A 57,671-nucleotide genomic window follows, 5' to 3' on the forward strand; every position below is an offset into this window, starting at 1 on the left:
TTTCCAATCCTGCTTCTTTGAAAACAGCCAGAATGATGCGATTACTGCATTTGTTAAAGATATTTTGGGCAAGTGATCTGCCAGGCTGCCGCTCGAAACGGCAGCCTTCCCTTTCCGGGGCATCCTGGGACAGCACATTCACACATCACCTGCCAAAGCATAAAAATATCGCCAACACGCCTATCTGCAGATCACCAATCCCCCCGGCAAGGCACGCTGTAGCCCAAACCATGACATCCACGCTATGATTTATCCCCCCGAATGCATTGAGTGTCCCGGAGTAATCCCTATGTCCCAACGCACTATTACCCTTGCCATTACAGGGGCTTCCGGCGCCCAATACGGCCTGCGGTTACTGCAACGCCTGTTGGCTGCTGATTGCAAAGTCTATTTACTGCTTTCCAGTGCGGCAGAAGTCGTGATTCGCACCGAGACAGACCTGGAGTTACCGGAAGATATTGCCGAGCAACAGGTGTTCCTTGAGCAGTTATACGCCGCCGATGAAGACCAACTGCAATTACTGGCCAAAGATGACTGGTTTGCACCCGTAGCATCCGGTTCCAGTTCTCCGTCATCGATGGTGATCTGTCCCGCGAGTGGCGGCACGCTTTCCGCCATTGCCCATGGTGCCAGCAACAACCTGATCGAGCGCGCGGCGGATGTCGCCCTGAAAGAGCGACGCCAACTGATTCTGGTACCCCGGGAAACCCCTTACTCACAAATCCACCTGGAAAATATGCTCAAGCTGACCCAATTGGGAGCCATTGTGCTCCCGGCCAGTCCCGGCTTTTACATGCAGCCACAAACTATTGACGAGCTGGTGGATTTTATTGTGGCGCGCATCCTTGACCAATTGGGTATTGAACAAAGCCTGATGCCGCGTTGGGGCGAAGAATAAATTACACGAGAGCGCACAATGACCTTACCAACACATGTTCGTATCATTGAGGTCGGACCACGCGATGGTTTACAAAATGAAAAACAGGCAATACCAACACAAGCCAAAATCCAACTGATTGAACAATTGGTTGACGCAGGACTGACCTACATTGAAGCCGGCAGTTTTGTGAATCCCAAATGGGTTCCGCAAATGGCAGACAGTGGCGACGTCTTTTCAGGCATTGCCCGTAAACCGGGAATCACCTATGCGGCATTAACCCCCAACCTGCAAGGTTTTGAACGGGCAATAGCAGCTGGTGCCACTGAAGTTGCCATCTTTGCCGCCGCCTCGGAAGCCTTTAGCCAGAAAAATATTAATTGCTCTATTGCCGAAAGCCTGCAACGTTTTACCGCACTTCTGGATTCCGCCCAGGCACAACAAATTCCAGTGCGCGGTTACATTTCCTGTGTAGCGGGCTGCCCCTATTCCGGTTCCGTTGATCCACAGCTGGTAAGCCATTTGGCACAGGAGTTATTTACCATGGGCTGCTACGAAATATCACTCGGCGACACCATAGGGGTAGGCACTGCCGGACAAACCAAACATGTCATTGAAGCCGTTGCCCATCATATCCCGCTGGAAAATATTGCGGTGCATATGCACGATACCTATGGCCAGGCGCTTGCCAATATTTATGCGGCGCTGGAAATGGGCATCGGTGTTGTAGACAGTTCAGTCGCGGGTCTGGGCGGCTGCCCCTACGCCGTGGGTGCAACAGGTAATGTGGCCACTGAAGACCTGGTGTATTTATTAAATGGCCTGGGTATTGAGCACGGTGTGGATCTGGAAAAGTTAATCCAGGCAGGAAACACCATCAGCGCCGTACTGAACAAGCCAACCAACTCCAGGGTTGCCAGGGCACTCAGCAGCCAGCGTGTCGCCTGATGGCGTTGTAACAAACCGTTTATTTAAAAAGGTATATCGCCATTGAGTACTCCACTCGAACAGCAAATTAATCTCGAAACGGCACAAATACGCTGGCAAGAACTACAGCGTTTTTTCGCCAGTGGCAATGCCATCGCCGTTGCCCCAGGCTTGGACCTGCCCCATGTGGCGGCACAAATAGCCTCGGATAATGCCGCACAATTAAAAACCTGGATGGATGCCGGCTTGGTCGATGTCGTCACCGATGCACAAGCCTTGCAATGGTACGAAGCAGATGCATTGGTATGGGCCGTGGTGATTAAGCCCTGGGTGTTAGTGCAGCCGATTGAGTTGGAGGTGGACTGAGTATGCGTACCATCCGCCGCGCAACTAAAGACGATAGCGAGGCAATCGCAGAACTTTACCGCGAACTCGCACCCGAGGTATCAACCACTGTCCTGCCAGAACGTGTAGCAGTAGCAGCCAACAGCGCGCACACCCATTTATTGGTTTGCGACGAAGGCGGCGAAATTATTGCCACAGCCCTCGTTTGCCTATGCCAGGATGTGATGTACGGCAATCAACCCTTTGCGATTGTGGATAATATGGTTGTCAGTGAACACTACCTGCGCGAAGGCATAGGCAAAAGCTTGGTGGACTATATTGAAGACTTTTGTGCACAGCAGGACTGCTCCAAAATCATGTTGTTAGCCAGCAGTGAAAACCGGAGCGCCCGTGATTTTTACACAGCGATGGGGTACGACCCGGACGCTAAAATCGGTTTTGTGAAATACCGTAAATACTTCGGCATTTAATTATTCAAGGAACCCTACATATGAACCTTACCGGTACCGGCATTGTCCTGCGCTTCTTATTTGCCTTGTTATTGGTACTTCTCACCTATAATCCCAGTGGTTATTCCTATGTGCACTGGCTGCTTACCCAAAGCCACATCACGCCCTATATTGTAATAGCCGGACTTCTCCTACTGATTGGCTGGGGTGTATATATCAAAGCCACACTCAACTCACTTGGGTTGGTCGGGATTATTGTTCTCGCCGCGTTGTTTGGCAGTTTGATCTGGTTATTTATCTACTGGGGCTGGCTCAGCCTGACCGATATTTCAGCCATGGCCTGGGCTGTTGAAGTCTTGCTGGCCGCCTTACTGGCCGTCGGCATGTGCTGGTCACACTTTACCCGCCGTATGAGCGGGCAAGTGGATGTGGATGAGATCGAAGAAAAATAGTGGTCCGCTCCACCCACTGACAAAAAGGCCGACAACTGCAACAGTGTCGGCCTTTTTATTTGCTGCTCTCAGCTTTTTTGCCTTTGGCAGGCAGGGGCTATCGCTTGTTATGCATTTCCCAATTTTCCAGCTTTTTCTTCTCACTCTTGCGCAGCAACACGTAGGTTGCCCCTACCCAACCATGGGGCTTTTGGGCGGAGTGAAAGGCCAGTACTTCAGGGAATTGCGGCAGCCAATGAGCTACGCAGCTTTTTAGCTGGGCAGTTTGCCCGCGCCCCTCACCCTTGCCATGGGTAATAAGCGCGCAGCGAATGTCGTGCCCCATACAGTCCCTAATAAACTGGAACACCGCATTGCGCGCCTGGTCGACCGTCATATGGTGCAAGTCCAGGCGTGCGTCAATCTGGTATTTGCCCAGGCGCAGGTTGCGATACACCCCGGTCTGTACACCGTCGCGTTTGAACTCGATCACCGCTAATGGCTCTACGGGTTCTACATATTCGCCCGAGAGAAAGTTTTTGTCTTTGGCCAGCTCTGCCGTAGCCGCCTTGCGACGGGTTTCGGCGTTGATTTTGTCCAATTGCGGTGAGGCCAGGGTGACCTTCTCTTCAACCTTGATGGGTTTGACATCCTGCATTTGCTGGAGAAAGAAATCGGAATCCGGGGTCTTGGACATGGGAAAGCGCCTTACCAAAATAAAACCAACCGCCATTTTCAGGCATAGCCGGAATTGTAAATGAAAAGGCCGCCTATGTAAGGCGGCCTTTTCACAATAGCAGGGGCAAGACCTGCTACTGGTTAGCGCGATTATCAATTAACTCATTCACCACCGCCGGGTCAGCCAGGGTGGAGGTGTCGCCCAGGCTATCCAACTCATTGGCAGCGATTTTGCGCAGTATGCGGCGCATGATCTTGCCCGAACGGGTTTTCGGCAAGCCCGGCGCCCACTGGATAATATCCGGGCGCGCAATGGCACCAATCTCTTTCACCACCAGCGCCAGCAATTCTTTTTTCAATTCATCACTGGGTTGCTCGCCGGCCATCAAGGTGACGTAAGCGTAGATGCCCTGCCCCTTGATGTCATGCGGATACCCCACTACCGCCGCTTCAGCGACCTTGTCGTGGAGCACCAGTGCGCTCTCCACTTCGGCAGTCCCCATACGGTGACCGGATACATTAAGCACATCGTCCACACGGCCGGTGATCCAGTAGTAACCATCAGCATCGCGGCGGGCGCCATCGCCGGTAAAGTAGTAGCCGGGATAGGTGCTGTAATAGGTGTCGACACAGCGTTGGTGATCGCCGAATACGGTGCGAATCTGGCCCGGCCATGCTGCCTTAATGCACAGGTTACCCTCACCGGCGCCGACAACTTCCTTACCGTCTGCATCGAGCAATACGGGTTGGACACCGAAGAAAGGCACAGTCGCCGAGCCCGGCTTGAGATCAATGGCCCCGGGCAAGGGCGTCAGCATATGGGCACCGGTTTCCGTCTGCCACCAGGTATCCATGATCGGACAGCGGCTGTCGCCAACCACGCGGTAATACCATTCCCAGGCTTCCGGGTTAATGGGTTCACCGACGCTACCCAATACCTTCAGGCTAGCGCGCGAGGTTTTGGTGACATAGTCATTGCCAGCCCCCATAAGTGCGCGGATCGCGGTAGGCGCGGTGTAGAAAATATTCACGCCATGCTTATCGATGACTTGCCAGCAGCGGGAAGCATCGGGATAGGTGGGCACACCTTCAAACATCAGTGTGGTTGCACCATTAGCCAACGGCCCATAGACGATATAGCTATGGCCGGTCACCCAGCCCACATCGGCAGTGCACCAGTAGATGTCGCCTTCCTGATAATCAAACACATACTTGTGAGTCATAGCGGCTTGCAACAAGTAACCGCCCGTTGTGTGCAATACCCCTTTGGGTTTTCCGGTAGAGCCAGAGGTATAAAGGATAAACAGCGGATCTTCGGAATCGACGATGGCGGACTCTGCCTCACTGGGCTGGTGAGCAACCAAATCCTCGTACCAGAAATCGCGCCCTTCACGCCACTGGACATCGCCGCCAGTACGCTTTACCACGATACAGGTATGTACCTTCGGGCAGTGGTTAAGTGCGATATCAGTATTCTTTTTGAGGGGAACCCGCTTGCCGCCCCGGAGGCCTTCATCAGCGGTAATGACCACCTGGCAATCGGCATCCTGGATACGATCCTTCAGCGCCTCTGGTGAAAAACCGCCAAATACGACTGAATGGATGGCACCGATCCGGGCACAGGCCAGCATTGCATAGCTGGCTTCGGGAATCATGGGCATGTAGATACAAACGCGATCGCCCTTCTTGACACCGCGTTCGCGCAGGGCATTGGTCAAGCGGCACACCTGGTCGTGCAATTCCTGATAGGTAATGAATTGATCTTCCGCCGGATCATCGCCTTCCCAAATAATAGCGGTTTGATTGGCTCGGGCTGGCAGGTGGCGATCGATACAATTAACACTGACATTCAATTTGCCGTTAATAAACCAGGCCACTTCGCCTTTACGCAGGTTGCTGTTGGTGACCTGGGTCCAAGGCTGCTGCCACGTCAGGAAGGACGTGGCTTGTTCCGCCCAAAAGGTGTCGGGTGAGTTGACCGACTGCTCATACATAGCCTTGTAACGAGCCAGATCAATAGCGGCGTTTTTCTTGAAATGTTCGGGGACCGGATACAGGTTTGCTTCTGACATGTTTATCTCTCTTTTTCCATTACCTTGTATATCGTTATGTTTTATCGCGCCTGTAATGATTGCAGACACCCAGCATGGCACATCTGTCTATACATCGAGCTGCCGCTTAGCTTAGCAGTATTCAGGTAAACGGCTCAATGACAACGTTGTCCATAGGCTTAAAAAATGTAAACCCAGGCAAAAGTCGGTTATTCCTGCGTGTTTTTTCCTTTATCGGATAAGCCAGGACCTTCCCGGTCAAGGCGTTCAAGCTCCTGTGCCCACAGGTCCATGTCCTCCCAATCGAATGCCGTGCCCGCTTGTAGGTGCAGGGGGTTTTGTGCACGATTCAGTGCATTTTCCCGAAGGCTGTGCTCCTTTTCTTGTTCGTGACTTTCCTGGGATTCATTTAATTGTTCAAAGTGCTTCAGTACGTCTTCAGGTTTGGTGGCCATTGGAATTACCTCTCAGCTACAGGTTCATACCGGGTATCACCAGCGATAAAAAAGGGCCGCTACGCGACCCTTTTTTATCGTTTACCGGCATCAGGCGACTTGCATGGGGATCGCATTAGAGGTGCGCTCTACCCCATTATTTTCATTTAAGTAAACCAGCTTCGGTTTGTGATTGAGCAACTCCGCCTCGGTGAAATGGCCATAGGTCGCAATGATCACACGGTCACCCACCGCCACTTTGCGCGCGGCGGCCCCATTCATGGAAATGGTGCCTGAACCGGGTTCAGCCAGGATGATATAAGTATGAAAGCGCTCACCGTTACTGACGTTGTAAATATCGATCTGCTCGAACTCGCGCATACCGGCCAGGGCCACCAGGTCTGCATCAATCGCACAGGAGCCGTCATACCACAGCTCCGCCTGGGTCACCTTAGCCATGTGCAGCTTGGCTTTAAGCATATGTGAAAGCATGAAATCCTCCGGGGAATCACTGATGCCGGGTGCTAGGCAAGCACCACGGACACATTGTCAATCAAACGCGCGCCGCTGGTGTACATGGCGCCAAGAATAGTGATCTCCCGATCATCGTGTGCCGCCATTTCCAGGGTGCGGCTGTTGCAAATACTGACGTAATCCACGCGAAAACCCGCTGCATCAATATGCGCACGAGCCTCCGCCGCCAGCGTGCCGAAATCGCGGCTGCCCTGCTCTATCTGCTGCTTGATTCCATTCAGGACACGGTTGAGCACCGCAACATGGGGGCGCTCGTCAGCCGTAATAAAACCATTGCGCGAACTCATCGCCAAGCCATCTGGTTCGCGCACAATATCACCGGCGACAATCTTCACCGGAATACATAAATCCTGCACCATGCGGCGGATAACAGCCAATTGCTGGAAATCTTTAACCCCAAACACCGCTTCATCCGGCTGCACAATATTAAACAGCTTGGTGACAACGGTTGTCACGCCCTCGAAATGACCGGGGCGGCTGGCGCCGCAGAGTACATCAATCATGGTGGGCACAATGACCCGGGTCTGCTCGGCCATCCCATTGGGATAGATTTCTGTCTCATCGGGGCAAAACAGATAATCGCAATGGACAGCTTCCAACTTGGCGCTATCTGCCGCCAGGGTGCGCGGGTACTTATCCCAATCTTCATTCAAGCCAAACTGCAGGGGGTTTACGAAGATACTGGTTACCACCACATCGCAATTGCGCTGGGCAATCCTGACCAACTCGATATGCGCATCATGGAGATTGCCCATAGTGGGAACAAACCCGATACGCTTGCCAGCGCGACGCTCTGCCGCCAGGGCTTCGCGCAAAGAGCGAATGTGATGGAAAACCTGCATAACTCAACCTCTGCCAAGCTCGCCGCCCGGGCAAAAACACCGTCCCGGGCTCGGGCGCGCGATAATACACGCTCAGGCGCTATAAGTACATTTTATGAACAATAAATAACCAGCACAGCCGCAGGTTTAACGATCCAACGCAGGCAGGCGCAATACTGCATTGCCAACCTGAATGATGCCGCCCTGAACCACCTTGGCACAAAGCCCGCCATACCCAAACATAGCCGCAGCACCACCGGCGCCCAAGGCCTCATCCATACGCGAGCAGGGATGGCAAAGTGCAGAGGTCTCAAGGATGGCATTGCCTATCTGCAAACGCTGGTAGCGCAACACATTCAGGTTCATACCCGATATAACGAGATTGCGACGCAATAATGCAGGATCAATCGCATTGTGACCGGTATGGCGGCAAATAGCCTCAATATATTCACGACTGATCAGGGTTACCTGGCGCGCTGACCCCGGTGTTTTCTTCATCCGGTGATCCCCCTCCAGGCCAAGGCCTTCAACAGCTTGCGTCGATGCCACCGACATCACCTCCCCGCGCCGCTCAGTGCGCACACCAATCCATTCCAGGCGACCTGGTGCAATGGCTTCACAGAGTTTGTCGAGGAGGCGGGCCTGGGAATTCATAACTTACCTTGAAAAAGCGACTGCCGACGCTATCCATCATAGCGCTTTGACTCACATTGGGCAGAAGGCAATGAGAAGCGCAATCGATAAGTACAATTTATTGTACAAGTTATCCATAAGTGAACTAACGTGTGCGAGAAACAAGACAATAGGTATTTACCATGAACGTCACCACATTCAGCGATGCGCGCAACAACTTGAAAAGCTTGCTCGATAGGGTTACCCAAGACGCCGATTGCACCATCATCACCCGCCGCGATGCCGGTGATGCTGTCGTCATGTCGCTGGACTACTACAACAGCCTGATGGAAACCGTACACCTGCTCAAATCCCCCGCCAATGCCGCCCACCTGGCAGAATCCATTGCGCAATACCGCGCCGGTAAAACCCGGGAGCAGGCATTAACGGATGACTAGGTCACTGGCATGGACTGATGCCGCCTGGAGCGACTATCTCTACTGGCAGGGGCAGGATCGAAAAACCCTCAAGCGGATCAACCAACTTATCCGCGAAACCTTGCGTGAACCCTTTCAGGGAATCGGCAAGCCGGAACCACTCAAGGAAAGCCTCGCCGGTTTCTGGTCGCGCCGGATTGATGATACCCATCGCTTGGTTTATGCCGTAGACGACAACCATTTAACTATCATCGCCTGTCGTTACCACTACGAACGCTAATACTGATCCTGCTGGAAATACTCGGGCGCAAGATTATCAAAGCGGGTGTATTTGCCGACGAAGGCGGCGCGGCAGGTGCCGATTTCGCCGTTGCGCTGTTTGCCGATAATGAGTTCGGCTATGCCCTTGTCGGGACTGTCTTCGTTGTAGTATTCGTCGCGGTAGATAAACAGGATAACGTCGGCGTCCTGTTCGATAGCGCCGGATTCGCGCAGGTCCGAGTTCATGGGGCGTTTGTTGGGACGGGATTCCACACCGCGGTTGAGCTGCGAGAGTGCAATCATCGGGCAATCAAACTCTTTGGCCATGCCTTTGAGTGAACGGGAAATTTCAGAGATTTCCTGGGTGCGGCCTTCACCGCTGCCAACTACGGTCATCAATTGCAAGTAGTCGACCATGATCATGCCAGGGTTGCCGTGCTCACGCGCGATACGGCGGACGCGGGCGCGCATCTCCTGGGGGTTCAAGCCACCGGTATCGTCGATAAACAGCAGCTTGTCTTTAAGTTTGGCTACCGCTGACGAGAGTTTGGGCCAATCTTCTTCCGTCAGCTTGCCGTTGCGCATCTTGCCCTGGTCGATACGGCCAATGGAGGAGAGCATACGCATAATCAGTGCGGAGGATGGCATTTCCATACTGAAGACAACCACCGGGCGCGACTGGTTGAACAAGGCACCTTCCACAAAGTTCAGCGCCAACGCGGTTTTACCCATGGAGGGACGTGCGGCGAGGATGACCAACTCCCCCGCCTGCCAGCCCGAGGTGCGCTGATCCAGGTCGGCAATGCCGGTGGGCACACCGGTAATATCGCTACCCGAGCGGAATAATTCATCGATCTTCTGGACGGTGACCTTGAGGAGTTCGTTGACCCCCACCAGACCGCCCTCTTTGGGGCGATCCTCGGCAATTTCGGCAACCCGCTTTTCCGCCAGCTGCAACAGGTCATCAGAATCCAGACCCGCCGGATTCATGCTCGATTTGCTGATTTCCTGGGCCGCATCGATCAACTGGCGCAGGGTGGAGCGCTCACGCACAATTTTGGCGTAGGCCACAATGTTGGCAGCGCTGGGCGTATTGTTGGCCATTTCCACCAGATACGCCAAACCGCCGACCCGCTCCAACTGGTCATGCTTGTGCAGTTCCTCGGAGAGGGTAATCACATCCAGAGGCTGCGCCGCCTCCTGAAGGCTAATCATCATACGAAAGATGATACGGTGATCCTGGCGATAGAAATCGCCCTCGGAAACCACCTCCAGCACCGCATCCAGGCGGTTATTTTCGAGCATCAACCCGCCCAGGACCGATTGTTCCGCTTCAATTGAATGGGGCAGGTGATCGTTGGCGAGCGTCTGCGCCAGGTGCTGTTCAAAGGTGGTTTCGGACATCATGCGTTATGTTCTTGGCAAACAACGAAAATGTTTTGTCTGGAAAAGAAAACGGGCACTATCGCTACCCAAGGGGTGTCGATAGTGCCCGATTTCGCACAGCTTGTCAGCCGGGGCTGGGGCCGCACTGGTACAGCCAATTACTCGGCAACAACGACCAGCTTAACCACTTGAACAACTTCAGCATGCAGTTGGATGTCGATTTCAAACTGACCGACTTCACGCAGAACGCCTTGTGGCAGGCGCACTTCGGATTTGGCAACAGCAACGCCGGCAGCTGTAATCGCTTCGGCGATATCGCGAGTACCAATAGAACCGAACAGGCGACCTTCGGTACCGGCATTGGCAGCGATAGTCACTTCCAGGGAAGCCAGCTTTTCAGCGCGGGCGGTTGCTTCGCTGATCTTGGCAGCGGCAGTCGCTTCCAGCTCAGCGCGACGCGCTTCGAAGTCAGCGATATTTTTCTCAGTCGCAGCTACCGCTTTGCCCTGTGGCAGCAGGTAGTTGCGGCCGTAGCCGGATTTAACGGTAACTTTGTCGCCGATAGCGCCCAACTTACCTACTTTATCGAGCAGAATAACTTCCATCTCGTTTCCCCTTATTACTCGTGGCTATCGGTGTACGGAATCAGAGCCAGGTAACGAGCGCGCTTGATGGCAGTAGCCAGCTGGCGTTGGTATTTGGCTTTGGTACCGGTGATGCGGCTTGGAACGATCTTGCCGGTTTCGGTGATGTAGGCTTTCAGGGTTTCGATATCTTTGTAATCGATACGCTTGGTGCCTTCAGCGGTAAAACGGCAGAATTTACGACGACGGAAAAAACGTGCCATGACTTATACCCCCTGCTCTTCTTCGAAATCTTCCGCTTCTACACCTTCTTCATCAGACAGGTCTTCAGCTTCAGTATCATCACGACGCTCAGCGCGGGCTGGACGAGCCTTGCGCTCACGGCCTTCTTTCTCGGCCTTGAGGATGAAAGATTCTTCAGTGATGGCGGCATCTTCACGGATCACGAGGCTGCGCAGAACAGCGTCGTTGTAACGGAAGTTGGTGGTCAGCTCTTCCAAAGCAGCGTCAGAGCACTCTACGTTCAGCAGAACATAGTGAGCCTTGTGTACTTTGTTGATGCTGTAGGCCAGTTGACGACGGCCCCAGTCTTCGAAACGGTGAACCTGGCCACCGTCAGCTTTCACGGTAGAGGTATAACGCTCCACCATGGCAGGTACTTGTTCGCTTTGATCGGGGTGGATCAAAACTACGACTTCGTAATGACGCATATTAGCTCCTTACGGGTTGAAGTCTCCCGCGCAGTGGCGGTGAGACAAGGAGAGACCGGTTTTCATGCCGGCGCGCAAGGCACTTGCAATACCCCCGGTCAGTTTGGGGTGCGCAATTCTACGGATTTGCCCGGTAAGACGCAAGAAAAGGTCTGCCAAGGGGCGCCTACTCCCCTTCCGAAGAGTAATCCTGGCTTATAGGGCTCAAAATGACAGCGCTGTCTTTTTGTTTTTCATTAGCAAAATATGATTTTTGCACATAATCCCGAACAGCTAATTTCGCTCTATTTCGCTTAATTTCTGTGAACTTGGAGGTGTCCAAGGAGCGGGATAGGGGGATTTTGGCATTTATCGCTTTTTATACTGACCCGGCCCTGATTTCCGGGCGATACCCGAATTGCTGAAGGATCGCAGGGCTTCGATAAACAATCCTCAAAAATTCCCTAGATGAAGAGAACAGATAATGAATAAGAGAATCTCGACACTTGTCCACCAAACCATCGGCAAAGCCATCCGCAATCGCGCTGCGATACTGCTGCTGGGCAGCTTCGGACTCCTCGGCGGTGTCAGCGCACAAGCTGATGTCGCGCCGCTGTCCGTACAAGGCAACAAAATCCTGGCCAACGGCCAGCCGGCCAGCTTCTCGGGCATGAGCCTGTTCTGGAGCAATACCGAGTGGGGCGGCGAAAAGTATTACAACGCCCAGGTGGTCAGCTGGCTTAAATCCGACTGGAACGCCAAGCTGGTGCGCGCCGCCATGGGCGTGGAAGATGAAGGCGGCTACCTGACTGATCCGGCGAATAAAGACAGGGTCACCCAGGTGGTGGATGCCGCTATCGCCAATGATATGTACGTGATTATCGACTGGCACTCGCACAACGCCCACCAATACCAGAGCCAGGCCATTGCCTTTTTCCAGGAAATGGCACGCAAGTACGGCGCCAACAACCATGTGATCTACGAGATTTACAACGAACCGCTGCAGGTTAGCTGGAGCAACACCATCAAGCCCTATGCCCAGGCGGTGATCGCGGCTATTCGCGCCATAGACCCGGACAACCTGATTATTGTCGGCACCCCCACCTGGTCGCAGGATGTGGATGTCGCCGCCAATGACCCTATCACCGGCTACCAGAATATTGCCTATACCCTGCACTTTTATGCCGGCACCCACGGCCAATACCTGCGCGACAAGGCCCAGACAGCCCTTAACCGCGGTATAGCCCTGTTTGTCACCGAGTGGGGTTCAGTCAATGCCAATGGCGATGGTGCTGTGGCTAACAGCGAGACCAACGCCTGGGTCAGCTTTATGAAAACCAACCATATCAGCAACGCCAACTGGGCGCTCAATGATAAGGTCGAGGGCGCTTCGGCGCTGGTTCCCGGCGCCAGTGCCAACGGCGGTTGGGTCAACTCACAACTCACCGCCTCCGGCGCCCTGGCCAAGAGCATTATCAGCGGCTGGCCCAGCTACAACACGAGCAGCAGCAGCTCGGCCGTGTCGAGCCAAACCCAGGTGTCCAGCTCCAGCCAGGCCCCGGTAGTCAGCTCCAGTTCCTCCACGGCCAGCTCGGTAGTGTCCTCCGCGGTATCCGGCCAGCAGTGCAACTGGTACGGCACCCTCTACCCGCTGTGCAGTACCACCACCAATGGCTGGGGCTGGGAGAACAATGCCAGTTGTATTGCCCGCGCCACCTGCAGCGGTCAGCCAGCCCCCTGGGGGATTGTCGGTGGCAGTACCAGCAGCCAGGCCAGTTCCAGCGTCCGCTCCAGCTCCTCCAGCCTGGTTTCCAGCTCGCGCTCCAGCAGCTCTTCCAGCGTTCAAAGCTCAAGTGCGCCCAGCTCCGTCGCCAGCAGCAGTGGCAGTAGTAGCGGTCAATGCAGCTATACCGTGACCAACCAGTGGAGTAACGGCTTTACCGCCAGCATCCGCATTGCCAATAACGGCACCAGTCCAATCAATGGCTGGAACCTCAGCTGGAGTTACAGCGATGGCTCCCGCGTGACCAATAGCTGGAATGCCAATGTCTCCGGCAACAATCCCTACACGGCATCCAACCTGGGCTGGAACGGCAGTATCCAGCCCGGCCAGGCGGTGGAGTTTGGCTTCCAAGGCACTAAAAACAATAGCGCCGCCGCTATCCCGACGCTAAGCGGTAATGTTTGTAACAATTAACTGATCAATCCAGAGCCGGCAGCTATAACTGCCGGCTCTGTTCCATCACACAGTATTTTCCCCGCGCCTCCCTCCTCCCGTTGCCGGCCTGCGCCGAGCACGCCTCTGTTTGTCACCCAGTCCCACTTTGCTGTCCCACTTTTTCGCCCTTCTCAGTTTTGTGGATTGGGTACAACAAGGAGGACGCCTGCATCAATACCGCAGGATAGTTGCTCCAGCGCCACTGCCAGGCGTATCCACCTAACAATAATCACCCTAACAATAATCAAGAGGCATCACACTATGAAGAAGCTGGCCACCCTCGGCCTGCTGCTTATCGGAGGAGCAGCCCACGCCCAAACCTGTAACTGGAATCCCGTCTGGAGAGATGACTTTGACGGCACTGCACTCGATCGCAGCAATTGGTCCCTGGAGGTCAATGGCGATGGCGGCGGCAACGGAGAACTCCAGTATTACGTCGATCGCCCTGAAAATATGTGGGTGAGTGGCGGGATACTCAATATCAAAGCCATTCGCGAAGCCTATAACGGCAAAACCTGGACCTCAGCCCGCCTGCGCACCAAGAACGCCCAGGACTGGACCTACGGCAAGATCGAAGCGCGCATGCGATTGCCCAAGGCATCGGGTACCTGGCCGGCGTTCTGGATGATGGCAACCGAGTCCCAGCGCGACAACCACGGCTGGCCCAATAACGGCGAGATCGACATTATGGAAGCCGCCGGCACCCACGAGGACATCAGCGGCACCCTGCACTACGGCGCTTACTGGCCCTACAACGGCAACACCGGCTGGCCCAACCCGGACAACCTGATCGCGCCCGAACCCGGTCGCACCAAGACCGACTGGCATACCTATGCGGTGGAGTGGTACGAAGACCATATGGTGTGGTCGATTGACGGGGTGCCCAAGATCACCAGCTCACGCAGCGTCCTCGATGGCCCTAATCCATTGCGCTCCAATTGGGACTCCTTCCATAACCGCCCCTTCCACATCATCCTCAACCTGGCCATCGGCGGCTGGTTCCCCGGCTTTCCCGATGGTAGCGAAGGCCCCGAGCAGTTGATGCAGGTGGACTATGTCGCTGTGTATAAAAATGACGACACCTGGTCGATCGAGGGCGATACCTATGTGTATCGCGGTGAAACCTACAAGAAATACCGTGTCGATGGCCCGGCCTCGGCCTCCTACAACTGGACATTACCCGCCGGAGTCACCCTGGTGTCCGGCCAGGGCACACGCGAAATCGTCGCCGCCATCGGCAATACCGCCCGCTCCGGCAACTTCAGTGTCAGCTTCAATAGCGGATGCAGCCTGAAAACCGTCAGCAAGCCTGTCACCATCGAGCAGGGGCATACCCAGGTACTCGCTAACTATGAGAGTGGGTTAGGGCTTACTCACCTGCAAAACGGTGTAGCCATGGGCTCAAGTGCGGTGGTAAACAACCCATTGCCACAAGGGGCAAATACGTCGGCGCGCGTGCTGCGCTATATCCGCGACGCCAGCCAACCTTGGGATAACCTGAAAATCACCGGTTTTGGCCATGTGAATGCCGGCGAGCTGCGCTCGGGTCGCGCCAAGATTTTTGTGGATGTGTTCTACCCCGCCGGCACCCCTGATCTGCTCGGCAAAGAACTGGGCGGTGGCCTGGAAAATGAAGCGGTGGTGAGTGTCACCCCCAACTGGGATGGCAATACCGGTCGCCTGGCACGCTTTTCCGGCACCCTGGGCCGCGCGGGCGAATGGCGCACCCAGGAGTTGCACTACACAGGTACCCCCGACTCCAACATTGCCGCCAGCCAGGCGGATAACCTGGTATTGATGATTGATGCCGGCCACACCAACGCCGCCGAAGTCTATCTGGATAATGTGCGTATTGTTTGGCCCGACAACGGCTATAGCCTCAAGCAGACCATCGCCGATTTTGATGGCACCAGCAATGGCGCTATCAAGCCGGCGCCCTATACCAGTGGTGCCCTGGCCGTTGTCGCCAACCCGGCGCCCGGTGCCGCTAATGCATCGCCCAACGTCCTGCGCTATGTGCGCGATACCGGCGCGACCTATGACACCCTGGCATTCAATGGCATCAGCGGTATTCCCGATGCCATGGATGCCAAGCACGGGATGGTGCGCGTTGCCGTGGATGTGTATACCACCGCGCCGGCGGGTACCATTATTTCCCTGAACCTGGAAAACGAACTGCTGGCCGCCTCTGTTCCCGCTTCGGATTGGCAAGTAGGTCGCTACAGTTTCCACCAGGCCGAAACCACCAAAACCGGCCAATGGGAAACCCTGGAGTTCAACTACAACTTTGCGGCTGCGCTGGGTGATTGGGCCAATAACCGCCGCTCCGCCAACTTTAACGAAGTAGACCAGTTGATCTTCCTGATTACCCCCGGTGTCGCCAGCAGCGGTATTTTCTATTTCGATAATTTCCGCGTTATGGAATACAACAAGGACGCCCCGGCAAGTGGCGCCAGCTCCTCATCAAGCAGTTCATCTTCCAGCAGCTCAACGTCGAGCCAGCCGGTGAGCAGTTCGTCGAGCAGTATTCCGTCGAGCAGCTCAAGCAGCTCCAGTACACCGGTCAGCAGCACCAGCAGTTCCCTCTCCAGCTCCAGCGTTTCCAGCAGCCTGCTCCTGGTATCCGGCGGCAAACCGGTAACGGCATCGACCAGTTTGCAAGCTGCCAGCGCGGCAGTTGATGGCAATGAAGGCACCCGCTGGGAGTCAGCCCACGGCATCGACCCCAGCTGGCTGATACTGGATTTGGGCAGCACCCAGAATCTCAGCCAGGTTTCCATTCACTGGGAAGCGGCCAACGCGGCCAGTTACCAAATCCAGGGCTCCAATAACGGCACCAGTTGGACCACGCTGAAAACCGTGACCGGCGGAACCTTTGGCGACCGCACCGATATCCATGCCGTCAGTGGCAGCTACCGCTTTATCCGCATCTACTGCACCGAGCGCAGCGCTGGCAACCTCTGGGGTTATTCCATCTGGGAACTCAAGGTCTATGCCCAGGCCCAGGCGCCCGCTGCACTGGCAATCGCTTCGGCCAGCGCCAGTACCTCGCTGTTACCCGCCAGCATGGCCGTGGACAACAACCCCGGTACCCGCTGGGAGTCCTACCACGCACTCGACCCCAGCTGGCTGCAACTCGACCTGGGCAGCAGCCGCAGCCTGAGCAGTATCGCCATCGATTGGGAGGCGGCGAATGCGGCCGACTACCAGGTACTGGGCTCCAACGACGGCAGCAACTGGACCTCACTGGCCAGTTACAGCGGCGGCGCCTTTGGCAATCGCACCGACACCCTGAACCTCAGCGGCAACTACCGCTACTTGCGTATCAACGGCACCAGCCGCAGCACCGGCAACCAGTGGGGGTACTCCATCTGGGAAGTGCGCGTACTCGGTTGGTAACACTCCCTCAACCGGTGTGAACTCTCCCGGCGCCCCCGCCGCCGGAGCATATCGGTCGATACCTTCACCCGGCTCCTGCCTCCCTCGGCAGGGGTACCGGGTGCTTTTTACACCCACAGCGTCACTCAATAACAGCCAATAACATGACTCCGGAGGCACTATGAGAACCCCGCGTTTACCCCGGTCCCTGACCCTGCTCGCACTAGGCCTGGCGGCCGTGAATGCAGCGGCACAAACCGCCTATAACGATCCCTGGTGGGCCAGCCCCAACGCCAATACCAGCTTTGTGGATCACTTCAACAGCCCCAGCATCGACCGCAGCAAATGGCTGGTCGAGAAAGATATTTTTGTGAACGGTGAAGACATCGATTACCAGGATGTGGAATACCCGGCGGCCGACTGGACCATCCGCACCGGCCAGGATGATGCCGGCGCCCTCGACGGCAAGGTGCTTAACCTGAAAGCCCGCTATATGGATGGCCAGATACAGGATTACTACGGCGGCGTTGCCGGCCAGGGCAAGCCCTTGTTTATCCGCTCGGGCCGCATCGAATCGCAAATCGCCGATGACAGCACCTTCGTATACGGCAAGTTTGAAGCGCGCATCAAAATGCCGCCGGCACGCAACGGCGAATTCCCGGCCTGGTGGCTGCTGGGCAACTTCCCCGATGTGGGCTGGACCGCCTGCCAGGAGCTGGACATTGTCGAGTTCACCGGCGCCAACGTCAGCAAAATCCCGCAAACCCACTGGTCGGCCCCCTATCCGGCTTACGGTGGCAATCCCAATAACACCACCTACGCGCAAATGGGGCTCAGCCCCAGCGACCAATACATTACCTATGGGGTGATCAAAACCCCCGAAACCGTGGAGTACTACGTCAACGGGACCAAAACCTATACCTGGACCAAGGCCGAGCGCGGCGACCAGCCCTGGCCCTACCTCTCGCCCATGCGCATGATCCTCAACCACGCTATCACCCATGTGGAATGGCCGGACGTGGGCAATTACAACCGCTTCAGCACCGACCCCAATGTGGCCAATAAAACCGGCTATACCCGGGTGACCACTGGCGTGACCGAGTACGAGTATCTTGATACCGCCGCCATGAACACCAATATCGGCCGCGCCGGTACTGACTTCCTGGTGGACTACGTGGCCCACTGGCCGCTGCCCAGCGCCGACCCCTGGCATAAATACACCGACGAGAGCAAATACAGCTTCTTCCGCCCTGCCAATAACACCAAAGGCTTCTACTCGTTAAAAGGCTGGCTGGCACCCATCTCAGTCACCGGCGACGCCTATCTGCAGGAAGGCGATAACGCCTGGCGCGATAACGGCTTCAAAAACGCCGCCGACGGTTATGTAGGCTCCAAGTGGGCGACCCCGCGCGATGACAACATGCACTCCATCACCATCGATTACGGCGCGGACAAACCCATCCGGTATTTCTGGATCGAATGGAGCTGGAACCTGCCCAAGTCCTACGACATCTACGGCAAAACTGCCGCCGGTAACTGGGAGCATGTACTGACCTCCGACCAGCAAAGTGTCGGCTGGGCCACCCACACCTTTGATGTGAACAAGACTTACCGCTACATCAAGCTGGTCACCAAGGGACGTATCGACAAGGCCGAGCCCATCTGGCTGCTGGAGTTCAAAGCCTTTGAAGATGTCGCCAACGCCTACCCCAAACCCGCCGGCACCGCCCAGGTGGATCGCACCGTCAATGTGCTCGGCAATGGCAGCTTTGTCGACGGTTTGGCCGGCTGGGCCGGTGAAAACTACGACGGTGCCGGCGCCGCCTATGCCGTCGTTAACGGTGAAGCACGTATTACTGCCGCCGCCCAGGGTACAGGGGCAGGCTCCTATCAATTGCACACCCAGGGCTTCGGCCTGAAGCGCAACTATCGCTACCAGGTCAGCTTTCGCGCCCGCGCGGCATCGCCACGCAATATCCAGGTGCGCCTGTCGGAAGACCAGCTGAACCCTTCAACTGCGGGCACCTACCTACTGCAAACTGTCGCCCTGGGCACCAGCATGGCCAATTACAGTTTCAACCTGGATTTCACCGCGGGTGACAATCCCGGTCGCCTGGCCTTCCTGTTCGGCAATATGGGCAATGCCACCACCTATGTCGATGATGTCGTGATCCGTGAAATCGCCTATATAGGTTCGGGCGATCCACTGGTACCCGCCATCAGCGCCACCAACTTCGCCGGTGCCAGCAGCGGCTGGGAAACAGAGTGGTGGGGCGCGCCCCAGCGCGCGGTGGATGGTTCCACCGGCAATAAAGCCAGCGGTCGCCCCGGTATAGCAGATAATCAGGACTTGTGGGTCAGCGTGCGTATTGATCCTTTCTATGAAATCAAGGAAGTCCTGGTTGCGGGCGACAAGTCCGAACCGCGCAGCCTGGCGCAATTCCGCGCCCAATTTGGCAGCGGCAATACCACCTTTATCGATTGGACCAACAGCAATACCGATGGCACCTACGAAAGCTTCACTACCTTCAGCGCCTTGCCACCGGTCAACGAGCGTGACTTCCGTTTCTGGTTCCGCCCACCGGCTGGCCAGGTGGTGGAAGTGGCCGATGTGCAGCTAATGGCGGTGGATCATATGCCGCACCGGATCTACACCATCAACCTGGATGGCGCAGGCAGCATCAGCCCGGCAGGGACTGTCCGCTACAGTAAAAACAACACTGACTCGGCGACCTATAGCTTCACCCCACCCACCGGCCAACAGGTCGCCAATGTGATTGTGGACGGTGTCTCCCTGGGGGCGCTTAACAGCTACACCTTCAATGCCATTGCCGCCAGCCATACCCTGGCCGTGTCATTTACCGGAACCGCTAATCCGCCCCAGTCGTCTTCAAGCAGCTCCAGCAGCTCATCCCCCTCATCATCCAGCGCTGCCAGTTCCAGCACGCCCTCGGTGTTGGTATCCCTGGGAGGTTCTGTGGAGGGCAGTACCAACTTGTTGCCGGCAGCCAATGCCGTGGATGGCAATCCGGCAACCCGCTGGGAGTCCAGCCACGGGGTCAGCCCCAGTTGGCTGATGGTGGATCTGGGCAGCACACGCAACCTGACCCGGGTAGTGATTGACTGGGAGGCAGCCAATGCAGCGGATTACCTGGTGCAGGGCTCCAACAATGGCAGCAGTTGGACCAACCTGAAAACCGTCACCGGCGGCACCTTTGGCAACCGTACCGATACCCATGACCTGAGCGGCAGCTATCGCTATGTGCGCATTTACGCTACAGCGCGCAGTACCGGCAACACCTGGGGCTATTCCATTTTTGAGTTGAAAGTCTATGCCCAGGCAAGTGCTGGCAGCTCGTCATCAAGCAGCGTCGCACCGGCCCTGCTAACACCTGCCGATGCCATTGCCAGTACTGCGCTAACGGCAGCCAGCAATGCGATTGACAGCAATAGCGGTACCCGTTGGGAATCAGCGCATGGCATAGATCCCTCCTGGATTACGCTGGATTTGGGCAGCTCAAAGACACTGACCGGTATCGCGATTGATTGGGAGGTCGCCAACGCGGCCGCCTACATCGTCCAGGGTTCAAACGACAATGCCAACTGGACGGATATTGCCAGTAAATCCGACGGCACTTTCGGCAACCGCACCGACACATTGCCACTGAATGGACATTATCGCTATGTGCGTATTTACAGCACCGCGCGCAGTGCGGGTAACCAATGGGGTTATTCCATCTGGGAGATAAGACTCACCGGATTCTAATTCAACCGTATTGTTATTCGGTCATACCGCCGCCCGCGATTTTATAGCGGGCGTTTTTTTGCAATTACCCCAATGGAAAACATAACCATGCACAAAACCACATCATTCATCGCCTCACTCCTGCTTTCCCTCGGCCTGGGCTGCGCCATACATTCACAAGCTGCCGTCATTACCTTTGATGATTTATCCGCAACAGACGTCGATGCCATCCAATCCGGCTACCAGGGCTTTCACTGGGGCGACGAATTCTGGACCAGCCTTGCCTATATCCACAAAGACACACTGCCCGGCACCGGCTTTGCTAATGGTGTGGTCTCCGGCAATTACGCTGCATTCAATAACTTCGCCACGACATCAACCATTAGCGGCGATCTTTTTACCTTCAACGGGGCTTATTTAACCGCCGCCTGGAACGAGGGTTTGCACATTGAAGTGAGCGGTTTTTTAAATAATGTCTTGCTCTTCACCCAAACCGTTGTGGTTAATACCCAAATAGCCCAATGGTTCAGTTTTGATTTTGCCGGCATCAACCAGCTTAGTTTCCGCTCCTGGGGCGGTACCCCCACCAACCCCAATGAAGGCGGCGAGCATTTTGTGATGGACAATTTCACCGTTAACGAAGCCGTATCAGTCCCCGAGTCATCCCCCCTTGCACTCTTGTTGCTTGGGCTAGCCGCGCTGGCGGCAGGGCGCCAATCCACACGTAACCCCCGTCATTAACAGGCACGTATAAAAAAAGCACCGCTAATGCCACTGCTGTCCCATAGTTCTACTCATAAGGCGAGCCTCATTTGAGGCTCGCTTTTTTTATGATTCGGCGGGTCCGGTATCAGGATGCTTTTTAGACTCCTACGCTCAAACAAATTTAACTGAATTACCCTCATGATCCGTTGAACTGTCCATCCCGCTTTAGTGCTGTGACGCGAAAATGCCAACAATAGATACGTAATCATGGCAATCCAAATTTGTGTTAACACCGCATTTCTTGAAGTGCCCACAAACGCTTTGATCTTCAGGTTTTGTTTGATCGCTTTGAAGAACAACTCCACCTGCCAGCGATCCTTATAAATCGCTGCAATTGTGGCCGCCGCCAGCTGAAAGTTGTTGGTGAGAAACTCATAGAATTTGCCGGTTGTTGCGTCACGATAGCCAATTCGACGCAACTTCGGTGCGCCGCGTTTGATCGCATGAGCGCTGGATAATTGAATGACCTGATCACTGATAATACCTTTGCTGCTGTCGGCATAGCGACGTTCTTCCACGCGATAGACGGCTTTGGCGCGCAAGCGGGTTACAAAGAAAACTCCTTTATCTGTCAATAACTTAAACCAGCGGTAATCCACGTAGCCTTTATCAAACGCAACGATGCTGCCTTTGGGAAAATCAAATTTTCGTCCCTCAATCATGTCGTTTTCCTGGCCATCACTGAGTGCGACAAACTCCGGCACTTGGGTGCCATGATTCAGGCCAACACTTAATTTTACATTTGCTGTGTCATCTCGATGCGCCGCCCAGGGAAATACCGACAGCGATAAATCAATCGCGCTGGCATCAAGGGAGTACAGCGGATTTTTAAACTGGAATTTGTGTTTGCCCTGCATGGATTTACAGCGGTGAAGCAGACGAGCAAATACGTGTTTGTAGAGTTCGGCGGGCTGTACTTCGTTGATTCGTGCCAACGTTGAACGGGCTATTGGCTTGGCACCGAGATGATAAAGTTTATGCTGCTGTGCTTCGAGATTGGATTGAATATCACGCAAGCTTTGGCGGCCAGAGAGCTGCGACATGGCCATGCCGACAAATTGATCCCAGCGGGTGGCCGAGCGCAATTTTTGGCCGACATGATGCTTTTTAGCTTCCGCTTCAAATTCATGTCTCGATAAAGGTTTGAGTAGTTGATGAAATGCGGTGTTAGAATGTGACAAAGCCTGTTTTCCTTTGTTTTACCAATGTTTGGTCGCACTTACATTGTATCAACTTGGAAAACAGGCTTTTCTTTTATCTACAAACTATGGGACAGCAGTGCCGCTAATGCGGTGCTTTTTCGTATTTCCCATCAATGTTTAACCGATTATTGCGCCTTGGCAGGTTTCAGCGGCAAATAAAACTGCTGTGCCACAAAGCGTAATCCCGTACCGGCAAAGTCGCGGTATTTTTGATTTTTTCCAGCGGCATAGAGCACGCCACCATTCGCCAGCAATGCCTGGGCCTCGGCAATATCATCGGGCACGGCGCCAGACAATTCCAGATTCACATCAGACAGTTTGGTAATACGCGATGTACCATTGAGCACTAGCTGGTCATAACTAAAGCAAGGAGTTGTGATACACATAATCCCGTTGTTATTAACAGCGTAAAAGGTTTCAGTAGCGGATACCTGGGTCGCAGAGCGGTAGGCATCTTTCGCTACGAATATACCAAGACGCCCAACGTGATCATCGTTTTTAGGCAATATTGCACCGATTAGCAACAATGGCGTCCTGTTGTTGAAAGAGTGTGCCGTTGCAGCAAGGGGACCGCCACCATAAGTTACCGATGCGACATAACACTCTTCTTGCAAACTGCCATCTGCACAGCGTGTTAACTTCTGGTTAACCAATTTCACAAAATAACCACCGCAGAGCGGTGCAGCGCATTTACGATAATCGGGACGGGCGCTAAATACCTCTGAGCGTATCACCCTGGCGGCAAACACATACTCGATCAGCGGGCCATCAAAAGCGCGTGAATCGACATATCCTGTCGCTTTAATGTCATCACCGACAAAGGTAAAGGCAATATCGCGCACAACACCACCACTATCGTCGTCGGGGTCTGTCGGCAATTGGAAATACACATCCGGACTGGTTGTCACGCTGGATGAAGGAAAAAGAATCCGATCACCTGCAGCGGAGATCTGCGCCACAAAATTACCGCTTAGTCGAGCGGTTGTAGGTGCACAAGGATTTACCCGGCACCACGCCGGTGTCACCACAACCCGCCCCTCCACGACGGCAAATGAATAGGTATTGGATTGTGCAAAGGCACCTGGGCTTATCACGACCAGGCATAACCCTATACAACCCACAATACACTTAACAGTTTGAATGACGATGTTCATTTTACGACTCCCGGTAAATGAGTTAGTAACAATTACACCTTGGCAGCCATACATCCTGACCCGCCGACAAGGTTCGGCCTATGAGAGTAAACCGATGGACCCAATATAAGATCAACAAAGTGACATCCTCTTTTATAGTTTTACTCCCTGTATGCCACAAAAATCCTAACACTTGAAAATGTCCTATTTTGTTAAAGAGTGTTGCATTTTTTATAACGAGTATTTAGCGACAAAAATAATTTTTTACTGATATAAAAAATTCAACAAACACTATGATTTTGTGATCCACTTACCAAAGCCAGGTCAATAACTTCACAATTTGCCCAGCCATCATCAAGCATTAAGCCAGGATTAAGAAAAACCCTGCGTAAACTGGCAACAGCGTTCGGTAATAACGGCCACTTGGCCTGGGAGAAAGACCATGAACAAATCCATGATGATCGGCACTGTATTAGGTATAGGTATTGCCACTACCGGTGGCGCTATTGCAGGTTATCAGTATTTAAAAGAGCCTGATTTCGCAGAAGTCGTCAATAGCCAGCCCATGACCAAGGATATCAAGGTGCCGCGCGAGGAATGTCGCGACGTCACCGTCACCCAACAAAATCCGGTGCAAGATAAAAACCGCATTACTGGCAAGGTAATCGGTGCCACTATCGGTGGTGTATTAGGCCACCAGGTGGGTGGCGGTAATGGTAAAAAAGCAGCAACGGTAGCAGGCGCCATAGCAGGTGGTTATGCCGGTGATCGCGTACAGGACAATATGCAGAAAAAGGACACTTACACCACAACGGAAAAACGTTGCTCCACGGTGTATGACACCCGGGAAGAAATTACCGGCTATCGGGTTACCTATCGCTTGAATGGCAAAGAGTCTGTGATCGAATTGCCCCAGGATCCCGGTCAGCGTATTCCGGTGCAAAATGGTCAATTAGTGCTTTCTCCACAGGATACTCATACCCAGATCCGTTAATGATTGGGAGGAAATTATGTTGCATAAGGTCATTATCGGTTGCACATTGGCAAGCCTGCTGGCTGCTTGCAGCCCTGAACCGGATTCGTCAACAACCACAGCATCCACTAGCAGCAGTGCTGTATCCCAAGCACTTGAGCCGGCGGCGGCTTCATTCCCGGAACCAGCCAAGCCGGCAGAAACCGCTAAACCCGACAGTCCTTTGCTGAATACCTATTGGAAGCTTACCGAGCTTCAAGGGGAGGTCGTTAGCGTTACCGAAGGCAGGCGTGAACCACACCTGGTATTGCACGAAGAAAGCCAGCGCCTGGCCGGTTCCGATGGATGCAACAACATCATGGGCAGCTATAGCTTAAAGGATAATCAACTTAATTTTGGCCAGATGGCCAGCACCAAGATGGCGTGCCCTGAAGGCGGAGAACAAGCTGATAAATTTGGCCGCATCCTGCAGGATGTCACCCACTTTAACATCCATGGCGATACGCTGGAACTGCGCAACCCTGCGGATGAATTGTTGGCGGCCTTCACAGCGGTGGCACTGCACTAACACGAACCAGCATAAAAAAATCCCCGCTTGGGGATTTTTTTATGCGCCAGCCGTGCAACATTTTGTGTATCTCACAAAGTTTAGCTGTGCTGATACTGATCGTCGCCCAAACCCCGTTGACGAAACTCAGTCGGGGTCATTCCCACCATACGCTTGAAAAAACGGTGAAATGCCGAGGGGCTGTTAAACCCGGATTTATAAATAATTTCCAGGATGGTTTCATCTTTCAATTCCGGTAAAAGCAGGAGGCGTTTAGCTTCTTCCACACGATATCGATTGATAAATTCAAAAAAATTACTCTGGTAATGTATTTTTAAAATTGCCGACACATCGCGCGGCTTCAAACCAATCTGCTCGGCAAAACGCTCCAGGTTGAGGTTGGGTTCCAGGAAAAGTTTGTCCTGGTGAACGGCTTTTTCAATAATGTCGACCTTGCTATCCATTTTGGCAGGCTGCACAGGCCTGGCAACAGTTACCACCTGCAAGTCCAATAACTGGCGGGTATTGATCAAACCAAAAATAAACAGTGTGTTTACCAAAATGGCGGTGAGGTAATTATCCATGATACCCAGGGTATCGCTGACAGATGCACTCACAAAACCTTCCAGCAAATACGCAATCAACGACCAGCACCAATGCAGGCAAAAACCGGCCAGTACCGCATCCGCCAGCTTGAGTTCCGACTCGGCAATAGAAGAGTAAAGATCGCGCATTTGCTGGCGCAAGCGGAATTCCGCAATACCGCTGGCGATGATGTAGAGTACCGGGGAAATTTTGACCAATGCCCAAACAATTGCCACAACCAGCTTTTCCGCGCCTTCCAGATGGGTCGTAGGCTGCCACTCCAGGCTGTCAATGCCAAAGCTAACCAACAGCAACACCGCCAACAAGGCCGGAATCAAATGCACCAGGTTTATCCAGCGCAACAACCTGACACTTTGTGAAAGTGAACGCAGATAGAAATACAGTAATGGCCCCTGCAACAGCAGGCAGGCTGCCAACAGGCTGACAACCCAGGGGGTTTGGTTAATGGCGATAGTTTTAAGCTCGCCATTCCAGACAATCAGGGTGCTGGTTAGCACCAGGGCAATCAATATAAAAAAAAACGAGAGTAAACGGCGCGGCTGCAAGTGTTTGGCGGGCAGTACATTCAACAGCACTGCCAACACCAAACACTCCACAGCCGTTAACGCCAACACCAGATCATGCAAGTTAAGAAAATTGGTTTTCATTATTCTTCTCGTGACAACACCAGAACCCCTGGTGCGATCTTATTTGAAAATGCAATGCTTGGCGAAATCGGCAGCTTCATTCGCCGTCAAATCGCCTTTGGGCTTGTCTTTGATCGATTCACACCACTCAGGACTGCCAACCTTGGGTGTACAAGCGACCAACAGTTGCACAGCCATTACCAATACCAGGGATTTGAACAGGGAAGAAAATGAAATAGACATAACCAACTCCATTGATGAAAGGAAACAACAGAGAGATTATACAAAACAGAAGCCGAACACAGGGTGAATCCGGTAAAAAAGCAGATAAGTGGCACCGGCTTGTTACTCCCGGTGCCAAAACAAGTGTAGAAACCGGAGTATTCCCCCGGTTTCTATTGGATCAATCAGGGAAGGCTTTTGAGATGGTTCCCCACAGGGATAGAAAAAATACGCCCATCATTAACGTCCCAATTAATAGACCAGGTCATTACCCCACGGAAATCCGGGTAAGCATTGGTGGGCTGAACACTGCCGCAACCGGTGCGCAATACCAGGCAATTCACCGCATTGTTGATATTTGCCGTAGTCGCCTGACCCGAATTGGCAGCACGCGGACCTGATGGCAGGCCCAGGGCAACCTGGTCAGGACGCAAACCCTGGAAGAAACCGGCCGTGCCATTCGCCAGGGGGAAGCCTTCAATCAACATGCGTGCAGATGCGACCATCATATCAACAGTACCTGCCGCATAGGCCTGGCCGCTGTAAGGCGTTGCTAATCCACCGTTGTTGTACAGCTGCACATGCAATAAATCCAACTCATTGCGCAACTGGTCAATCATCGGCAAATAAGCCCCCCAGATACCGGTGTAAGCCACGTATCCACCCTGGACATAGGGGTGTTCAGGCGCCATGGACACATAGAGGTCGGGGAACATGGCATGCAATTGCTTAATCGCGGATACCATGTTCTGGATAACAGGTGCACCATGTAAAACCCCTGCCCCGCTTTCCAGGTCGATATCCACACCATCGAAACCATATTCATTGATAATCGCTGCCGTGCTGTTAACAAAGTTGGCTAAATTGGTGGAGTTATTCAGCGTTACCGTGCCTTTTTCACCCCCATAGGACAGCACCACATTTTTGCCCTGGGCGCGCTTGGCGGCTACATCCGCAATAAACTGCGCCTTGTTCAAACCGGGATCAAGACGGAATTCCACATTGCCGTTACCTGCGTCATCAACGAAGGCAATCACAATCACATCCCAGGCCGGATCAACATCGGCAACCCTCAGCAGGCCACTGCCATTGTCAAAGTTATGCCAATAACCCACCAGGGCATGTTTTGGCAGAGACGCAGCATCACCCGGTACACGCGCATTACCGGTAGAAGAGCTGCTGGACGAGCTGGAGGATGAGAGAACGGAGCTGGATGAAGACGAGCTCACAATCGAGCTAACCACACTGGATGAGGCAACGGATGAACTGGTAGTACAACTCCGCACTAACTCCCAGGCCATTTGCCAATGGGCACCGGTACCAGGCGCATAAGCCCAGGCGGCAGAAGAACTGCACCAGCCTGCGACGGTACAGCGATACTCACTCCCGGCATTGGTTACCAGTTGTCCCAAACTATAGGCGGTACCCGCCACATATTGGGGGGAAGTACAGTTGCCTCCGGTAATACTGGACACCACCGATGAGCTGGCGATTGAAGAACTCGAAGGAACAGAACTGGATACCAGGCTGCTCGATTGGGAAGAAACTGACGAGGAACTCACGCCATCACAAGTCCCCAACAGGGTCCACTCTTGCCACTGGCCGGAATAGCTGGCTGGGCTATTCCCCTGGGACCACCAGTTGGCCTTATAGGCCTTACCGGCTTCCTGCACCTGGGTTCCCCCGCTATAGGCAGCTGACGCATTCCATACCGGTAGCCCAGTGCAATCTACAGCGAATACCTTGGTTGATAACAAACTTACCCCGAGCAGCGCCAGGGTTAGAAACGACGCCTTCATAAATCCCCCTGTGATCTTGTTGTAAACAGTCGATACATGCCCCGCCCCACACCGAATGCGCGCGACGGAACCACGAGGAGAGAAGTGCACATCCTATACACCCACCCGGATACCTTGCTCAGGAAAGACATTGACCATCTGCACAGCAGCCAATGGAAGACACAATTGACAACATTGTCAAAAATGACTGGTAACGGCTCTTTTTTATAAACGACCTGGCCGGCAGGCTGGTCTGTTATTTGGCACTTAGTCCGTTGATTTTTGTTAAGGCAGCAAAATCACCCCAAATGTCAACGTTGTCAGATATACCATGAGTGTGCGCAAATAACAATCGCGCACCGCAGGGAATGTGATAGGGATAATGGCAAGATTAATCAGGCAGGAGCGACCTGGCGCTGGCGCACCGCTTCAAACAGGCAGACACCGGTGGCGACCGATACATTCAGGCTACTCACACTACCCGCCATGGGAATATGCATCAATTGATCGCAGGTTTCCTGGGTCAGGCGCCGCAGGCCATCGCCTTCAGCCCCCATCAGGATGGCAATAGGCCCGGTCAGGCGAGTCTGGTAGAGCGATTGGCTCGCCTCACCGGCGGCACCAAATAACCAGATGCCCTTTTCCTGCAGTTTTTTCAGGGTGCGCGCCAGGTTGGTCACGGGAATAAAGGGCAACACCTCGGCCGCGCCACAAGCTACCTTGCGCGCAACCGGGGTCAGGCCGGCAGATTTATCCTTGGGGGCGATGACGGCATGCACACCTGCCGCTTCCGCCGAACGCATACAGGCACCCAGGTTGTGCGGGTCTGTCACACCGTCCAGCACCAGCAAAAACGGTGGTTCATCCAGTGTCTCCAGCAGGGAGAACAGATAGGCTTCATCGTAGGTTTCACCCGGGGTACAGCGCGCGACAACCCCCTGGTGGTTTTCCTCACTGACCATATCATCCAGCTTATTGCGACTCACCAGGTTGCAGTGGATCTGGTTCAGCTCAGCAGCATGGGCGATCTTTTGCAGGCGCTGGTCCTGACGCCCCTGCAGCACATAAATTTCCAGCACCCGTTGCGGCGCGCTTTTTAACAGCGCCTGCACCGCGTGCAGGCCATATACCAGTTCGTATTTCAATCGTCTTTACTCGTACAGGAGCACAGCCAGAATCCGCTAGCGCTCGGATATTCGCGTCTCGCGCTCGCGCCATACGCGGCCACTGACACGGTAGATTTCTGTTTGCAAATCGGCAGCAGGCTGGAATTCCTCACTGGTCAGCCAGCGATTAATCCGTCTTGTTAACCTTAGCCACCGGTCTTTTAACAGCAGCCTTCGGTGCTGCAACGACAGCCTTGCTTTTAGCTGTTTTCTTCGCTGTTGGTTGAACCTTTGTTGACGCTGTTTTAGATGCAGCAGTTTGTGCTTTACGCTCATGGCTGGCCTCTTTAGCGGCTGATGGTTTTGCAGCGGCTTTGGTTTTTGGGGCCGCAGGCGCTGATGTTTTTACTGCTGTTTTACCGGCGGGTGTTTTTACCTTTGCCTTTTTGCCGGAGGCTTTACCAGCGGCAGGTTTTTTGACAGCGGATTTTTTGGTGGTGGCCGCTTTAGTAACGACGGCATTGGATGCCTTTTTAGCCGTGGTCTTTTGGGACTCAACCTTTTTGCTCACCGGTGCTTTATCCGCTGCTTTTTTCACGGCCCCTTTTTTCACCGCTGCCTTGGCCTGGTCAGGTTTTTGTTTTTTCGCCTTGGCACCCGCAGCCTTTGTTACCACTGACGCCTTAGCGGGCGAGGCAACGTCAACTTTTTTAGTCCCGGCTTTTTTCCGTGCCCCAGCCTCAACCGGGGCCTCGACCGGATCAACCCGGGCGGGAATTCCCTGCTTCACCCGAGCCTTGGCTGCACGCTTATGGGCCTTGGGCACTACCGAGGAAGCGGGTCGACGCACGGCCATACTGGACTCGATTTCAAAATCGATTTTGCGATTATCGAGATCAACACGCACCACGCGCACCACCAATTCATCACCCAACCCGAAAACACGGCGTGTGCGCTCGCCAACGAGACGCTGCTGGGCAGCATCAAAACGGTAGTAATCATGGGGCAAGGAGGTGATATGCACCAGGCCCTCGATATAGAGATCATTCAACTCAACAAACAAACCAAAACTGGTCACCGAGCTGACATGGCCATCGTAAACACCACCCACCTGGTCGCGCAGGTATTCACACTTGAGCCAACTTACCACATCGCGGGTTGCCTCATCTGCACGGCGCTCGGTGCGTGAACACTGTTCGCCAAACACCAGTATCTCATTGACGCTATAGGGATAGATTTTACGCCGCGCGATAGGCTTGGCCCCTGCTACACGCTGCACATGCGTACTGGGCTCTTCGCTGCGGATAACCGAGCGGATCGCGCGATGCACGAGTAAATCCGGGTAGCGACGAATGGGCGAGGTGAAGTGGGTATAGGCATCGTAACCCAGGCCAAAATGGCCATGGTTTTCCATCTGGTACATGGCCTGGCGCAGGCTGCGCAGCATGACGGTCTGGATTAAATGGGCATCGCTGCGCCCCTGGATCTGCAGGAGTAGCTGTTGATAATCAGCCGAGGTGGGATGATCGCCACCGGCCAGGCCCAATCCCAGCTCAGCCAGGTAGGTGCGCAGATTAGCCAGCTTCTGCTCGGTAGGCCCTTCGTGTACGCGATACAGGCCTATCAGACCATGCTTTTCCAGGAACTTAGCCGCACACACATTCGCGCAAAGCATACATTCCTCGATCAACCTATGGGCGTCGTTGCGCTTGACCGGCACGATACGCTCGATTTTGCGCTGGTCGTTAAACAGGATACGGGTTTCCACCGTCTCAAAATCGATCGCACCGCGCTCATCCCGCGCCTTGCGCAGGCATTGGAACAACTTGTACAAAGACTCAAGCTGCGGCAGTAATGGTTTGTACTCCTGGCGCAGGGCATCTGCCTCTTCGCCTTCGCCGGTCAGGATTGCACCCACCTTGGTGTAGGTCAGGCGCGCATGGGAGTGCATGACCGCCTCGTAGAATTGATAGCCGGTGATGCGCCCTGCATCACTGATAGTCATCTCGCATACCATACACAGGCGATCAACCGCCGGATTCAGCGAACACAGGCCATTGGAGAGCGCCTCCGGCAGCATAGGCACTACATAATCCGGGAAATAGACCGAATTGCCACGCGCGCGCGCTTCTATATCCAGGGGACTATCCACCTGGACATAGTGGGATACATCGGCAATCGCTACATACAGGCGCCAGCCGCCGCGACGACGCTCACACAATACCGCATCGTCAAAATCGCGCGCATCCTCACCATCGATGGTGACAAAGGGCAAATCGCGCACATCAACCCGGAACTTCTTATCCGCCTCCTGTACCTCGGGAGGAATCCGGGAAGCTTCATCGACCACTTCCGATGGCCAGCTGCTGGGTATGCCATGGGCCTGGATGGCCAATTCAATTTCCATCCCCGGCGCCATGTGGTCGCCCAGCACCTGGATCACCCGCCCCATCGGCAGGCGGCTCTTGTCCGGTTGCTGGGTGATTTCAGCTACCACAATCTGCCCGTGCCTGGCACCGCCATAGCTGCCAAAGGGGATCATAATGTCGTGGGTAATGCGCGGGTTTTCCGGGCGCACAAACTGCACGCCCTCTTCGTTGTAAAAGCGCCCGGCCAACTGCCAGGTATTGCGCGTCAGTACCTCGACAATCGCCCCCTCCTCCTTACCGCGGTACTGCTCCCCGGACAGGCGCACCAGCACCTCATCGCCATCAAATACCTTGCGCATCTGGCGGTTGTGTAAATAGATGTCCTCGCCCCCATCAGCCCGGATGATAAAACCATAGCCATCGCGGTGCCCCTGAACCCGCCCGCGCACCACATCGATCTTATCCAGCCGCACAAACGCACCGCGCCGGTTGCTGATCAGCTGACCATCGCGCGCCATGGCAATCAGGCGGCGACGCAAGGCCTCCACCTGCTCCTCATCGCGGAGCTTGAGCATGTCGCACATTTGCTCGTGGGTAACGGGTTGGTCAGCAGTATCCAATAGTTCCAGGATGTACTCGCGGCTGGGTATAGGATTGTCGTACTTTTCAGCTTCACGCGCCGCGAAGGGATCTTTGGGGGGGAATTTACGCTTACTCAAAATCGGCGTCCTTTAATCGGAGGATATCGGAAGGAAGTACAGTTATGGGGGCAACCTGGCCCGAATAAAACCGGCGCCCGGAAATAAAGGCAATACCTATGGATTATAGGGCAGGCTTGGCGACAAACCCACCTGACTCTTCCTGGCGCGCATATAAACATAAAATAATTACAGACAAGCGTTGACAAGCCCATGGCCGGAAATTATAGTGCGCGGCCTCAGCTGCTGATGCACTGGGAATGCCCAGGTGGTGAAATTGGTAGACACGCTAGCTTCAGGTGTTAGTGGCCCCCGGCCGTGAAGGTTCAAGTCCTTTCCTGGGCACCATACATAAAAGCCCCGATCGAAAGATCGGGGCTTTGTTGTTTTTACCTGACAAAAACGCTATTGCAGCCGACAGGGCACCCATAACATGTCTTGAATTGACAGTTTATGCTTCACATTGTTAGAAGGGGTGACCCTACCTAGGGAACCGCTGAATAATCCAATGGTAGCGACGACCTTTCAAGAAGGGATAATTGCGTAAAACAATTTTGCAGGTAAGTTGCAATCGCGCAACCCTGTTCACGGACGTAAAAATGCCCTCCGGGAAATCGCTGATAAAATATTGGTTGCCGTGTTAGGTCTTGCCAACGCAACATTTCCACCATGTTTGTTTCACTGTCGTTTTCACCATCACAAATAATAATGGGAGAGTTCAGTTGGATAGGGGCAGTGCGATAACTCTCCAGTACTTGATAATCACAACGCATGCTCGGCAAAAATTGCCGCAAAATTTCCGGCTCTTCCAGCAATACGTCGTGAATGCCCCCCAAACGTTTAAGGCGTTGTAAAAATTCATTATCACTTAACCTATGCATATCCCCACCATAAACAATATGGGGCGGCAAACGACCGGAAACACATAGCGCCGCAACGTGAATGCCTTCGCTTTCCAGGCGCTGCGCAATATCATAGGCCAGTATCGATCCCATACTATGGCCAAATAGTACAATCGGAACAGTGATTTTCTGAAGCACAATATCGCGGACAAGAGGGGCTGTAATATCCTGGATATTCGTCGCGCATGGCTCGTTGAAACGCCCCTCCCTTCCCGCCAATAATGCCGCAGATAAATAGACCTCAGATGAAAAAAAGCGTACCCAGGAGCGATACAAACTTGATCCCCCACCAGCGTGGGGCAAGCAAAACAATCTCACTGAAACAGCGTCCGTTGCGGGGCTAAACGATCCCCACCGACTCATGGATGACGCAGGAGATTTGGACATATTAATTTAGGCCTCCACAGGTTGAAAAACAATGTCATGCATAAACGGTGACAGCAATTGCTGAATATGGGCCTGCATATAAGCCGCCGTATCCATCATTAGCTTTTCTGCAATCAGATGGACATGCCGATTTTTCCAGGACTCCAGATCACTGCCCTTAACCCATTGGTTGAAAGCTCCCAGAGCTGGGCCGGTGTGGACTTGATAATCCACACGCCTATTTGGATCGCCTTGCAGGGCGAGCTGGCTTGAATAATAAAAATAGTATTTGAAAATCAGACACATTTTATATTTTGGTAAAGCATTGGCTTTTTCCACTTCCTGCGGGCGCTGGGTATCCATTAAATGTTTCACAATGCCTTTCCAGATATCCTCAAGGGAATTCTTAAAATAATGTGTTTCAATTTGCTCACGCAAACCATGCGGAATATCATCAATACCGTCAAAGTGATTATAAATTTGATAGAGCTTGTTCGCCCTTGCCGCAAAAAAGGTACCTTTCTTAAGAACCTGGATCTTTGCGCCTATTTCAAACATATCTCCGGCAGGTGCGTAGGCTGTGTCTTTTACATTGATTGTTTGCAATATATCTTTCACTGCATCACTCGCACCACTCTCCACCGTACATTGGTTAATGGAACCGGTAAGAATAAAATCCGCGCCAAGGAAAAATGCCGCTGCTGCCGATTCGGGGGTACCGATCCCACCGGCCAATCCCACAAATATCGGCTGGGCGTATTGATGGTGTGCCTGCTTTGCTTCGCACAACTTTTTCATTGTGGGAAATAAAATAGTGGGATTGCCCATATCTGTATGCCCCCCCGAATCCGCTTCCACACAAATAGCGTGGCTCATCGGTACTTTACGACTCCACTCTGCTTGTTGCAGGGTAATTAGATTCGCCGTCAATAGCTCATCTACAATACGTTGCGGTGCCGGACTTAAGAATACATCTGCCACTTCCGGACGCGATAACTTTGCCATAATATGATGGTTGCATTTAATGGCTCCATCAGCGCCTTGCTCAAGTCCCGCAATCCGATACCAAACCAAAGCCGGTGTCACTGTCACAAAAGCAGAGGCCTCAATATGATTAACACCCAGATCCACTAACAAACGCACCAAATCCATTTCCGCGTCAGGATGATTAAGATTGCATAGAAAATTCACGCCAAAAGATGCCTTGTCAGCAATAGCGTTTTTAATGTGAATAACATCCTGACGAATAGAATCCAATGGCAATCCTCCAGCGCCTAAAAATGCCAACATGCCATTACGTGCCATGTTGATAACCATCTCTTTCGAGGCAATACCCCGGTACATGGAGCCACACACATAAGCATATTTAACATGATAGGTTTGGCGAAACAAAATATTGCCCAATGTTGCCGATGTAAAACTGCAATTCAATTCCGTATCCAATAACGGTGTTACGGTAACAACCTCCTCTGTGTGCGACGTCTCCGTCCAAGCCTGTCGTTCGTGCGTAGCAGCCAAGGGCATGGGATCGCACTGTTGAGTGATTTCATCTACCATTTTGCTTAAAATTAAACGTTCACCACATTCATGGTATTGGTCTACACCACAGGCCATAAGATAGCGAATGGAATCGCACCAGCGCACAGGGCTAGACAATTGCTGACTCAATGTTGTGTGGATTCGGTCTTGCTCATAGGGTTGCCCATTAACATTAGCGATGACAGGCTTATGCAGGGCCGAAAATTGAAAATCCTTTAAAAACTGTTCAAAGTTTTGCTGCGCATACTGCATCATGTGGGAATGGAATGCGCCCTGAACATTCAACGGAACCACTTTTATGCCACGTTTTTCCAGTTCGGAAAAAGCGTGCAACGTGCTTTGGTGTGGACCGGATAGAATTAATTGTGTCGGAGTATTGTAGTTGGCAATAACAATGTCTCGCAGATCCAACTCTGCGAGCAACGCTTGCAGTTGCTCCTCACGAGTACCCAATACTGCCAGCATGCCACCATCCCTGGCTTGGCTCATCAGTTGTCCGCGCTTTTTTACCAGAGTTAAACCTGTGCTGAAATCAAAGGCACCCGCCGCCATAAGTGCATTGTATTCCCCCAGGCTATGCCCAATATAAAAATCCGCGGTACCATTTTGGTTTTCATTAAGGTTTAAATAGTGCAACGCATTGACCGTAAAAATAGCAGGTTGGGTAAATTCTGTTTTGTTGAGCAACCCTTGAGGATCAAGCGTACACAACTCGGCAATATCGTAACCCAGGATACTATTAGCCTGGCTAACCAGTGTTGGGAAAAGGCGGAACAACTCCTTTCCCATACCGCGAAATTGTGTGCCCTGCCCTGCAAACATAATAGCTTTCATCTGTGTTTCCTTTCAGCTAAGCAACAGGATTGGTGGATACTGAAGGCTCCAGGGATTTTGCGTTGGTTTGCGCGGCAACCTTGGCTGATACAAAATGATCAGATCGACGGGCAATATTGAATTCCGGATTGAAAAACTCATGGCCATGCTTAAAAAATAATTTCAACATATGGCGCACTGGAATTTCGTAGTAACGGCGGATATGTTGTTTGGATTTGGTTTTTCCCCACAGCACGGAGAGCAGATTAGCAATTTGCTTATGACCGAAATTACGTACCTTTGGATCAAACACGCGCAACTTCGGCGAAATAAGCTCATGGTCATGTATTAATTGAAAAATACGCGAACTGGCTTCTTCCGCAGATATTTCATTACGATCAAACGCATCCACCAATTTTTTCCCTTCACTGAACAAGGTTGCGAATTCGGGTGAGTCTGGGCACAAATGACCAGGGTGAGTAACGCATTCGAGCTTCAACAAATCATTTTCGTCACCAGTTTCGAGAAACAATTCGTGCTGCTTGATTAACCTCAACTGATCCAAACCTGCTTCACCTATAGCCCATACACGCTGCCACGCATTCCATACACGATAATCTTTCCACGAACGATAAGCACTGGAAACCAGTTGATCGTTGTAACTCACACCACCGCGTGTAACCTGATCCACATACGCAAAATCCCTGGCATCGAACTTCTGTGTCCGCACAGCCTGAATAAGGCGATTGCCCAAATGAAAAATGCAATCCATGGTAATAGCCAGGCCGCGTGAGAACAAAGGATCCACAAAACCTGTCGCGTGCCCAAGGAGCACATAGCGATCGCCCACGGAATTCTCACAATTGTATTGCAAGCGACCGGTCTTGACCCATTCACGCGCCGGTTTGGAAAACTCAAATTGCTTTTTCACCGAGGGGAAACGCTGGATGATAGACAGGAACTCATCCTCTGCAGATTGACCACTATCGGGGAACTTATTGATGTCAAGGGTGTAGCCAACACTGCACAGGGGGTTGGTTCCTGTTCGAGTGTTGTTAAATGGAATAACCCAAATCCAGCCCCCCTCAAAAATATGATGGACTGTAGTCTGGAACCAGGGAATGGGCATATTGTGGTAATTCGCGGGAATACAATCATCGTAAGGCGCCACATGACACATGTGGGTGAATGCGGATCGGGTATTGGTTTCCATCGTGTTTTGCTTTGGACGCAACCCTAATTTATCTGCAATAACCGAGCGGTATCCTGTAGCATCTACTACATAATCTGCTTTGAAATTACCCTTATTGGTGTGAACTGTTACGCCCTCTTCGGTAAAATCCACGTCATTGATATTAACATCCACCTTAAAGTCTGCACCGTAACCCACGGCGACCTGAAATATATAAGCATCGATATCCTGACGAAACAAATGGTTTTCCAAACCATGCAAATGCGGAGGGATAATGAATTGATTGGCTTCATCTTCACGCTGAGTTCCATCATTGCGATGATAAACAAAACCTATACCTCGCTTTACACCGGAGGATGAGCAAACATGCTTGCGCACCCGGGAAAAGGAAACAAGGTTGTGGATCTCCGGCACATCATATCGATCTGCAATCAATTGGATCATTGATGATGTATGTCCAACAGTTGACTCACCAATGGCAAATTTAGGATGCGCCTGCTTATCCAGAATTAATACCGATATGCCATGTCGCGCCAAAATTGCCGCCATGACAGTTCCACCAATGCCACTTCCCAAGATGATTACTTGATGTTGCTTATTCATAAAAATTTCCTTTGTAAAATTGTTTATAGGAACATTAGCAAATCACAGAATCGCGTATTGTTCATCACTCTGTCGCAACCACATCAATTTTTTGCTTCTGCTGCGCTGATTTCCAGAAGCGCCGCAGGTGCTTGTCAATTTTTGCAGGATGAGTCAACACCATAAAATGACCTGCCTGGGGAATTTCCAGATAGGTTGCCTCCGCAATACATTCACATAGCTCTTTGGCATATTGTGGCAATAGAACTTTGTCATCACTGCCGTTCATAACCAAGACTGGTGCATTAATCCGGCGCCGGCGTTTGTGATCAAAATCTCGAATGATCTGCGCATAGTGCATTAACACTTCCGTGTTGTAAGTACCGACCAGAAGATCATGATCAGCTTTTAACACGGGATGTACCTTGGTACTGCCATTAAGCTCCAGGTCGAGAATTTCCTGGATGTGCGTATGATCGTTGTAGTAGTCATCATCGAACATGGAAATAGTGCCAGTGCCGATCAGGGTGAGCGATTGCACGCGTGCTGCAAAACGCTCAGCAATACTTTGCCCAATCAACCCACCCATTGACCACCCTACGAGATGACAAGGATGTGTTATTTTCTTGCTATCCAAAGCAGTGATAATGGCATCAGCCACCTTGTCCAGTGAAAAACCCTCCGCCATGAAATCACTTTTCCCAAAACCGGGATAATGACAACACACCACTTGGAAATGTTTTGCCCATTGTTCAAACTGGTTATGCCAAACCACTGCCAGAGTATTCAATGGTGAGAGCAGCAGAATGGTCTCCTTGCCTTTGCCTGCACAAACCAACTCCAGAATTCCTGCCGAAGTTTTTAGCGCTTCAATACTTATTTTGTCAGCGGGCAAAACACTCCGCAAACGATTGGAATCAAAGTATTGCGACAAAGGCTGGCCCACAGGTGATTCGGCAATACGCTCAGGAACCTGAAACAATTTATCGATTTGCGTTTTCCCCTTGAGCTGTTTTTGATGACGCAACTCATCCGCCAACTTTTCATCTGCGTTGTAGCGAGAAAATTTTTCCTGGTCATGCTGTAATTTTTGTTCAGGAATTTCACCCTTCAGCAGTTCACTGATGTAAAGACTTAACTGCGCAGTATTGGGATAGTTTAAGAGTGCTATGGCGCTGAGTTTCAAATTGAATGTCCGATTCAATTTCTCCTGCAACTCAACCGCTTTAAGGGAGTCCAGCCCCAAATCCATAAAATAGGTATGGTCATCAATTGCCGCGGGGACCTGGTGCAACATCTTCGCGATTTGCTGTTTGATGATATTGCTGATTTCCATATCTGATTCAACGATGAAAACTGGATTTACTGGCTCCACCGCTTGTGTCTCCATCCTTATTGGTTCGTCAAGGACTGGACGCCCTAATAAAAATGACTTATCAGTGTGTGCAACAAAAATTTCCTGCCCTTCATCCTCATCAAATAACACATTGGCGCAATCAAAATTCGCCAGACTGGAAAGCCAGGACGCGCGATCAAGCAATGGAGAAAATGGTACGCGCAACTCCTCATCGTCGTACTGCCACCAACCATCCAGCAAACCAAATGTGAGTGTCAGGAAAGTTTGCGGACGAGTAAGCTCATTGATCAAAACAGTCCCACCCTGTTCACCCAACAACCCCCTGACATTTTGCAATGTATTGTGCATGGAATGAGTTGCGTGCAACACGTTACTGGCAATAACAATATCTGCCTGTTGCGGCGAATTAGCAAACCTGGTCAGATTTTCGATATCCAGCAACGCTGTTTTCAGAAACGGATACTGGCCACTGAAATTTTCTTCAGCATATTGCAAAAACGCCGGAGAGATGTCCGTATGAAAATACTCGACAACGTCACCATGGGGTACCAATGCATTTAAAAGATGGCGAGTAGTGCCGCCGGTACCTGCACCTATCTCAATAATGCGCAACTTTTTATCCTGCGCCATATCTTTGCGCAGCTCACTCACATAAAGTGCTAAAAAACTTGCCATGTTTTCATTGGCACGAACAGCAATCGAATTGTTGGTGTAAATGTTTTCAACCAATTTGAAAGAGCTTTCCGCGAACAATACTTCTGTCGCCAGTTTTTCACCTTTCATGCACTGCGGCAACGAGGCCACACATTGCGCCATTAATGTTACATGTGGCTCCAGCGCGGGGAATTGCACAATGACATCTTCACCAACCCCATCCAGATGATTAGGTATAACCGTATCCCAATCTGCCTGAACATCCGGATTAAGCTTATATTTTCCTTTACTTATGGAAAGCACCGAATTCTCTCGCAACAGGTTGAGCAGCGCCAGCAACAACTTTTCATATTTTGGCAATATTTGCAATGCATTGCGCAGCGCTGACAAAGCCAGTGGATTTTTTTCCAGCAACTGAAACAAACCAAGGTTACGCAACGCATAAAGTGCGTGGCGATAGGCAATACTTTCAAGCGCCAGCTGTGCTGCCTGCTCAGCTTTCCTATCCGGTTTCTCACTGCATTCCTTTTGCAATTCTATGATTTTTTTATGGGTGCTATTGACCAATTCGCTCCGCGAATGCGTCGCGAGTGGCTTAAACCAGTAGCTACGACGGACAAAATTGTGCCCCGGCAAATCAATCAACGGGATTTTTTGGGCGCCGTACATTAATGACCAATCAATCGCCAGTCCCTGCACCCAAAGCTGGGCCAAATGATTAAGATTAGGTGTTCCCTGAATATAATTTTGCATTAATGCGGAGAGCTGCCCATCACCATTAAAAATAGTGGTAAGCGCAGTGGGATTTACTTCACCTTGCCAAACATGGTGCAATTTTTCACCGGCACATATCGATTCCAATTTTTGGAGTAAATCGCCCATATCATTAGCCAGGAATGCAATGCGCGAATCCATTGGCTCCCGGGCAGTTTGCAAGGTATAAGCAATCTTTATTAATTGTTCGGGAGCCAAGGCATGATGCTGCAACCAATGGTGAAGGTCACGGCACTTCTCCGTGAGCTGCACGGCATTTTTGGCCGAGAGCACCATAAGCTGTGGTCCGGTCGTTTGATGCGGTGAAGCATCGATTCCGTTATCAAACTCCTCCACAACTATATGGGCGAAGGTGCCACCAAAACCGAAGCTATTGACTCCTGCCCGACGCCGGTGGCCGCGTTCGGGCCAGGGTATACTTTGCCCGTTGATATACAGTGGGCTATTGGCGAGTTTGATGTAGGGGTTCAATCCGTTGAACGCCGGCATAGCGGGAATGGTTTTATGCTTCATTGACAGCAGAACCTTGATTAACCCGGCGATACCCGCCGCCCCCTCCAGGTGACCAATGTGCGCTTTCGCAGAACCAATCGCACAGAAGGATGTACCCGTCGTAAATTGTTTAAAGGCTTTTTCAGTGGCCTGGAATTCAATGGGATCACCCAATGCGGTACCGGTGCCGTGGGCTTCGATGTAGTCAATGGTGGAGGGATCGATTTGAGCCTGCTGCCAGGCACTTACAATAACCTCCTGTTCACCTTTCACATTTGGTGCAGTAACGGAAGATGCGTAACCACCATGTTTAATCGCACTACTTTTGATCACGCCGTAAATACGGTCACCATCGCGAAGCGCACTGTCAAGGGGTTTTAACAGCACCGAGGCTATCCCCTCACCGGGAATATAACCATCGGCTTGCTCATCAAAGCTGTGACAACGTCCCGTGCGTCCCAAGGCACCAATGCGGCAAAAATATTGGTAATGTCCGGGGGTGAGTAATAAATTCGCACCGGACACAAATGCCTGTTCACACTCGCGCCGCTGCAGGGCCTGACAGGCAAGGTGTAAGGCCACCAGGGATGATGAGCACGCGGTATCCACCGTCAGACTGGGGCCACGCAAATCGTAAAAATAAGACTGCCGATTCGCCAACATGGTAGGCGAGTTACCGATGCCATCGTAAACCTCAATGGGTTTTCCCTGAGCCAGCATTTCCGCTTGGTAGTCGTAAAAACAACATCCGACGAAAACACCTGTGTTGCTGCCGCGGATCCTGGTAGCGTAACCGGCATCCTCCGCTGTCAGGTAGGTTACTTGCAATAACTTGCGTAACTGTGGGTCCATCACCTCTGCTTCACGCAAGCCAATATTGAAAAATTCCGCATCGAATTTATCCACATCGCGGATAAAGCTGCCCCACGTGCAATAGATGCCATTATCCTTTTCACCTGTTTCGTCAAACCAGGGACGATAATCAAAACGGCTGCGGGGAATTTCCGCCATCAAATTCGTGCCCTGATGGAGATGTTGCCAGAACTCGTGGACATTATCCGATTCAGCGAATACACCCGCCATACCAATCACGGCAATTTCCTCATAGGCTGCGCTCGCCATGTTTGTTTTGCCTTGGGTTACCGGTTGGGGAGCGACAGGAGTTTCAATCATTATCGACTCGACTCTCTTTTCCTCCACGGAGTCCGTAATAATGCCAGCAGCAAAATAATTGCTCAGTGCTTGCCCGTGTTCAGCCAGCAAAAATTGCGTCAGCTCCTGGATATTTTGATACTCGAAAAACGTAGTGGGATAGAGCTCGATTCCCAAAGCCGATTCCAATGTGGTCGCTACACCGACTAGCGTTGCCGAATCAAATCCCAATTCCATAAAATTGCGATCATCAGGCAAATCCCCGGTGGAATTCGGGTGGGCCGCCTTGAGTACATCCACTACAAATTGTTTGACCAGTGAATCCAGGTTAGTTATGTTTCTTACCAAATTTTGGTGACTTGCCGCTACAGGCCCACGCGCGGATGGCTGCGGTTGTTGGTGTAGAGTACTTTGCATTTGCGCAGTCTGAATACTGTTGAGCAGGGTTTGTACATCGCGTACATATTTGCAGGTAAACCCTTTTACATCGACAAACACCTGTCCTTCCGCATTACATAGAGTGAAGTCACATTTAACAATTTCATCGCCTTCCTGGGTGATAGATGCGCGACAGATGATGTTGTCATCCGGCGGCGCAACCCAGGTTATGGATTCAATAAAAAAGGGAATAAAGGCTTTTTTCTCCGGCCCCAATAAATAAGGGCTTAATGCGCACAACATAGCACCGTCAAGCAGCGCAGGGTGGCAATGGTAATGCCGCAACTCATCCAGGGCACTGCGTTTCAGAGAAAGGTGCGCAATGGATTGGTCGCGGTAATGGGCAATCTGGTCAATGCTGAACAAGGCATCGCCATAAACAATCTGGTCCAGCTGTGCGTAGATGTCAGCTCCCTGCCACTCCTGCTGTGCAACATCACCGGCTCCGGGCAATTGGATGCTGTAGGGATGGTTCTTACCCAGCTTGATATCACCGCTGGCGGTGGCAGCCCATGGCGATGATTGCGCAGAAAACTGCGCGATGAACTGCAAGCGCTCCATAGCTTGCAGCATGATGCGAGTGGATACTTGTGTTGCGGGAGCAATCCGTACCGGATTGATAAAACGCACATACCCCAGGCCACCCAGCATATCCGCTGGAAACACCTTCAAAAACGCATTTATTGCCAAACTGCAGTGAGTCACTCCCAGGAGCAATCTTTCACCGAACACACGGTGATCACGCACATAGGGCTCATCAAATGAAAAGGTTTCCTGCAAGGCGATATACTCGCGCTGATCCTGCAAATGAGTTTGAAATTGTTCAATCGCTAACATCGCACTGCTTTCTGCGAGAAATTGGCTTTCCACCAATTTAAAAATATCCTTGATCATGACTGGTGTTCCTCAAAAATTTTCAGGGCATCTGCAACAGGTATTTCTGTGCGTTTCAATTGGTTCAGCAACCGGGCTATCAATTCCCGGTTGCCAGCGGGAGATGTCACTGTCCCCGGGTGAATATCCTCACCCAACCAATAGGACCGGGTATTGAAACGGGTAGCCGGGTATGCAGTTTTTCGTGCACGGTAATTGCCGGGCGCCTCTTCGATAGCTAAGTGAACATTGGTTCCACCAAAGCCGAAAGACGAAATGCCTGCGCGACGGATTCCCTCAAGCGGTATCCAGTCACGCAATTGCGTATTTGGATAAAACGGTGAGTTTTCAAAATGAAAGCGGGGATGTGGTTCAGTACAGTGCAATGTCGGTGGGATTTTTTTATGTTTTAGCGCTTCCAACACTTTGATGACGCTGGCGATACCTGCTGCCGTCATCGCGTGACCGATATTGGACTTCACCGAGCCGATGGCGCACCGCCCAATGCCAGCGGTATAGCGTCGGAACACCTCGGTTGCGGCCTTAATTTCAATAGGATCCCCCAATAGCGTCCCCGTGCCATGGCATTCCAGGTAGCTCAGGGTATCCGGTGTGATCCGGGCATTTTCGTAGGCTTGGGCCAGCACTGCTTTTTGTGCATCCAGGTTCGGCGTGGTAAGGCCCATGGTTTTACCATCGTTATTGATCGCCGAACCCAGGATGATGCCGTGGATGTTGTCGCCATCGCGCAGCGCGTCCTCATAGCGTTTCAACAGAACCAACCCGGCCGCCTCACCCAGCACAAAGCCATTTGCTTTGCGATCAAACACGTGGCAATGCGGCCCGTCGGACAACACCCCAGCCTGTGAAAAAGACACATGCAAATATTCATCAAGGACTAAACACACACCACCGGCAATGGCGTAAAGGGATTCGCCAGCCAACAAACTCTGACAAGCCTCATGCAGTGCAACGAGGGATGACGAACACGCGGTATCAATAGTTTGAACCACACCGCGAAAATCGTAGAAATCCGCAATTCGCCCACCGATCATGTTGGTCAATGAATGCACGAGGATAGATTTTTCACCTTCAGGGGGGATGTTGTTGCGGTATTTTTGCAGGTAATGATTTTCTTTAGCCCCCAGGAATAAACTTACATTGCATCCGCGCAATTCGTCAGCGGTGTAACCCGCACTGTCTAGCAAATGTTGTGTTTGCATTAACATCAAACGCTGTTGCGGGTCCATCATTTGCGCGTCCAGTTTTCCAATACCAAAAAACTCCGCGTCAAATTGGTCAATACCCTCCAAAAAACTGCCATATTTTGAATAGGACTTTTTAGGGATAGCTTTGCCCGGTGCATACCAATCCTGGATATGCCAACGATGGGAAGGAATCTCCGTTACCAGATTTTTTCCAGTAGCCAGGTTGTGCCAGAAATCGGTTGGATTTTCACTCTGGGCGAACTTCCCGGTATAACCCACAATGGCAATTTTATGGCTGGGATCACCGCTGGTTTTCGAACGCGCGCGGATGAACGGTTCGGGAGTTGACGGGTTTTCCGATGAAGGCGTTGGCGCAGCGTTATTGGCCGGCATTTCCGCAGCAAGCTGCCGGTCTCTTGAAAACTGCTGGATTGTTTCAGCGCCTGCGTGGTGAGTGAGGAAATACCCGGCAACGGCTGCAATGCTGCGATGTTGGATAAACAGGTTGGGATCCAGTGTGAGTCTCAATTCCTTTTCGAAACGCGCCAGTAGATTGATCATTTGAATGGAGTCAACACCGTACTCCGCCAAATCCAACTGTTCCTCCAGATCACTTTCGGGGAGTTTTAATTCATCGGCGAGTGTGGTTTTAACATATGCCGTCAATCCTTCTGCAGCGCTGGACACAGCAACAAAGACAGCGGCCGGTGCTGACATTGTTGCACCCGTTATTCCCGACGCAGCTGCCGCCTTGTGCTCGCGGATGTTTAAAATTTCCAGCGCCTTGGTACCGCGGCGTTTGAAATTTGCCACTTGCGCCAACCCCAGCGCCAGGCTTTGTTGCAGCGCCTGGATACCCTCCTCATTGGTAATGGGAATAAAACCGGTTTTATCGAGTATCCAGCGCTCCATAGCCGGATCTAACTGCATGCCACCTTCCCGCCACAGGGGCCAATTAATACTGAGGCTGAGTCCATGGCGTTCACCACGCACTACTTGTGCCTGGCGTGCATGGGCGAATGCATCGAGGTAAGCATTGGCGGCGGCATAATCGCTTTGGCCAATATTGCCGTTTACCGCCGTCAATGACGAGAACACGATAAAATAGTCCAGCGGTACACGGCCAATTATCTGATCAAGGGCAATCACACTATCAATTTTTGCCGCGAATACCGGCTTTACCTTATCCAGGGATTTGCTCACCATTACCGAGTCATTGAGTGTTCCCGCGCTGTGAATAATACCGGTCAATGCACCAAAGCAAGCCTGAATCTGGCTGAAGGTATTGTGCACCTGGTTGCGATCACTGGTATCGCAGGCGAGGTATTGCAGGGTTACACCATTACGCTGTGCCAACTCATGCCATTGCGCCAACGTGGCGTTGATTTGAGCGGATGCCGGTGATCGCCCGCTCAACACCAGGGTGACATCGCGTGTTGTGAGCATCGCCTTCACCAGTGCCTGGCCAATACCGCCCAAGGCACCGGTGATCCAATAAACGCCTCCTGCCCGCACCAGCACCGGTGTGGCTCCCTGGGCTTGTGCCATCGATGAGTCCAGAAGCTGCCATATCCGTGCTTGCCAGGCTCCATTCGCATAGCAATTACATTCAACCGCATCGTTGGCGGATGAAAGCCAGCGTATAACCTGTGAAGGGGAGTAATGTGCAATGGGGTCGCGTAAATACAATATCCTTCCGCGAATTTTCGGGTATTCCAGGGTCGCGGTTTTCAATAAACCCGCCAGCATGGCGTAACCGGGTTCAGGGTTCGGCGCAAGGATAATGTAGTCAGTAGCGGCCAGTTTTTGCGCCATGTGATTTTTGAGTACATCAAAAACTCGCGCATAGTGGCTGAATACTGTCTGGGGATCGCCGTGCATCGCAGGCAAGATGATAACTTGCTCGCCCATGGCAGTAAGCTTCGGTGCCAATTCCCCACAGGCTTCGGCGACCAGGATAATGCGTGCAGGGGTATTTGAATTATCGGATAGGGGTTCTGCTAAATCGATCCATTCGGGTGCCGCGAATTCAACCCTTACTTCTGCCATGGCTTTGGGTGACGCCTCCACCGATTTTTGTCGTGGTGACGCATGTGCAACAGGCATGTTTGCCATTTGACGCAGTGTGAAACGCGCTATATCAACCAAAAGGTTGCCCTGCTCATCCATCATCTGGATGTCAAAGGACATCATATTGTGTTGTGGCGCCGGTACCGGTGAAACAATGACCCGGGCTTTGGGCGTTAACGGGCGATGTAGTGTCAGTGCCTGAATGCTAAAAGGATAAAAACCCCGCTTATCCAGGTTTTCCATCTCGCAGAAAACCAGCGCAAGCGTGGATTGGAACGCGGCATCAACCAGCGCCGGGTGTAACACATAATCGGTAAAACCGGATTCCAGATGTGCAGGTAATTGGATTTCTGCAATGGCTCGCTCCGGGGTCACACGCGCCGAGGTCACACAGCGGAATGCGGCCCCGTATGCAAACTGGTGCCGTTCAAACACGCGGTAGAACGCATGGGCATCGATGATTTTGCCTATCGATAAGTCAGCGGTAAGGGTTAATGCGGTGGATGCCACAGCACCTTCCTGCCATAGCCCCTGGCAATAGACGCTTGCCGCAGACTCGTGACTGGCGATTTTGAACTTCACCCCATCCGCCTGGGGTTGCAGCGTAATACTCATCCGGCTGGTACCTTGGGATAGCGCCAGCGGTTGTAATAGCAGCAAGTTTTTGAGGACCGTAACATTCAGGCCTGCCAGCCGTATTGCCTCCGCGCTCACTTCAATAAAACCGGCGGCAGGAAAAATCGACTGTCCACCGACCTGGTGGTCTGCCAATATCCAAGCGCGGCTATCCACTGCCGTTTCATAACAGGGCTGGTGCAGTGTTGAACGGTTCAGGGTAATCATTGGCGCGAGGCCAGGCTGGTGCTTAACAGTGCCAGGTTGGACATAACCCAGGGTGTCGAACCAGCAATAGCGTTTTTCGAAGGGATAGGCAGGCAAGGCAACACGCTGCGGCCGGCGGGAATACAGGGCGTTCCAATCGACACGCTGCCCATCCAGCCATGCTTGCGCCATGGACTTGCAGGCTGTTGCCTGTTTATCGTCCTCACTGCTCCCTTGTAATCGAACCAGAAGTGAGGATTGGTTTTTGTCCTGTGTGTATTCGCTGAGGGCATCCAGCAGGGCATTCCGGCTATCCACCACTAACGCGATCCGCTGGCGCTGGGTAATACGACCCACTTGCAGACTGAACGCCAGATTGGTGAGCGAGTATTGAGCGGATGCGGCGGGCACTTCCGATAACGGTGATATAGCACCGGCCTCACTTAGATCCTGGCTTAGGGAGAAAGCGCTGCAGGACTTCAGGAATGTGGCCTTGGGAAGGTCTCGTCCCAGTGCCAGCGACAAGCGTTCACAAAGTAACAGCCGCTGGGTTTTATCCAGGGCATATTCCTCCAACGGCTCATGGGCATCCAGATCAGCCACCTGCACACTCAGAAGGTCAGCTGCCGTTTGCATGACTTGTTCAAGCAGTGCGGATGAACAGGGAGGCATCTGGTACGAGGTTGCAGCAGTTTGGCCACTACCGGCCCACCGGTTGCGCAGGAAATCGGCGAGGCGCGCGGCTAATTGCCGCAATTGGGTTGGCGTGCGCGCCGACAGCGGGATCACACAGGCGGCAGAATCGTCATTCTGTGCGATGGACTGGATATATTCCTTGACCACCACACAACTGTTGCTCCCACCAGCACCAAAGGAATTGATGGTCGCAATTCGGGCTTCCCCCTCGGCTATCTCCCAGCTTTTGTTGGTTTGTACCACGTCAATGGGCAGGCGCGAGAAATCAATATTGGTATTGAGCGTTGACGAATGCAGGGATGGCACCAGTGCGCGGTGCTGCATTTGCAATAGGACTTTGGTCAGTCCGGCGACACCGGCTGCCGACTCGCAATGGCCGATGTTGGATTTCACTGACCCCACTGCCAATGGTGCACCAGTGCGCTGGCCAAATACCCGTTGCAGTGCTTCCATTTCAATCGGGTCGCCCAAGGCTGTCCCGGTGCCATGGGCCTCCACATAACTGACGTCCTCGGCCGCTATTCCCGCTTGAGCCAGGGCTTGGCTAATCACAGCCTGCTGGGCCAGCGGGCTGGGTACGGTATATCCGGCGGTATGGCCACCATGATTGGTGGCAACGGCCTGTATCACCCCATAAATATGGTCACCATCGCGCTCTGCCTGGGCGAGTGGTTTTAACAGCACACAGCCGACACCTTCTGCTGGCACATAACCATCACCACCATCACCAAAGGCGCGACAGCGGCCATCGCTGGACAAGAAGTGACTGGATGAGAGCAGCTGATACTTATTGGGATGCAGCGACAGGTTCACCCCCCCCACCAGCGCTGTATTGCAACGACCGGAGAGGATCATGTCACAGGCGACCTGCAACGCCGTCGAAGAGGATGAACACATGGTGTCCAGCGCCAGGCTGGGTCCGGTAAAGCCGAACAGGTAAGACACGCGATTGGCGATGGATGCCGGGGAGCCGGAAAGGGCCATAGGGTTGCCCAATAAGGTTTGCTCAGCGCCATACAGGGGATATTCCTGGTACATGACCCCCACCATCACCCCCACCTGCCCCAATTGGTTGAGTTGTTCCGGGGTATAGGCGGCATCCTCCAGGGTTTCCCAGGCAGTCTGTAAAAACAACCGCTCCTGGGGATCCATGCCTGCAGCCTCTTTGGGTGAGATGTTGAACAGTAAGGAATCAAACTGATCCACATCTGCCAAAAAGCCGCCCCAACCTGGAAGGTCCGGTGATTTATCCACATTGCCGGATGTTGCCCAACGCTCCCTGGGAACCGGCGTAATGCAATCCACGCCCTTGGCAAGGTTGTTCCAGAAAGTCGCCAGCGAATCGGCTTTGGGATAACGACCGCCCAAGCCAATCACAGCAATTTCATAGGCGCCCTTCGGGACAGCCACAGAAGAACCCGACAATGGGAATTGACGCAGGCTGGTATCCGGGAAAGATAAGGGTGAGGGAGATAAACCCATCTGTTCCGATGCCGCAGCCTCCCTGGGGGCAAGGCGGGCAAAGAAATCGGGATATTGGTCAAAGAAATGCTGGCTAATTCGGGCAATGGTTTCGAATTCAAAGAACAAGGTCTTGGGTAATGGGCCGAACTGTTGCTCCAAAGCAGCGGTTAACTCCATCATGACTACCGAGTCCACCCCGTGGTGTTCCCAGTTGGCCTGGATATCCAGTTTTTCGGGCGCGATTTTCAGGGTACTCGCCACCAGCTGGCGAAAATACGCGCGCGCAGCCAGGCTGGTATCGCCGCCCTCGCCAGAGGTAGCGACAGCGATTGGCGCGGAATTGCCAGATAGTTGCAGTTGTGGCCGCGGGTCTGGCAGCACTGCTACTGAAAATCCCTCAATGCGGGCGAGGCAAATAGCGTCCTGGTCAAGCAACTCGATCTGGAATTCAGGGGCACCAGGCACCTCCTGCTTGCGCCCATATATCCACTTGGCCCGGGTCAGATCCCCATTCACCTTTAGTGCCCGGATAGTTGCGGGCAGGTAAAGTGAAGAGTCATCCAGTAACAGCCCCATGGTATGTAACGCACAGTCGAGCACATAGCCTTCGCTGTGGTGGTCAGGCGCCTGCAGCTCCGCCAGTATTGCCTCTTTGTTCAGGCTTACCTGACGAAGGAGCTGGAAGTGGGGACCGTAATTCACATCGCGCGCAACGAACCGGCGATAGCAATCATCGCCCGGTAAATGGGTCGCGGCGTCAAGTCGGGGTAAGCTTGTCAGCACTTGCGATTGAGCCTGTATTTTAGGCCGCTGTTCAAGGAAGCCTTGCACACAGCGCCGCAGGTCACCGTCAAGCAGCGAGAACCCCAGGCGCTGGGATGAGCTGGCAGTGAGTTCCAGTCGTAACGATATGCCTTCGGGTTGAGCAATAATCGGTCGCAGGAAGGTTATTTGGTGAATATTAAAGGCAACATCACCCGATGTAGCCTCCAGCGCAAGTGCAGCTCCTTCGCACGCAATCTGCACAGCAAAAGTACCCGGCAAGAGAGCCTGCCCGCGAATCCGGTGCTGCTGGAAGAATGGTTCATTGCAGGTGAAGTCGCAGCGGTAGGCAATACCGCGCAGGGTTGACACATTGTGCGTCACCAGGGAACCCGTTAATTCCGATGTGGGTACAACCCTGGTACTCCTCTGATACCAATGACGTTCTTTAGCGAACACATAACCCGGTAAATGGATGCTCCGCCCTGGTCGGCTTGGGTAGGCCCAGGACAGCGACCCGCCCTGCAGCCAGCCTTGGGCCAAATCCCAAAGTGGGGATAGTTGTGCATCCTGGTTGGCCGCTTGCGGGCTGTCCGACAGGGAAAAGGTTTGCAGTATCCGCAACAAGTCATGCTTGCGTTGCACAAGGCCCACCCAGCGTTGCGGGAAAGTCTCCCGCCCCTCTTGCAAGCTATGCGCAATATCGGCAAGGGACGCCGCTTCGCCCTCCCGGGTATGAACCAGCCATTTGGATAGACGCTGGGCATAGGCACGCAGTTGCTCCCCGCTATGTGCCGACAAGGGCACGGCAAACCAATGGCCGTTTCCAAGGGCCGGGGCACTTGGTCGAACTGGCGCCTCCTCCAGGATGAGGTGAGCGTTAGCGCCTCCGGCGCCAAATGAACTAATACCGGCACGCAAACGCCCCTCGGTGTGCCATTCACGCAGTTCCTGATTAATTTCGAAGGGCGTTTGTTCCAGGTGCAACTCGGGATTCAGAGTAGTGCTATGCAGTGATGGCACCAGTGTCCGGTATCGCATCTGCAGCAAGACTTTAGCCAGGGCTGCCATACCCGCTGCCGATTCAAGGTGGCCGATATTGGACTTCACTGAACCCAGTACTATCGCCCGCCCATTGGCAGGCACCCCCAGACCTTCGGCCAGCCCGCGGATTTCAATAGGATCCCCCAAAGCCGTGCCTGTGCCATGGGCCTCGATATAGCTCAGACTGTCTGGTGCCACACCAGCAGCAGCAACGGCCTGCTGTATTACCTTCGCCTGGGCACTCGGGTTGGGCACTGTGTACCCCTGGGTTTTACCGCCGTGGTTACAGCTTGACCCCAGGATTACACCGTGAATAGGGTCGCCGTCCGCCAATGCGCGGCCAAGGGGTTTGAGCAGGACGGCCCCCGCCCCTTCACCGGGTACATAACCATCGCCACCACGACCAAAACTGCGGCAGCGCCCGTCAGTGGAGGCAAACATACCCTGGGCCATCTGGATGTATTTATTCACATGGATGGACAGGTTGACGCCACCCGCCATGGCCAGTTGGCATTCACCGGCACGCAGGCTCTGGCACGCCAGGTGCACAGCGGTCAGGGAGGAGGAACACATGGTGTCCAGGGCAATACTGGGACCAGTAACATCGAGGAAATAGGAAACCCGATTGGCAATCGATGCGTGGGAAGCACCAAGGCTGCGCTCCACCCCGCCATCACCGGTGGCGCCAAGTAATTGGTATTCGCTCCACATAGCGCCAACAAAAACGCCCACTTGTCCGTCGTAACAACTGCGCAACCTGGCCCGTGTGTGCGCAGCATCCTCAAGTGTCTCCCAGGCCACTTCCAGGAATAATCGCTCCTGGGGATCCATCAGTTCCGCCTCCCGAGGCGAGAGCTGGAAAAAACCCGGGTCAAACTGGTCAACACCGTCCAGGAATCCACCCCATTTTGCATAGGTTTTTCCAGGGCGATGCCTGGCTGTATCGAAGTACCCGGAATGATCCCATCGCTCTCCGGGAATTTCGCGGATGCTATCCCGACCACTCTTCAGGTTTTGCCAGAAGGTCTCCAGGTCAGGCGCGTCGGGGTAGCGCCCACTCACGCCAATAATGGCGATAGCCTGATCCCTATCCTTATCCGGGATGGCGTTACGGTGACTGGAAGGCGGCGCATGAGCGTCTAGCGGTGGTAGCGTTACTCCGGCCTTGCCAGGGAAATGCCGGGACAAATACTGCGTAAGCGATGCCAGCGACCCATGCTCATATAACAAGGTTTTTGGCAAAGGCCCAAAGCGGGACTCCAGCTTGCGGGTAATATCAATGGTAAGGATTGAATCGAGGTGGAAACGCTCCCAGGGGCCAGTCAAGTCAATCTCATGTTCGGGAATATGCAAAACCGAGGCGAAGACAGCGGTTAAATAAGATTCCAGCGCCGGCTGACGGGCCTCGTGGGTAACAGTGAGCGGCGCAGCCGGTGTTGCCGTTTGGTTTACATGGGCGAGGAAGCGCGCGGCATTGCCTCGAAATACCAACGCCTGGGGGGCATCCCATTGCGCAATCAAACGGAATAAGGTGCTAACCCCCTCGTCCACCTCCAGCAGCCCTATGCCCGTTTCATCAAATAATCGTGCACCGTCATCGGGTGCAAGCCCAAGTCCGGTGGACCAGCCGCCCCAATTGACCGACAGGCTTTTGCCGTGGCGCTGTCCCTTGGCAACACGCTCGAAGCGTTGCTCCATGTAGCCATCCAGGAGGGCATTGGCGAAGGCATAATCGCACTGCCCTGCATTTCCCATCACCGCAGCCAATGAGGAAAACGCCACAAAAAAGCGCAAAGGATCCTGCTGGCTCAGCTCATCCAGGTTGCGACACCCCTGGAATTTCGGCAGCAACACATCCTGCAAATGGGCTTCAGGTTTATGCAACAGCAATCCATCGCGCAGCACCGCCGCACTGTGGATGATGCCCTCGATTGAACCGAACTTGCGACGAATTTCCTCCAGGGTCGTGTTCACCGCGACACGGTCAGCAACATCGCATTGGTAATACACCAGGGAGCCGCGTGCCGCTGGCGATAGGGACACGGGTATTGGCGGTCGCTCCGAGCGCCCCAGCAAAATACAAGTAACTGGATAATCCTGGCACAGGCGGCCAGCCACCGCGGCACCCAAACCACCGGCACCGCCACTGATAATGACAGCCGCGCCCGGTGTGAATGATAGGTCGGGATCGGCGTCAATCAGCGCCGGAGACAACTCAATATGGCTGGCCTGCCACCCCTCATGCTGGCTCCGCACCTGGGTGACAGGGGAATCGCCTGCAGCAAGCTCCCGGTTGATATCTGCGATCAGTAACGCCGTATTAGCGGCGGGTTTGGCTTCCAGATAGCGCCACAGGATGCGGTAGTCTTCTTTGTAAACTGATCGAAATAGCGCCACCCGCGCGGCGGCGAAGGGATCGGGACGGAGCTGGAGAAAGAGGTTTTGTTGTGGCCGGATACCCGCGCCCATGGAAACTTCACGCAGCGCGTGTACCAGGCGCTCAAAGGCGGCCATAGGCTCCGCATCGCCGGCCTCGACAAAATCGTTAGTGATAATCCAGGACTGGATATCGCGGCCGCTTATTTCGGCTGCCAGGCTGCGCCAATGGTCTGCCGAGCCGGGGTCCAGTTCATAGCAGCCACGCTTGACTATTCGCCAATGCGCACCGGGCCGGACATGGATCACCGGCCTACCGGTAGCCGCTTCGAAGTCCGCTATCCAACCGGCGTCCGGTGCGCAGATCAGGCAAGGGCCCTGCGCTGCAATCACACGCTCAACGGAGGGATGTTCACGCCAGGTTTTACATAGCAGGTGAAGCCCCTGCGCCGTGCCAGGCGGGAGTACAATGCCAGGTTGAGAAACGGCGTGCACACTGAGCCCGATAACCTCGACCAGGCAGTTGCCCATCTTGTCCAGTAGCTGAAAGTCCAGTAAGTAACCATTTCCTTGCTGGCGAAAACCAAAACCGTAGGCATAGAAAGTGGCGGGCAAGCCATTATGGACGACCAGGCGCTCAATGCCCCTGGGGCGCAAATTACCCGGATCCTGCCGTCCCATAAAAAATCCACACAACGACTGCAAGGCCGCATCAAACAAACCGGGATGAAGGGTAAATGCAGGAGCATCAACGGCAAGCTGTATTTCACCCAGGACAAAATCGGCTCCCCGGTGCAACTTGCGTAACCCCTGGAACTGTTGACCATAGGCAATGCCTCGCTGCGCAAACCAGGCATTGCACACATCGCTGCTAAATGTTTCCAGTGTTTGGGATTTGAGCGAGTCCAGGCTGGTCAATGCCGGTGGTGCAGCGGCTACTTCGTTCATGCCCAGGGTAAACAGGGTAGCGCCGCCATCTGCCATTGCGCGGGTGATTTTCAGGCGTACGCCGGCAGGCTCCTGCTGCCCCGATAATGCCAACTCAACCGCACCGCTGGGTGGTGCGACCAGAAGCTGATGCCAACCTAGAGCAGATAACTCAATTGGCCGGCCCATTCCGCTCATACCAGCCGCTTCAATCGCCATTTCCACCAAGGCGCTGCCAGCCAGGCATTCCCGGTTGTTCAGGCAATGATCGTTAAACACACTGGCACTACGGGGTATCCGGATCTGGAAATCCCAATGGCTGTCTTTCCGCGCCAGCATGCGCCATTCGCGATGCCTGGTTTCCGTGCGGAACCAGATGTGACGACGCTGGAATGGATAGTTAGGCAAGGTGTATTCACCACGCAAAGCCTGGGCATCCCACAACGGCTGAAGCTGGCGCCAGTGGATATTCTGGCCACCGAGGTAAAACGCGCGGAGGTTATTCACTATGGCAACGCTGCCAGCCTCTCCCTCTGCCGGGCCAACCGCCAGGATAACGCCAGGGACAGTGCCAGATTTGCTGTCGAGCCGCAGGCTGGCTTTACGCAGCCAGAAATCCGGCTGTGACAGTAACTTATCGACCGGTTGCAACTGGCTATTAACAAGGACTGTGGCTGCCGGCTCCACCCGTAACCCCGCAGGCGTTTCGCCCTGTTCAAATGCCAGGGCCGTGGCGATATCCACCATCCCGGCCACAACAGCGCCCAGAGAAGCCAATTCCTCATCCAGGAGTTGGTATCCGTCCGGCTGTACGCCGAGGGATAACCACAAGTGGGCGTAGGCATAAGTCAAAACCCACTCAGTCACTGGCGACCGATCAGCGCCGCGACCGGTCACCCGCTTACGCAATGCGCTCGCCGCCCCGGGAGGCAATAGTGCTTCACAGCGCTCAATAGCCGCGCGAAATGCCGGCACAGCGTGGAATAGCGTCGACTCTAGCTCTGGAGACAACACCGGGCGCTGCAAACGCAGTAAAAATGTTTCCCGACGCGCAGTCATTCCCGCAGATTGGCTCCATACCTCTTTTGCCCTGTGCAACTGGTGAGTGAGATCGGCGAAAGAGCCCGGGATCAAACACAGCCGATAAGCAAAGTGCTCGCGCTCGGTAACAACCCGGGCGCAAAACTGGCTGAGGGGGAGGGTCACAGGCCCCTGTAAATACGCGAGATAGCGGTCGATGAGTACCGCCATGGCCGCAGGTGTGCGTGCAGCTATGGCAAACAGGGGAGGAAAAGGCTCTGCAAGTTCGCTGTGGCGGCGGCTCGCCTTGCGCAGTCGATGCAGATCCGGGGCGTTCTCCAATATCACATGGGCGTTGGTGCCGGAAAAACCAAATGCACTCACCGCCGCAAATCTGCTGCCGGCGTCCCCCGTCCAGGGTCGGGACCGGGTCGGGACTTCAAGGGGCAGGTTCGCCCAGTCGATTTTCTGGTTGGCGCGGGAAAAATTCCGTTGCGGAGGAATAATGCCCTGTTGTAATACCAGCGCCGCCTTGATAAAACCGGCGATTCCCGCTGCCGCTTCCAAATGGCCGATATTGGCTTTCACCGAGCCCAGAAACAGCGGGTTCCCCGGCTGGCGGCTGGCACCGTAAACGGCACCCAGTGCACCGACTTCGATGGGATCCCCAATGGCGGTACCGGTTCCATGCGCTTCCACGTAGCTCACATCGTCCGGCGCGAGCCTGGCCTGGGTTAACGCGGCCCTGATGACACGCTGCTGGGCCGGACCGTTGGGCACGGATAAGCTGCTCGTGGCGCCGTCCTGATTGACCGCGGATCCGCGGATAACCGCGATAATATCGTCCTCGTCAGCAATGGCGTCAGCCAGGCGCTTCAATACGACCAGCCCACAACCCTCGCCACGGCCAAACCCGTTGGCGGCTTCGTCAAACGTTTTGCACTGGCCATCGGGAGCCAACATATGGGCTTTGCAATAACTGATGGAGAACTCCGGCGCCATCAAATAGTGGACACCGCCCGCTAACGCCAAATTGCACTCACCGGCACGCAGGCTCTGGCAGGCCAAATGCACACTCACCAATGAAGAAGCACATGCGGCATCTACAGCGAGGGCAGGCCCCTGGAAACCGTAAAAATACGACAATCTGCCAGCCCCCACGCTATGAAATGCGTTGATGCCGCTATAGGCATCCAATGTGTCATGGGCTTGGGATAGAAGTTTTAGTGGAAAATCGTGGGTAAACGCGCCCAGGAACACACCGGT

The 57,671-nt window shown here is 53.3% G+C and carries 37 protein-coding genes and 1 tRNA gene (2 of these 38 cut by a window edge); 15 read left to right on the forward strand and 23 right to left on the reverse strand.

What is annotated here, in order from left to right; translation table 11 throughout:
- The 6 genes from CJA_RS14250 to CJA_RS14275 all read left to right on the forward strand — a co-directional run.
- On the forward strand, positions 1-76 hold the end of the coding sequence (locus CJA_RS14250; protein ID WP_012488546.1) for an RpiB/LacA/LacB family sugar-phosphate isomerase. The gene continues 563 nt to the left of window position 1, outside the view; 76 of the gene's 639 nt are visible here — the last part of the coding sequence; the start codon falls outside the window, past its left edge; it ends in the stop codon at positions 74-76.
- A 213-nt stretch (positions 77-289) separates the two neighbouring features.
- Positions 290-898, forward strand: a complete 609-nt coding sequence (locus CJA_RS14255) for a flavin prenyltransferase UbiX (RefSeq protein ID WP_012488547.1) — start codon at positions 290-292, stop codon at positions 896-898.
- A gap of 18 nt (positions 899-916) precedes the next feature.
- Positions 917-1,825, forward strand: coding sequence for a hydroxymethylglutaryl-CoA lyase (locus CJA_RS14260; RefSeq protein ID WP_012488548.1), 909 nt, complete (start codon positions 917-919; stop codon positions 1,823-1,825).
- Positions 1,826-1,867: 42 nt separating this feature from the next.
- Positions 1,868-2,170 (forward strand): DUF2288 domain-containing protein, encoded by a 303-nt coding sequence (locus tag CJA_RS14265; protein ID WP_012488549.1) that lies wholly within the window; start codon positions 1,868-1,870, stop codon positions 2,168-2,170.
- A gap of 2 nt (positions 2,171-2,172) precedes the next feature.
- Positions 2,173-2,619, forward strand: coding sequence for a GNAT family N-acetyltransferase (locus CJA_RS14270; RefSeq protein WP_012488550.1), 447 nt, complete (start codon positions 2,173-2,175; stop codon positions 2,617-2,619).
- Between the two features lie 20 nt (positions 2,620-2,639).
- Complete coding sequence (locus tag CJA_RS14275; protein WP_012488551.1) at positions 2,640-3,050, forward strand: DUF6524 family protein; 411 nt, start codon at positions 2,640-2,642, stop codon at positions 3,048-3,050.
- A gap of 97 nt (positions 3,051-3,147) precedes the next feature.
- On the opposite strand, the gene smrA is transcribed toward CJA_RS14275, so the two are convergent.
- The 6 genes from smrA to CJA_RS14305 all read right to left on the reverse strand — a co-directional run bounded on the left by smrA (position 3,148) and on the right by CJA_RS14305 (position 8,201).
- Entirely contained in the window at positions 3,148-3,726 is a 579-nt protein-coding gene (gene smrA / locus CJA_RS14280) for a DNA endonuclease SmrA (RefSeq protein WP_083766917.1), read from the reverse strand.
- A 115-nt stretch (positions 3,727-3,841) separates the two neighbouring features.
- On the reverse strand, positions 3,842-5,779 hold the full coding sequence (gene acs, locus CJA_RS14285; RefSeq protein WP_012488553.1) for an acetate--CoA ligase: 1,938 nt from the start codon (positions 5,777-5,779) through the stop codon (positions 3,842-3,844).
- A 188-nt stretch (positions 5,780-5,967) separates the two neighbouring features.
- The gene (locus CJA_RS14290) at positions 5,968-6,213 is read right to left on the reverse strand and encodes a hypothetical protein (protein WP_012488554.1); all 246 of its coding nucleotides are present in this window, start codon (positions 6,211-6,213) and stop codon (positions 5,968-5,970) included.
- Positions 6,214-6,303: 90 nt separating this feature from the next.
- A complete protein-coding gene (panD, locus tag CJA_RS14295; protein WP_012488555.1) occupies positions 6,304-6,684 on the reverse strand; it encodes an aspartate 1-decarboxylase in 381 nt (126 codons plus the stop codon).
- Positions 6,685-6,716: 32 nt separating this feature from the next.
- Positions 6,717-7,568 (reverse strand): pantoate--beta-alanine ligase, encoded by an 852-nt coding sequence (panC, locus tag CJA_RS14300; protein ID WP_012488556.1) that lies wholly within the window; start codon positions 7,566-7,568, stop codon positions 6,717-6,719.
- Between the two features lie 126 nt (positions 7,569-7,694).
- Positions 7,695-8,201, reverse strand: coding sequence for an MOSC domain-containing protein (locus CJA_RS14305; protein ID WP_012488557.1), 507 nt, complete (start codon positions 8,199-8,201; stop codon positions 7,695-7,697).
- 161 nt (positions 8,202-8,362) lie between these two features.
- Here CJA_RS14305 and CJA_RS14310 point away from each other — a divergent pair, with 161 nt between their 5' ends.
- A complete protein-coding gene (locus tag CJA_RS14310) occupies positions 8,363-8,617 on the forward strand; it encodes a type II toxin-antitoxin system Phd/YefM family antitoxin (protein WP_012488558.1) in 255 nt (84 codons plus the stop codon).
- Positions 8,610-8,876: a Txe/YoeB family addiction module toxin gene (locus CJA_RS14315; RefSeq protein ID WP_012488559.1), complete on the forward strand. Its 267-nt coding sequence runs from the start codon at positions 8,610-8,612 to the stop codon at positions 8,874-8,876. Before CJA_RS14310 ends, CJA_RS14315 begins: the two co-directional genes overlap by 8 nt.
- Here the strand turns inward: CJA_RS14315 and dnaB are convergent.
- The 5 genes from dnaB to CJA_RS19475 all read right to left on the reverse strand — a co-directional run bounded on the left by dnaB (position 8,873) and on the right by CJA_RS19475 (position 11,696).
- Complete coding sequence (dnaB, locus tag CJA_RS14320) at positions 8,873-10,264, reverse strand: replicative DNA helicase (RefSeq protein WP_012488560.1); 1,392 nt, start codon at positions 10,262-10,264, stop codon at positions 8,873-8,875. The two genes, CJA_RS14315 and dnaB, sit on opposite strands and share 4 nt — an antisense overlap.
- Positions 10,265-10,401: 137 nt before the next feature.
- The gene (gene rplI / locus CJA_RS14325; protein ID WP_012488561.1) at positions 10,402-10,848 is read right to left on the reverse strand and encodes a 50S ribosomal protein L9; all 447 of its coding nucleotides are present in this window, start codon (positions 10,846-10,848) and stop codon (positions 10,402-10,404) included.
- A 14-nt stretch (positions 10,849-10,862) separates the two neighbouring features.
- Positions 10,863-11,090, reverse strand: a complete 228-nt coding sequence (gene rpsR / locus CJA_RS14330; RefSeq protein WP_012488562.1) for a 30S ribosomal protein S18 — start codon at positions 11,088-11,090, stop codon at positions 10,863-10,865.
- A 3-nt stretch (positions 11,091-11,093) separates the two neighbouring features.
- On the reverse strand, positions 11,094-11,537 hold the full coding sequence (gene rpsF, locus CJA_RS14335) for a 30S ribosomal protein S6 (RefSeq protein ID WP_012488563.1): 444 nt from the start codon (positions 11,535-11,537) through the stop codon (positions 11,094-11,096).
- A gap of 9 nt (positions 11,538-11,546) precedes the next feature.
- Positions 11,547-11,696: a hypothetical protein gene (locus CJA_RS19475; RefSeq protein ID WP_158304071.1), complete on the reverse strand. Its 150-nt coding sequence runs from the start codon at positions 11,694-11,696 to the stop codon at positions 11,547-11,549.
- Positions 11,697-12,000: 304 nt separating this feature from the next.
- On the opposite strand from CJA_RS19475, the gene CJA_RS19150 reads away from it, so the two are divergent.
- The 4 genes from CJA_RS19150 (at position 12,001) to CJA_RS14360 (ending at position 21,598) form a co-directional block, all read left to right on the forward strand.
- On the forward strand, positions 12,001-13,713 hold the full coding sequence (locus CJA_RS19150; RefSeq protein WP_012488564.1) for a cellulase family glycosylhydrolase: 1,713 nt from the start codon (positions 12,001-12,003) through the stop codon (positions 13,711-13,713).
- 282 nt (positions 13,714-13,995) lie between these two features.
- On the forward strand, positions 13,996-17,133 hold the full coding sequence (locus tag CJA_RS18760) for a galactose-binding domain-containing protein (RefSeq protein ID WP_012488565.1): 3,138 nt from the start codon (positions 13,996-13,998) through the stop codon (positions 17,131-17,133).
- Between the two features lie 160 nt (positions 17,134-17,293).
- The gene (locus CJA_RS14355) at positions 17,294-20,878 is read left to right on the forward strand and encodes a discoidin domain-containing protein (protein ID WP_012488566.1); all 3,585 of its coding nucleotides are present in this window, start codon (positions 17,294-17,296) and stop codon (positions 20,876-20,878) included.
- A gap of 87 nt (positions 20,879-20,965) precedes the next feature.
- Positions 20,966-21,598: a hypothetical protein gene (locus CJA_RS14360; protein ID WP_012488567.1), complete on the forward strand. Its 633-nt coding sequence runs from the start codon at positions 20,966-20,968 to the stop codon at positions 21,596-21,598.
- 53 nt (positions 21,599-21,651) lie between these two features.
- Here CJA_RS14360 and CJA_RS14365 read toward each other — a convergent pair whose 3' ends face one another.
- Positions 21,652-22,803, reverse strand: a complete 1,152-nt coding sequence (locus CJA_RS14365) for an IS4-like element ISCja2 family transposase (protein WP_012485938.1) — start codon at positions 22,801-22,803, stop codon at positions 21,652-21,654.
- 146 nt (positions 22,804-22,949) lie between these two features.
- The gene (locus CJA_RS14370; protein ID WP_012488568.1) at positions 22,950-23,978 is read right to left on the reverse strand and encodes a DUF6748 domain-containing protein; all 1,029 of its coding nucleotides are present in this window, start codon (positions 23,976-23,978) and stop codon (positions 22,950-22,952) included.
- 421 nt (positions 23,979-24,399) lie between these two features.
- Here CJA_RS14370 and CJA_RS14375 point away from each other — a divergent pair, with 421 nt between their 5' ends.
- Complete coding sequence (locus tag CJA_RS14375; protein ID WP_012488569.1) at positions 24,400-24,951, forward strand: glycine zipper 2TM domain-containing protein; 552 nt, start codon at positions 24,400-24,402, stop codon at positions 24,949-24,951.
- Between the two features lie 16 nt (positions 24,952-24,967).
- Positions 24,968-25,498 (forward strand): META domain-containing protein, encoded by a 531-nt coding sequence (locus tag CJA_RS18765; protein ID WP_012488570.1) that lies wholly within the window; start codon positions 24,968-24,970, stop codon positions 25,496-25,498.
- A gap of 80 nt (positions 25,499-25,578) precedes the next feature.
- Here the strand turns inward: CJA_RS18765 and CJA_RS14385 are convergent, their stop codons facing one another.
- From CJA_RS14385 to rnr, 5 genes are all read right to left on the reverse strand, one after another.
- Entirely contained in the window at positions 25,579-26,730 is a 1,152-nt protein-coding gene (locus CJA_RS14385; RefSeq protein ID WP_012488571.1) for an AraC family transcriptional regulator, read from the reverse strand.
- A 39-nt stretch (positions 26,731-26,769) separates the two neighbouring features.
- Complete coding sequence (locus tag CJA_RS14390; protein WP_012488572.1) at positions 26,770-26,952, reverse strand: DUF3012 domain-containing protein; 183 nt, start codon at positions 26,950-26,952, stop codon at positions 26,770-26,772.
- Positions 26,953-27,116: 164 nt separating this feature from the next.
- Positions 27,117-28,730 (reverse strand): chitinase, encoded by a 1,614-nt coding sequence (locus CJA_RS14395; RefSeq protein ID WP_012488573.1) that lies wholly within the window; start codon positions 28,728-28,730, stop codon positions 27,117-27,119.
- A 374-nt stretch (positions 28,731-29,104) separates the two neighbouring features.
- Complete coding sequence (rlmB, locus tag CJA_RS14400; protein ID WP_012488574.1) at positions 29,105-29,854, reverse strand: 23S rRNA (guanosine(2251)-2'-O)-methyltransferase RlmB; 750 nt, start codon at positions 29,852-29,854, stop codon at positions 29,105-29,107.
- Positions 29,855-30,002: 148 nt separating this feature from the next.
- Positions 30,003-32,903: a ribonuclease R gene (gene rnr / locus CJA_RS14405; protein ID WP_012488575.1), complete on the reverse strand. Its 2,901-nt coding sequence runs from the start codon at positions 32,901-32,903 to the stop codon at positions 30,003-30,005.
- 241 nt (positions 32,904-33,144) lie between these two features.
- Between rnr and CJA_RS14410 the strand changes: the two genes are divergently transcribed.
- Positions 33,145-33,230: transfer RNA gene (locus CJA_RS14410), tRNA-Leu, on the forward strand.
- Between the two features lie 137 nt (positions 33,231-33,367).
- On the opposite strand, the gene CJA_RS14415 is transcribed toward CJA_RS14410, so the two are convergent.
- The 5 genes from CJA_RS14415 to CJA_RS18770 form a co-directional block, all read right to left on the reverse strand.
- A complete protein-coding gene (locus CJA_RS14415) occupies positions 33,368-34,171 on the reverse strand; it encodes a thioesterase II family protein (RefSeq protein WP_083766875.1) in 804 nt (267 codons plus the stop codon).
- A 6-nt stretch (positions 34,172-34,177) separates the two neighbouring features.
- The gene (fabD, locus tag CJA_RS14420; RefSeq protein WP_012488577.1) at positions 34,178-36,523 is read right to left on the reverse strand and encodes an ACP S-malonyltransferase; all 2,346 of its coding nucleotides are present in this window, start codon (positions 36,521-36,523) and stop codon (positions 34,178-34,180) included.
- Between the two features lie 16 nt (positions 36,524-36,539).
- Positions 36,540-38,297 (reverse strand): NAD(P)/FAD-dependent oxidoreductase, encoded by a 1,758-nt coding sequence (locus CJA_RS14425; RefSeq protein WP_012488578.1) that lies wholly within the window; start codon positions 38,295-38,297, stop codon positions 36,540-36,542.
- Between the two features lie 64 nt (positions 38,298-38,361).
- Complete coding sequence (locus CJA_RS14430) at positions 38,362-44,037, reverse strand: L-histidine N(alpha)-methyltransferase (RefSeq protein ID WP_012488579.1); 5,676 nt, start codon at positions 44,035-44,037, stop codon at positions 38,362-38,364.
- Positions 44,034-57,671, reverse strand: partial view of an SDR family NAD(P)-dependent oxidoreductase gene (locus CJA_RS18770; protein ID WP_012488580.1) — the 3' portion only. The gene runs 432 nt beyond the window's last position; 13,638 of the gene's 14,070 nt are visible here — the last part of the coding sequence; its start codon lies off the right edge, out of view; the stop codon is at positions 44,034-44,036. The genes CJA_RS14430 and CJA_RS18770 overlap by 4 nt, the downstream gene beginning before the upstream one ends.

The sequence above is a fragment of the Cellvibrio japonicus Ueda107 genome (assembly GCF_000019225.1).
Lineage (GTDB): Bacteria > Pseudomonadota > Gammaproteobacteria > Pseudomonadales > Cellvibrionaceae > Cellvibrio > Cellvibrio japonicus.

Bases quoted from the DNA above. Each gene is read 5' to 3' on its own strand.
- CJA_RS14425 (WP_012488578.1), bottom strand. From the start codon at position 38,297: ATGAATAAGCAACATCAAGTAATCATCTTGGGAAGTGGCATTGGTGGA.
- CJA_RS18765 (WP_012488570.1), top strand. From the start codon at position 24,968: ATGTTGCATAAGGTCATTATCGGTTGCACATTGGCAAGCCTGCTGGCT.
- CJA_RS14385 (WP_012488571.1), bottom strand. From the start codon at position 26,730: ATGAAAACCAATTTTCTTAACTTGCATGATCTGGTGTTGGCGTTAACG.
- rplI (WP_012488561.1), bottom strand. From the start codon at position 10,848: ATGGAAGTTATTCTGCTCGATAAAGTAGGTAAGTTGGGCGCTATCGGC.
- CJA_RS19150 (WP_012488564.1), top strand. From the start codon at position 12,001: ATGAATAAGAGAATCTCGACACTTGTCCACCAAACCATCGGCAAAGCC.
- CJA_RS14360 (WP_012488567.1), top strand. From the start codon at position 20,966: ATGCACAAAACCACATCATTCATCGCCTCACTCCTGCTTTCCCTCGGC.
- fabD (WP_012488577.1), bottom strand. From the start codon at position 36,523: ATGAAAGCTATTATGTTTGCAGGGCAGGGCACACAATTTCGCGGTATG.
- CJA_RS14415 (WP_083766875.1), bottom strand. From the start codon at position 34,171: ATGTCCAAATCTCCTGCGTCATCCATGAGTCGGTGGGGATCGTTTAGC.
- CJA_RS14390 (WP_012488572.1), bottom strand. From the start codon at position 26,952: ATGTCTATTTCATTTTCTTCCCTGTTCAAATCCCTGGTATTGGTAATG.
- CJA_RS14355 (WP_012488566.1), top strand. From the start codon at position 17,294: ATGAGAACCCCGCGTTTACCCCGGTCCCTGACCCTGCTCGCACTAGGC.
- CJA_RS14260 (WP_012488548.1), top strand. From the start codon at position 917: ATGACCTTACCAACACATGTTCGTATCATTGAGGTCGGACCACGCGAT.
- CJA_RS14275 (WP_012488551.1), top strand. From the start codon at position 2,640: ATGAACCTTACCGGTACCGGCATTGTCCTGCGCTTCTTATTTGCCTTG.
- CJA_RS14430 (WP_012488579.1), bottom strand. From the start codon at position 44,037: ATGATCAAGGATATTTTTAAATTGGTGGAAAGCCAATTTCTCGCAGAA.
- rpsF (WP_012488563.1), bottom strand. From the start codon at position 11,537: ATGCGTCATTACGAAGTCGTAGTTTTGATCCACCCCGATCAAAGCGAA.
- CJA_RS18760 (WP_012488565.1), top strand. From the start codon at position 13,996: ATGAAGAAGCTGGCCACCCTCGGCCTGCTGCTTATCGGAGGAGCAGCC.
- smrA (WP_083766917.1), bottom strand. From the start codon at position 3,726: ATGTCCAAGACCCCGGATTCCGATTTCTTTCTCCAGCAAATGCAGGAT.
- CJA_RS14290 (WP_012488554.1), bottom strand. From the start codon at position 6,213: ATGGCCACCAAACCTGAAGACGTACTGAAGCACTTTGAACAATTAAAT.
- panD (WP_012488555.1), bottom strand. From the start codon at position 6,684: ATGCTTTCACATATGCTTAAAGCCAAGCTGCACATGGCTAAGGTGACC.
- CJA_RS14255 (WP_012488547.1), top strand. From the start codon at position 290: ATGTCCCAACGCACTATTACCCTTGCCATTACAGGGGCTTCCGGCGCC.
- panC (WP_012488556.1), bottom strand. From the start codon at position 7,568: ATGCAGGTTTTCCATCACATTCGCTCTTTGCGCGAAGCCCTGGCGGCA.
- CJA_RS14395 (WP_012488573.1), bottom strand. From the start codon at position 28,730: ATGAAGGCGTCGTTTCTAACCCTGGCGCTGCTCGGGGTAAGTTTGTTA.
- rpsR (WP_012488562.1), bottom strand. From the start codon at position 11,090: ATGGCACGTTTTTTCCGTCGTCGTAAATTCTGCCGTTTTACCGCTGAA.
- CJA_RS14270 (WP_012488550.1), top strand. From the start codon at position 2,173: ATGCGTACCATCCGCCGCGCAACTAAAGACGATAGCGAGGCAATCGCA.
- CJA_RS14305 (WP_012488557.1), bottom strand. From the start codon at position 8,201: ATGAATTCCCAGGCCCGCCTCCTCGACAAACTCTGTGAAGCCATTGCA.
- CJA_RS14370 (WP_012488568.1), bottom strand. From the start codon at position 23,978: ATGAACATCGTCATTCAAACTGTTAAGTGTATTGTGGGTTGTATAGGG.
- acs (WP_012488553.1), bottom strand. From the start codon at position 5,779: ATGTCAGAAGCAAACCTGTATCCGGTCCCCGAACATTTCAAGAAAAAC.
- dnaB (WP_012488560.1), bottom strand. From the start codon at position 10,264: ATGATGTCCGAAACCACCTTTGAACAGCACCTGGCGCAGACGCTCGCC.
- CJA_RS14310 (WP_012488558.1), top strand. From the start codon at position 8,363: ATGAACGTCACCACATTCAGCGATGCGCGCAACAACTTGAAAAGCTTG.
- CJA_RS14315 (WP_012488559.1), top strand. From the start codon at position 8,610: ATGACTAGGTCACTGGCATGGACTGATGCCGCCTGGAGCGACTATCTC.
- CJA_RS14375 (WP_012488569.1), top strand. From the start codon at position 24,400: ATGAACAAATCCATGATGATCGGCACTGTATTAGGTATAGGTATTGCC.